The sequence below is a fragment of the Desulfoluna sp. CLI2B genome (assembly GCF_056847375.1).
Genome location: NZ_CP186557.1, coordinates 4,990,001 through 5,045,112, shown reverse-complemented (window position 1 = coordinate 5,045,112; position 55,112 = coordinate 4,990,001). Strand labels below are relative to the sequence as shown.

The 55,112-nt window shown below is 59.3% G+C and carries 59 protein-coding genes, 1 tRNA gene, 1 other RNA gene and 3 pseudogenes (2 of these 64 running past the window's edge); 40 read left to right on the top strand and 24 right to left on the bottom strand.

Going from position 1 to position 55,112, the window contains the following annotated elements; all coding sequences use genetic code 11:
- The 4 genes from rpsK to rplQ form a co-directional block, all read left to right on the top strand.
- Positions 1–304, top strand: the 3' portion of a protein-coding gene (rpsK, locus tag ACOYW2_RS23465) for a 30S ribosomal protein S11 (RefSeq protein WP_092214356.1). The gene continues 86 nt to the left of window position 1, outside the view; the window shows 304 of its 390 coding nt (coding positions 87–390); its start codon lies beyond the left edge, outside the window; its stop codon occupies positions 302–304.
- A gap of 74 nt (positions 305–378) precedes the next feature.
- Positions 379–990 (top strand): 30S ribosomal protein S4, encoded by a 612-nt coding sequence (gene rpsD / locus ACOYW2_RS23460; RefSeq protein WP_482423822.1) that lies wholly within the window; start codon positions 379–381, stop codon positions 988–990.
- A gap of 55 nt (positions 991–1,045) precedes the next feature.
- Positions 1,046–1,957: a DNA-directed RNA polymerase subunit alpha gene (locus ACOYW2_RS23455; protein ID WP_482768175.1), complete on the top strand. Its 912-nt coding sequence runs from the start codon at positions 1,046–1,048 to the stop codon at positions 1,955–1,957.
- Positions 1,958–2,064: 107 nt separating this feature from the next.
- Positions 2,065–2,448, top strand: coding sequence for a 50S ribosomal protein L17 (rplQ, locus tag ACOYW2_RS23450; protein ID WP_180137647.1), 384 nt, complete (start codon positions 2,065–2,067; stop codon positions 2,446–2,448).
- 157 nt (positions 2,449–2,605) lie between these two features.
- Here the strand turns inward: rplQ and ACOYW2_RS23445 are convergent, their stop codons facing one another.
- Together ACOYW2_RS23445 and ACOYW2_RS23440 are read right to left on the bottom strand one after the other, a co-directional pair.
- Positions 2,606–3,145, bottom strand: a complete 540-nt coding sequence (locus tag ACOYW2_RS23445; RefSeq protein WP_482768174.1) for a GGDEF domain-containing protein — start codon at positions 3,143–3,145, stop codon at positions 2,606–2,608.
- Positions 3,117–3,647, bottom strand: a complete 531-nt coding sequence (locus ACOYW2_RS23440) for a hypothetical protein (RefSeq protein WP_482768173.1) — start codon at positions 3,645–3,647, stop codon at positions 3,117–3,119. Before ACOYW2_RS23440 ends, ACOYW2_RS23445 begins: the two co-directional genes overlap by 29 nt.
- A 131-nt stretch (positions 3,648–3,778) precedes the next feature.
- On the opposite strand from ACOYW2_RS23440, the gene ACOYW2_RS23435 reads away from it, so the two are divergent.
- From ACOYW2_RS23435 to ACOYW2_RS23425, 3 genes are all read left to right on the top strand, one after another.
- Positions 3,779–4,372 (top strand): hypothetical protein, encoded by a 594-nt coding sequence (locus ACOYW2_RS23435; protein WP_180137645.1) that lies wholly within the window; start codon positions 3,779–3,781, stop codon positions 4,370–4,372.
- 381 nt (positions 4,373–4,753) lie between these two features.
- On the top strand, positions 4,754–6,259 hold the full coding sequence (locus ACOYW2_RS23430; RefSeq protein WP_482768172.1) for an NAD(P)/FAD-dependent oxidoreductase: 1,506 nt from the start codon (positions 4,754–4,756) through the stop codon (positions 6,257–6,259).
- A complete protein-coding gene (locus tag ACOYW2_RS23425) occupies positions 6,141–6,461 on the top strand; it encodes a rhodanese-like domain-containing protein (RefSeq protein ID WP_482771077.1) in 321 nt (106 codons plus the stop codon). The genes ACOYW2_RS23430 and ACOYW2_RS23425 overlap by 119 nt, the downstream gene beginning before the upstream one ends.
- 14 nt (positions 6,462–6,475) lie before the next feature.
- Here the strand turns inward: ACOYW2_RS23425 and ACOYW2_RS23420 are convergent, their stop codons facing one another.
- Entirely contained in the window at positions 6,476–6,763 is a 288-nt protein-coding gene (locus ACOYW2_RS23420; protein ID WP_482768171.1) for a hypothetical protein, read from the bottom strand.
- Here ACOYW2_RS23420 and ACOYW2_RS23415 point away from each other — a divergent pair.
- The gene (locus ACOYW2_RS23415) at positions 6,762–7,625 is read left to right on the top strand and encodes a hypothetical protein (protein WP_482768170.1); all 864 of its coding nucleotides are present in this window, start codon (positions 6,762–6,764) and stop codon (positions 7,623–7,625) included. The two genes, ACOYW2_RS23420 and ACOYW2_RS23415, sit on opposite strands and share 2 nt — an antisense overlap.
- A 189-nt stretch (positions 7,626–7,814) precedes the next feature.
- On the opposite strand, the gene ACOYW2_RS23410 is transcribed toward ACOYW2_RS23415, so the two are convergent.
- From ACOYW2_RS23410 to ACOYW2_RS23315, 20 genes and pseudogenes are all read right to left on the bottom strand, one after another.
- Positions 7,815–8,297 carry a Crp/Fnr family transcriptional regulator gene (locus ACOYW2_RS23410; protein ID WP_482418304.1) on the bottom strand — a complete coding sequence of 161 codons (483 nt, stop codon included), beginning with the start codon at positions 8,295–8,297 and terminating at the stop codon, positions 7,815–7,817.
- A gap of 96 nt (positions 8,298–8,393) precedes the next feature.
- Positions 8,394–10,181: a Na(+)/H(+) antiporter subunit D gene (locus tag ACOYW2_RS23405; RefSeq protein WP_482768169.1), complete on the bottom strand. Its 1,788-nt coding sequence runs from the start codon at positions 10,179–10,181 to the stop codon at positions 8,394–8,396.
- A 275-nt stretch (positions 10,182–10,456) separates the two neighbouring features.
- Entirely contained in the window at positions 10,457–11,944 is a 1,488-nt protein-coding gene (locus tag ACOYW2_RS23400; protein WP_482768167.1) for a monovalent cation/H+ antiporter subunit D family protein, read from the bottom strand.
- Between the two features lie 2 nt (positions 11,945–11,946).
- On the bottom strand, positions 11,947–13,437 hold the full coding sequence (locus ACOYW2_RS23395) for a proton-conducting transporter transmembrane domain-containing protein (RefSeq protein ID WP_482768166.1): 1,491 nt from the start codon (positions 13,435–13,437) through the stop codon (positions 11,947–11,949).
- 2 nt (positions 13,438–13,439) lie between these two features.
- Positions 13,440–13,847 carry a cation:proton antiporter subunit C gene (locus ACOYW2_RS23390; protein WP_482418300.1) on the bottom strand — a complete coding sequence of 136 codons (408 nt, stop codon included), beginning with the start codon at positions 13,845–13,847 and terminating at the stop codon, positions 13,440–13,442.
- A gap of 4 nt (positions 13,848–13,851) precedes the next feature.
- A complete protein-coding gene (locus ACOYW2_RS23385) occupies positions 13,852–14,685 on the bottom strand; it encodes a Na(+)/H(+) antiporter subunit B (protein ID WP_482768165.1) in 834 nt (277 codons plus the stop codon).
- Positions 14,682–14,927, bottom strand: a complete 246-nt coding sequence (locus ACOYW2_RS23380) for a Na(+)/H(+) antiporter subunit B (protein WP_180137635.1) — start codon at positions 14,925–14,927, stop codon at positions 14,682–14,684. Before ACOYW2_RS23380 ends, ACOYW2_RS23385 begins: the two co-directional genes overlap by 4 nt.
- Positions 14,911–15,258 (bottom strand): monovalent cation/H(+) antiporter subunit G, encoded by a 348-nt coding sequence (mnhG, locus tag ACOYW2_RS23375; RefSeq protein WP_482418298.1) that lies wholly within the window; start codon positions 15,256–15,258, stop codon positions 14,911–14,913. Before mnhG ends, ACOYW2_RS23380 begins: the two co-directional genes overlap by 17 nt.
- Before the next feature lie 16 nt (positions 15,259–15,274).
- The gene (locus tag ACOYW2_RS23370; protein ID WP_180137633.1) at positions 15,275–15,565 is read right to left on the bottom strand and encodes an MrpF/PhaF family protein; all 291 of its coding nucleotides are present in this window, start codon (positions 15,563–15,565) and stop codon (positions 15,275–15,277) included.
- The gene (locus ACOYW2_RS23365; protein WP_482418297.1) at positions 15,558–16,115 is read right to left on the bottom strand and encodes a Na+/H+ antiporter subunit E; all 558 of its coding nucleotides are present in this window, start codon (positions 16,113–16,115) and stop codon (positions 15,558–15,560) included. The genes ACOYW2_RS23370 and ACOYW2_RS23365 overlap by 8 nt, the downstream gene beginning before the upstream one ends.
- Before the next feature lie 726 nt (positions 16,116–16,841).
- Positions 16,842–18,314, bottom strand: a complete 1,473-nt coding sequence (locus ACOYW2_RS23360; protein ID WP_482418296.1) for an SLC13 family permease — start codon at positions 18,312–18,314, stop codon at positions 16,842–16,844.
- Positions 18,315–18,393: 79 nt separating this feature from the next.
- Positions 18,394–18,828 carry a response regulator gene (locus ACOYW2_RS23355; RefSeq protein ID WP_180137631.1) on the bottom strand — a complete coding sequence of 145 codons (435 nt, stop codon included), beginning with the start codon at positions 18,826–18,828 and terminating at the stop codon, positions 18,394–18,396.
- A 19-nt stretch (positions 18,829–18,847) separates the two neighbouring features.
- Positions 18,848–20,122 carry a response regulator gene (locus ACOYW2_RS23350; RefSeq protein WP_482768164.1) on the bottom strand — a complete coding sequence of 425 codons (1,275 nt, stop codon included), beginning with the start codon at positions 20,120–20,122 and terminating at the stop codon, positions 18,848–18,850.
- A 476-nt stretch (positions 20,123–20,598) separates the two neighbouring features.
- The gene (locus ACOYW2_RS23345) at positions 20,599–21,201 is read right to left on the bottom strand and encodes a histidine kinase (RefSeq protein ID WP_482768163.1); all 603 of its coding nucleotides are present in this window, start codon (positions 21,199–21,201) and stop codon (positions 20,599–20,601) included.
- Positions 21,198–21,560, bottom strand: coding sequence for a response regulator (locus ACOYW2_RS23340; RefSeq protein WP_482418293.1), 363 nt, complete (start codon positions 21,558–21,560; stop codon positions 21,198–21,200). Before ACOYW2_RS23340 ends, ACOYW2_RS23345 begins: the two co-directional genes overlap by 4 nt.
- Complete coding sequence (locus tag ACOYW2_RS23335) at positions 21,557–22,000, bottom strand: sensor histidine kinase (protein ID WP_482771076.1); 444 nt, start codon at positions 21,998–22,000, stop codon at positions 21,557–21,559. Before ACOYW2_RS23335 ends, ACOYW2_RS23340 begins: the two co-directional genes overlap by 4 nt.
- Positions 22,001–22,052: 52 nt before the next feature.
- Positions 22,053–23,282, bottom strand: coding sequence for a cache domain-containing protein (locus ACOYW2_RS23330; protein ID WP_482768162.1), 1,230 nt, complete (start codon positions 23,280–23,282; stop codon positions 22,053–22,055).
- Positions 23,266–23,631, bottom strand: coding sequence for a NifB/NifX family molybdenum-iron cluster-binding protein (locus ACOYW2_RS23325; RefSeq protein WP_482768161.1), 366 nt, complete (start codon positions 23,629–23,631; stop codon positions 23,266–23,268). The genes ACOYW2_RS23330 and ACOYW2_RS23325 overlap by 17 nt, the downstream gene beginning before the upstream one ends.
- A gap of 546 nt (positions 23,632–24,177) precedes the next feature.
- Positions 24,178–24,294, bottom strand: coding sequence for a helix-turn-helix domain-containing protein (locus ACOYW2_RS23320; RefSeq protein WP_482420234.1), 117 nt, complete (start codon positions 24,292–24,294; stop codon positions 24,178–24,180).
- Between the two features lie 274 nt (positions 24,295–24,568).
- Positions 24,569–25,483, bottom strand: a pseudogene (locus tag ACOYW2_RS23315) (sigma-54 interaction domain-containing protein); the annotation flags it as partial.
- A gap of 436 nt (positions 25,484–25,919) precedes the next feature.
- Here ACOYW2_RS23315 and ACOYW2_RS23310 point away from each other — a divergent pair.
- From ACOYW2_RS23310 to ACOYW2_RS23275, 8 genes and pseudogenes are all read left to right on the top strand, one after another.
- Positions 25,920–26,972 carry a hypothetical protein gene (locus ACOYW2_RS23310; protein WP_482768160.1) on the top strand — a complete coding sequence of 351 codons (1,053 nt, stop codon included), beginning with the start codon at positions 25,920–25,922 and terminating at the stop codon, positions 26,970–26,972.
- Between the two features lie 29 nt (positions 26,973–27,001).
- The gene (locus ACOYW2_RS23305) at positions 27,002–28,465 is read left to right on the top strand and encodes an ATP-binding protein (RefSeq protein ID WP_482768159.1); all 1,464 of its coding nucleotides are present in this window, start codon (positions 27,002–27,004) and stop codon (positions 28,463–28,465) included.
- A gap of 472 nt (positions 28,466–28,937) precedes the next feature.
- Entirely contained in the window at positions 28,938–30,398 is a 1,461-nt protein-coding gene (locus ACOYW2_RS23300; protein WP_482768158.1) for a sigma-54-dependent transcriptional regulator, read from the top strand.
- A gap of 311 nt (positions 30,399–30,709) precedes the next feature.
- Positions 30,710–32,389 carry a sensor histidine kinase gene (locus ACOYW2_RS23295; RefSeq protein ID WP_482768156.1) on the top strand — a complete coding sequence of 560 codons (1,680 nt, stop codon included), beginning with the start codon at positions 30,710–30,712 and terminating at the stop codon, positions 32,387–32,389.
- A gap of 363 nt (positions 32,390–32,752) precedes the next feature.
- Positions 32,753–33,217 carry a response regulator gene (locus ACOYW2_RS23290; RefSeq protein ID WP_482768155.1) on the top strand — a complete coding sequence of 155 codons (465 nt, stop codon included), beginning with the start codon at positions 32,753–32,755 and terminating at the stop codon, positions 33,215–33,217.
- Positions 33,218–33,232: 15 nt separating this feature from the next.
- A pseudogene (locus tag ACOYW2_RS23285) lies at positions 33,233–35,059 on the top strand (SLC13 family permease).
- 179 nt (positions 35,060–35,238) lie between these two features.
- Positions 35,239–35,766: a hypothetical protein gene (locus ACOYW2_RS23280; protein ID WP_482768154.1), complete on the top strand. Its 528-nt coding sequence runs from the start codon at positions 35,239–35,241 to the stop codon at positions 35,764–35,766.
- A 46-nt stretch (positions 35,767–35,812) separates the two neighbouring features.
- On the top strand, positions 35,813–36,712 hold the full coding sequence (locus ACOYW2_RS23275; RefSeq protein ID WP_482768153.1) for a CBS domain-containing protein: 900 nt from the start codon (positions 35,813–35,815) through the stop codon (positions 36,710–36,712).
- Positions 36,713–36,837: 125 nt separating this feature from the next.
- On the opposite strand, the gene ACOYW2_RS23270 is transcribed toward ACOYW2_RS23275, so the two are convergent.
- Positions 36,838–36,914 (bottom strand) — tRNA-Pro (locus ACOYW2_RS23270).
- 160 nt (positions 36,915–37,074) lie between these two features.
- On the opposite strand from ACOYW2_RS23270, the gene ACOYW2_RS23265 reads away from it, so the two are divergent.
- The 24 genes and pseudogenes from ACOYW2_RS23265 to ACOYW2_RS23150 all read left to right on the top strand — a co-directional run.
- Positions 37,075–37,938: a S66 peptidase family protein gene (locus ACOYW2_RS23265; protein WP_482768152.1), complete on the top strand. Its 864-nt coding sequence runs from the start codon at positions 37,075–37,077 to the stop codon at positions 37,936–37,938.
- On the top strand, positions 37,931–39,040 hold the full coding sequence (locus tag ACOYW2_RS23260; protein ID WP_482768151.1) for a serine hydrolase domain-containing protein: 1,110 nt from the start codon (positions 37,931–37,933) through the stop codon (positions 39,038–39,040). The genes ACOYW2_RS23265 and ACOYW2_RS23260 overlap by 8 nt, the downstream gene beginning before the upstream one ends.
- Positions 39,041–39,293: 253 nt before the next feature.
- Entirely contained in the window at positions 39,294–40,337 is a 1,044-nt protein-coding gene (locus tag ACOYW2_RS23255; RefSeq protein WP_180137616.1) for a rod shape-determining protein, read from the top strand.
- 3 nt (positions 40,338–40,340) lie between these two features.
- The gene (gene mreC / locus ACOYW2_RS23250) at positions 40,341–41,162 is read left to right on the top strand and encodes a rod shape-determining protein MreC (protein ID WP_482418280.1); all 822 of its coding nucleotides are present in this window, start codon (positions 40,341–40,343) and stop codon (positions 41,160–41,162) included.
- Positions 41,162–41,689 carry a rod shape-determining protein MreD gene (gene mreD, locus ACOYW2_RS23245; protein ID WP_482418279.1) on the top strand — a complete coding sequence of 176 codons (528 nt, stop codon included), beginning with the start codon at positions 41,162–41,164 and terminating at the stop codon, positions 41,687–41,689. Before mreC ends, mreD begins: the two co-directional genes overlap by 1 nt.
- Positions 41,682–42,254: a hypothetical protein gene (locus ACOYW2_RS23240; protein ID WP_482768150.1), complete on the top strand. Its 573-nt coding sequence runs from the start codon at positions 41,682–41,684 to the stop codon at positions 42,252–42,254. The genes mreD and ACOYW2_RS23240 overlap by 8 nt, the downstream gene beginning before the upstream one ends.
- Complete coding sequence (locus ACOYW2_RS23235) at positions 42,251–42,394, top strand: hypothetical protein (RefSeq protein WP_482768149.1); 144 nt, start codon at positions 42,251–42,253, stop codon at positions 42,392–42,394. The genes ACOYW2_RS23240 and ACOYW2_RS23235 overlap by 4 nt, the downstream gene beginning before the upstream one ends.
- Positions 42,367–43,545: a penicillin-binding protein 2 gene (mrdA, locus tag ACOYW2_RS23230; protein ID WP_482420219.1), complete on the top strand. Its 1,179-nt coding sequence runs from the start codon at positions 42,367–42,369 to the stop codon at positions 43,543–43,545. The genes ACOYW2_RS23235 and mrdA overlap by 28 nt, the downstream gene beginning before the upstream one ends.
- On the top strand, positions 43,538–44,638 hold the full coding sequence (gene rodA, locus ACOYW2_RS23225) for a rod shape-determining protein RodA (protein ID WP_482768148.1): 1,101 nt from the start codon (positions 43,538–43,540) through the stop codon (positions 44,636–44,638). The genes mrdA and rodA overlap by 8 nt, the downstream gene beginning before the upstream one ends.
- Positions 44,639–45,029: 391 nt before the next feature.
- The gene (locus tag ACOYW2_RS23220; RefSeq protein WP_482420217.1) at positions 45,030–45,398 is read left to right on the top strand and encodes a F0F1 ATP synthase subunit B family protein; all 369 of its coding nucleotides are present in this window, start codon (positions 45,030–45,032) and stop codon (positions 45,396–45,398) included.
- A gap of 137 nt (positions 45,399–45,535) precedes the next feature.
- Positions 45,536–46,057 (top strand): F0F1 ATP synthase subunit B, encoded by a 522-nt coding sequence (atpF, locus tag ACOYW2_RS23215; protein WP_482768147.1) that lies wholly within the window; start codon positions 45,536–45,538, stop codon positions 46,055–46,057.
- The gene (atpH, locus tag ACOYW2_RS23210) at positions 46,054–46,605 is read left to right on the top strand and encodes an ATP synthase F1 subunit delta (RefSeq protein ID WP_482418275.1); all 552 of its coding nucleotides are present in this window, start codon (positions 46,054–46,056) and stop codon (positions 46,603–46,605) included. Before atpF ends, atpH begins: the two co-directional genes overlap by 4 nt.
- Entirely contained in the window at positions 46,605–48,122 is a 1,518-nt protein-coding gene (gene atpA / locus ACOYW2_RS23205) for a F0F1 ATP synthase subunit alpha (RefSeq protein WP_482768146.1), read from the top strand. The genes atpH and atpA overlap by 1 nt, the downstream gene beginning before the upstream one ends.
- 53 nt (positions 48,123–48,175) lie before the next feature.
- Entirely contained in the window at positions 48,176–49,066 is an 891-nt protein-coding gene (gene atpG, locus ACOYW2_RS23200) for an ATP synthase F1 subunit gamma (protein WP_482768145.1), read from the top strand.
- A 59-nt stretch (positions 49,067–49,125) separates the two neighbouring features.
- A pseudogene (atpD, locus tag ACOYW2_RS23195) lies at positions 49,126–50,546 on the top strand (F0F1 ATP synthase subunit beta).
- Positions 50,547–50,604: 58 nt separating this feature from the next.
- The gene (locus ACOYW2_RS23190; protein ID WP_180137607.1) at positions 50,605–51,012 is read left to right on the top strand and encodes a F0F1 ATP synthase subunit epsilon; all 408 of its coding nucleotides are present in this window, start codon (positions 50,605–50,607) and stop codon (positions 51,010–51,012) included.
- A 212-nt stretch (positions 51,013–51,224) separates the two neighbouring features.
- Positions 51,225–51,518: an NTP transferase domain-containing protein gene (locus ACOYW2_RS23185; protein ID WP_482768144.1), complete on the top strand. Its 294-nt coding sequence runs from the start codon at positions 51,225–51,227 to the stop codon at positions 51,516–51,518.
- Positions 51,515–51,976 (top strand): sugar phosphate nucleotidyltransferase, encoded by a 462-nt coding sequence (locus ACOYW2_RS23180; protein WP_482420213.1) that lies wholly within the window; start codon positions 51,515–51,517, stop codon positions 51,974–51,976. Before ACOYW2_RS23185 ends, ACOYW2_RS23180 begins: the two co-directional genes overlap by 4 nt.
- Before the next feature lie 61 nt (positions 51,977–52,037).
- Positions 52,038–52,283: a cell division protein ZapB gene (zapB, locus tag ACOYW2_RS23175; RefSeq protein WP_180137605.1), complete on the top strand. Its 246-nt coding sequence runs from the start codon at positions 52,038–52,040 to the stop codon at positions 52,281–52,283.
- Positions 52,284–52,318: 35 nt separating this feature from the next.
- Entirely contained in the window at positions 52,319–52,495 is a 177-nt protein-coding gene (locus ACOYW2_RS23170; protein WP_482768143.1) for a hypothetical protein, read from the top strand.
- 176 nt (positions 52,496–52,671) lie between these two features.
- A non-coding RNA gene (ssrS, locus tag ACOYW2_RS23165) (6S RNA) lies at positions 52,672–52,841 on the top strand.
- A 317-nt stretch (positions 52,842–53,158) separates the two neighbouring features.
- Positions 53,159–53,455, top strand: a complete 297-nt coding sequence (locus tag ACOYW2_RS23160) for an Rnase Y domain-containing protein (protein ID WP_482420211.1) — start codon at positions 53,159–53,161, stop codon at positions 53,453–53,455.
- The gene (gene rny / locus ACOYW2_RS23155; RefSeq protein ID WP_482420210.1) at positions 53,415–54,725 is read left to right on the top strand and encodes a ribonuclease Y; all 1,311 of its coding nucleotides are present in this window, start codon (positions 53,415–53,417) and stop codon (positions 54,723–54,725) included. The genes ACOYW2_RS23160 and rny overlap by 41 nt, the downstream gene beginning before the upstream one ends.
- Positions 54,726–55,045: 320 nt before the next feature.
- Positions 55,046–55,112: the start of a hypothetical protein gene (locus ACOYW2_RS23150; protein ID WP_482420209.1), read on the top strand. It continues 182 nt past the right edge of the window; only the first 67 of its 249 coding nucleotides appear in the window; it begins with the start codon at positions 55,046–55,048; its stop codon lies beyond the right edge, outside the window.

Below are 55,112 nucleotides of genomic sequence, written 5' to 3'. Positions count from 1 at the left end.
TACCATTGTATCTGTTACCGACACCAATGGTAACGTCATTTCCTGGTCCAGTGCCGGTATGCACGGCTTTAAAGGGTCCCGCAAGAGCACCCCTTTTGCTGCCCAGCTGGCTGCTGAAGATGCGGCCAAAAAGGCTCAGGAACACGGCATGAAAACCGTGGAAGTAGAAGTGAAGGGACCCGGCGCCGGCAGGGAATCGGCTCTCCGCTCTCTCCAGGCTGCAGGCTTTGTGATTACCAAGATCAGGGACGTCACCCCTGTTCCTCACAACGGCTGTCGCCCCCCGAAGAAGAGAAGAGTTTAAAAAAGACTATTTGAACATGATACCAAATATTCCGAGTATCAAAGGAGGAAACTCACTGCAGTACAGAGGGTTGCATTTTACCGTGCTGTCTTTGCAGACGTGAAAACATGAAGCTTTTCCTTAAAGGCGATCGTTGCTACTCAGACAAATGCAGCTTCGATCGACGCAGCTACGCACCCGGCCAGCACGGTCAGCGCCGCAGCAAGTTTTCCGATTACGGCATCCAGCTCAGGGAAAAGCAGAAAGTAAGACGCATTTACGGTGTCTCCGAAAAGCAGTTCCGCATCATCTTCAAGAAAGCGGACCAGAAAAAGGGGATCACCGGCACCAACCTGCTTCAGGCCCTCGAATGCAGACTTGACAACGTGGTCTACCGACTCGGTTTCGTCAACTCTCGCACCCAGGGACGTCACTTCGTACGCCACGGGCACTTCCTCGTGAACGGCCGCAAGGTTGACATCCCCTCCTACATTGTCCGCAAAGACGATGTGGTCGAAATTCGTGAAAAGAGCAAGAAGGTTCAGTTTGTGCAGGACGCCATTGACGCCGTGGTTCGCCGAGGCGTGCCCCAGTGGCTTGAACTGGACAAAGACAATATGAAAGCCAGAGTTGTAAATCTTCCTGTACGCGAAGACGTCACCCTGCCGATTCAGGAACAGTTGATCGTCGAGCTCTACTCCAAGTAGCGGAGCCTTTTAACGTGAGTAAACTGTTGTTCTTGGCACAATTCTGGAGATCAATATGACATCAAACGAAATGATATACAGGAACTGGCGTGAGATGATCAGTCCGGACAAAGTGCTGCTGTCCGGCAGTTCAACTTACGGTAAGTTTGTATGCGAACCTCTTGAAAGGGGATACGGCATTACCATCGGTAACGCCCTCCGGAGGATCATCCTTTCATCCCTTTACGGCGCCGGCGTCGTGTCGGTTAAGATTGAGGATGTTCTGCATGAGTTCTCTCCAATCCCCGGGGTTCTTGAGGATGTCTCTGAGCTGATTCTCAACATTAAAGAGATTAAGTTGAAGGTGACCGACACCGAGACGCGCACCCTGGAGCTGAAGGCCGAAGGCCCCGGCAAGGTGTGCGCCGGAGACCTCATCAGTCCCGATGGCCGGGTGGAGATCCTCAATCCAGATCTTCATCTTGCGACCTTGAACGAGGGCGGCAAACTCGACATGATCCTCACTGTTAAAGTGGGTCGCGGGTATGCTTTGGCCAGGGATAACAAGGACGAGGACGCACCGGTCGGGACCATAGCCATCGACACCGTCTTTTCCCCCATCAAAAAGGTCAACTACACGGTTTCCAACTCCCGCGTGGGGCAGAAAACCGATTACGACAAGCTGACCCTCGAGGTGTGGACGGACGGCAGTCTGCTTCCTGAGGATACCGTGGCGTACGCCGCGAAAATCCTGAAAGAGCAGATGAGTCCTTTCATCAACTTTGATGAGGATATCGAGCCTGAACACGACAGCGTCAGTGAAGAGGGTGGGGACAGAGATTTCAACGAAAACCTCTACAGAAATGTGGATGAGCTTGAACTCTCGGTACGTAGTGCCAACTGCCTGAAAAATGCCGACATCATCAAGATCTATCAGCTCGTGCAGAAAACCGAAGCCGAAATGCTCGAAAACCAAGAACTTCGTTAACCCTGAACGAAATCAAGATGCTTGGCGAGGATGCACTTTCCCTCGGTATGAAACTTGACGGTTTCAGCCCGAAGGAGGAAGACGGAGCTGAAGGGGAGTAAGAGGAAATGAGACATAAAAAAGCAGGCGTTAAGCTGGGCAGGACTTCTGCCCATCGCAAAGCGATGTTTCGCAATATGGTGACCTCTCTGTTCAAGCATGGGAGGATCAAAACCACCGACGTCAAAGCCAAAGAGCTTCGTCGTTGGGCGGATAAAATGATTACCCTGGCCAAGCGTGGAGACCTCCACGCCCGTCGCCAGGCAATGGCCGTTATTATGGAAAAAGAAGTGGTGCACAAGCTTTTTGAAGAAGCTCCCGCACGCTTCGGCGGTAAAAACGGCGGCTACACTCGAGTGACCAAAATCGGTTTCCGTGCCGGTGACGCAGCGTCCATGGCTATTGTGGAGTTCACCGCTCCCAAGGTCGAAAGCGCAGCAACCGACGCGTAAATCCGTTAAGGGCATCCGCCTTTTCCGGTCCCTCTGCATGAACAGTTAGTAACAGCCAAGGAGCGTTAGCTCAGGAGGTGGCTGTGACCTGTTGCACATAAAAGCCCACGGCATTTCATGCCGCGGGCTTTTTTTGTTTGGTGATCTGTTCTTCCGGTTAGGGGGTGACCTCACACACCGGCTTGAGGCGGGTCTTGTTTCGGTACAGGGCCTTGTCCGCTCGCTTGAGAAGGGCGGGGTAGGTGGCGGTGTTTTCCACGCGCAGGGAGGCGATACCGAAGCTGACGTGCTGGTGCAGGGTGTGGCCGTTGATGGGGATGGGCATGGCCGCCATCTCATCCTGGATGCGGGTCATCATGGCCTGGGCCTTCTCGAGGGTGGTTTCGGGCAGGACCAGCACGAACTCGTCTCCGGCAAACCGGCAGAGGATATCGCTCTCCCGGGTGTATCGGGACAGGGCCCTGGCCACATCCATGAGGACCTTGTCCCCTGCGTCATGGCCGTAGCGGTCGTTTACGGCCTTGAACTTGTCGAGGTCGAGAAAGGCCACGGAGAGTTCCCGGTTGTAGCGGATGGCCCGGCGGAACTCCTGCTCCAGGGCATGCTCCATGGCCCGTCGGTTCAGCAGTTCTGTCAAGGGGTCGTTAAAGGCCAGCAGGCGCAATTTTTCATAGGCCGGTGCCGATTGGAGAGGCACGGGAAAATTTTAAGGCCAGCTGGGCGAGGAGGACCGGGTCCTTGTCTGGAGAGAATCGGTCTGAAGAGACGTCCGCCTGATTGAGGCAGCCGATCACCTCACCATCCAGGGTGATGGGCGACATGGACATGGAGCGGATCAGCCAGTTGCTGGTGGGGGGGATCAGGGCCCGGTACTCGTGGATATCCTGGTTGACGAGGGTGGGGGTGGTGCCGGTCCCCAGGAGTCCCTGGAACTGGGAGCGTGTCGCCAGGTTGACCCGTTCGGGCAGGAGTTCCGATGAGCCGAAGGCCTTGAGGAGGAGCCGGGACGTATCGCTCCCCTTGACCAGGGTAATCCAAACATACGGGATGTTAAACTGCTTGGATATTTCGGAAAGGAGGGTTTCAAACAGGTCTTTGAAATTCAAAATTGTGAGGATTTTGGTTTCAACCTGATTGAATTTACGAGATTTTATTTCGTTGTCTTTGACAAGGTCTAGAAGCTCTTGGAATGTCAGCATATGCCTGATTTTATCGAAGGATTGTTAAAAAAAAGCCAAAAGAAGCTAAAAAAAAATAGTGTAAATCCGATAATAAAGTCAAGAGAATAGATATGAACGCCTTAAAGCGGGGTTAGACAGGCATGGCCGATATGGAGAGTCGACTTTCCAGTATTGCTGAAAAATACAGGACGAACCACCTGGACGGATTGGGCGAGGAGGAGATTTTACAGGATATCTTCAACCTCCTGGAAGAGGTCGACGAGCGTGAAAAGGAGATCCTCTGGGCCAAGCGCCGCATCAAGGAGCTGGAGCGCGAGAAGAAGGGCGAAAGCAAGGTGGGGCGTACACGCACCGCCATGTGGGCCATCCGCGGGTTCACTGCTGAAAACCGCCTCTACGTCAAGATGGCCGGTGAGTTTGATTACAAAGGCGCCAAACAGTTCTCCAACCACATCCTCTCCGTCCTCGACTCCCTTCGCAGCGAGTGCGACATTATCGTGGACATCAGCCGTATTAGGGAAAACGGCGACAAGAAAAACGCCTTCCATATCCGCAAAGTGGCCTGCACCCTGGCCCAGATGAGCGTTTCCCGCATCATTCGTATTTCAGACGGCATGCCCAAAACACTCAAGGAGATGGTGGATGCCATTTTTGAAGAGAATGGCCTGACCATCTTTGACGTTCCCACCCTCAACGATGCTTCGGACCTTTTGAAGCGGGAGAAGCATCACCTGAGGGTCTGAGGCCCTTTTTGGCAAGATGCGGGGCTGCGCGTTGGTCAAACCGGTTGTGGGGTTCCCATGACCGGTTTTTTGCGTTCTGGCTGACCCCTTTGAAAACAAGTCTATCCGGGTTTCAGGCCAGGCCCTTTAAAGCCTCAAAAGAGCGTGAAACCTCGCGGCTTTTGCCTCACCTTTGTTTTTCTTGTAATTCAGAGGATAAGATACTACAACCGTGTGGTGGCCGGGCTGAAGAGGTGGCTGGTTTCGTACATAAACCAGGCTCTTTTTCAGGCCGGGAGACGCAATTTCAGCGTGTTGGGCGCGACGCTCCGGGACAGGGTCAATGGGTCCCGAGACGCCGGTCCAGTGGCGATAAGCACAAGCAAAAAGGTAGACAAGAAAATGTCAAGACGAGTTGTTGTCATCGGCGGCGTTGCCTTGGGGACCAAGGCTGCCTGCCGAGTGAAACGCATCGATCCCTCGACCCATGTGACCCTCATCGACAAAGATGACTACATCTCCTACGGAGGCTGCGGTATTCCCTACTATGTCTCTGGTGATGTGGCGGATCATACGGCCCTTCAGAGCACCGCGTATCATATGGTTCGTAACGAAGAGTTCTTCAAGACCATCAAAGGCTTCGAAGCCCTGGTCACCGGAACCCTGGTTACCCGCATCGACCGGGAAGCCAAGGTGGTCTGGGCCAAGGGCAAGGACGGAGTGGAGAAGAGCTACCCCTACGACAAGCTGGTCATCGGCGCGGGAAGCCGCACCCGGGATCTCAAGATTCCGGGCCAGGACCTGGCCAACATCCACGCCGTGGGCAACCTCGAAGACGCCATGGAGATCAAGAAGCTCGTGGCCGCCGGACAGGTGGAAAAAGCTGTCATCGTGGGGGCCGGGTTCATCGGCCTGGAGATGGCCGAAGCCCTGGCCGACATGTGGGGCATCGAGACCTCCGTGGTGGAGATCGGCAACCAGATCATGCCGGGGTTTGTCAGTGAGCAGATGGCCCATATGGCCCAGCGCTCCATGGAAGAGAACGAAGTAAGCTTTTACCTCGGAGAAACCGTCAAGGGGTTTGAAGGCGAGGAGGGAGCCGTCCAGCGGGTGGTCACCGACAAGCGCACCCTGGAAGCCGACCTGGTCATCATGGCCGTGGGAATCAACCCCAATGGCGAACTGGCCCGGGAAGCCGGCCTGGAAGTGGGCCCCACCGGCGGAATCGTTGTCAACGAGCGCCTGGAGACGTCGGATCCCAATATCTACGCCGGGGGTGACTGCATCGAGCTCAACCACGCCGTGAGCGGAGCCCCCGGGGTTTATCCCCTGGGTTCCCTTGCCAACCGCCAGGGCCGCGTCATCGGCACCAACCTGGCAGGCGGCAACGCCACCACCGAAGCCCCGGTGGGCAGCTTTGTGGTCAAGCTCTTCGATAAGTCCCTTGCGGGCAGTGGTTTACTCGAAAAGGACATGGAAGCAGCCGGCATCGACGCCATCAGCGTCTCCATGTGCCAGCTGGACCGCGCTCACTTCTACCCCGAAAAGGAACTGAATCCAGCTGGTGGTGGAAAAGGCCACCAAAGTGGGTGCGGTCTTCGGCATCCAGGGCTTTGCCGGCAGCGGCGATGCCATGGTGGGCCGCATCAACGCGGTGGCAGCCACCTTGAAGTACAAGCCCACCATTCTGGATATCAGCAACCTGGAGTTTGCCTACTCCCCGCCCTTCAGCTCTGCCATGGACATCGTCAACTCCCTGGCCAACGTGGCGGACAACGCTGTGGACGGCCTGCTCCAGTCCATCCCCCTGGCCACCTTCGAAGGGCTCTGGGAAGAGGGCGACTGTGTCTTCATCGACTGCCGCGAGCTGCCCGACTCCACCCCCTTCAAGGAGAAATTCCCCGGTAAGTGGAATACCATTCCCCAGGGAGAGATCAAAAACCGCATTGCAGAGGTCCCCAAAGACAAGTTGGTGGTCCTGGTCTGCAACACCGGCGTGCGCTCCTTTGAGGCCCAGATCAACCTGCGTGAATTGGGCATCACCAACACCGTGAGCGTCCAGGGCGGCATGGCCACCCTCAAGACTTGGGGTTCCAAGGTCGCCGAGTAACGCCAGGCCCTTGATCAAGTTATCGACACCCACGTTTTGCCCGCACCCTGCGGGCAGAACGTGGGTGTTTTTTTTTGCCTCCGGCGGGTCGCTTTTTTGAAAAAAAGCTCCGCAAAAAACGTTCCTAATGAGAAAATGTTGCCATCGTATGTAGCACGGGCGAAGCCCGTCAGCACATGTGATGTCCCTGAGGAACGAAGGTGCAGAGCATGTGCGAACCGATTTATCCCCTGGCCGCCGGCGGCATGCTTTTTATTTTTTTCTGTGCCTGTTCGAGGGCTTTGTGGTGTAATGACCGCCATGAAATCTTCTTTATACAGCGGATTTGGGGCTGCCCTGGTGCTGGTGGCCGGATGGTGGGGCGTCTCCATGGCGGGGGCCGCCCTTATGGGGCGTGTGGGCGTGGTCTCGGGGTTTGTGGGGGCACTGGCGGTTCTTGGATTGACCCTCGGGGCCTTGTGGGCGGTTTCCCTGTGGTGTGTGCGCCATGTGGCCGTTCCAGAAGTTCCGGCCGTGCATCGCTGGGGGATCCTGGCGGTGGGGGTTATGATCACGGCGGGCAGCTGGGCCGCCCTTCGGTTTGGCCTGCCTTTTCGGCTTCACTGGGAGGCATTGAGCACCTGCGGTCAGCTTCTGGTTGTTGTTGTGGCGGCGGGCTACCTGCCACGCTTTTTAAAATCCCCTGCCGAGCTGCTGCCCCTGGTGAGTGTGATGGTGTGTGCCGATGCCGTGAGCTTCCTTGTGGGTCCCACCCACCATATCGCCCAGGACGTGGCTGCTTACTACACCGGGGGGCGACAGGGCCTTTACCCCCTCTCCGAAGTACTCCTCATGAAGTTTCCCAGCCCCGGCACCGATGCCCTCCATCCCTTTTTCGGCGTGGCCGACTGGTTCATGGTGGTATTTCTGGGCAGCGCCTCCCAATTTTTCTCCTTGCCGGATCGCCTTGCAGGAATCCCCGCAGCCGTTCTCGGCCTCTTTTTGGCTGTTGCTACCGCCTGGACCCTTGGCGCCTTTGTCCCGGCCCTTCCTGTGCTGGCCCTCTTCTACCTGGCCGTCATGGCCGTGCGCCACACCAAAGCCTTTACCCCGAAACGCCGCGAAGTGGCCCTTTCCCTCTTTCCGCCCCTGGTCTCCGCAATCCTGTTTTTCTTCAAGAGTTAACATCAAGCATTTACCAGGTAAAAAACAAAAAGCCTCCGGTGGGCAGGGGATAAATCCCCTGCACCCCAGGATCGCACATGCTCTGCCCCTTCGTTCCTCAGGGCCATCACATGTGCTGACGGGCTGCGCCCGTGAAGAATGTGAGTGCAACCAGCTTTCAAGGTGGCTCACCTTGCCGCCGGAGGCGTTTTACGATTTTTCGAGTTCGTGGATCTCCGGGTGGGTGGAGAGGGCGCGGAGGAACTGTTCGGTGCGCCGCTGGAGGCGTCCTGCCATCATCTGGACCATCTGTCGGTGGATGAGGTAGCCCAGGCTGTGGTCCTTTTCCATGATTTCGACCAGGGCCTTGCCGTCGATGAGGATCACCTCGGAGGCTTCGGAGCTGATCGCCGTGGTGCTGAAGGACATCTCTTCCATGAGGGAGGAGTAGCCGAAGCATTCACCTGCGTTGAGGGTGGCCACGGTGACGGTCATGTGGCGGGTCATCTCCTGCTCGATGAGGATGGTGCCGGAGCGCACCAGGTAGAAGGTGCCGGACTGGCCCCCTTCGCCGAAGATCACCTCTCCTTCCTCAAAGGAACGGGGTTTGGAGATGGCGATGATGCGGTCCACCAGCTCATCGGGAAGGGTGGAGAAGAGAAAGGCGTTTTTTATATCGTCTCGTGAGATCATGGTCTGTTGTCCTCGTGTTGGGCTTGCAGCTTCAAAGAGCCGGGTTGTGGTGTCCGTTTTCGAGGGGACCGGCAAGGTCCCCTCACCCCGCGTGGGCTATCCTCTGACGGCGTAGAGCAGGAAGATGAAAAGTACGGCGATGAAGGCGCCGACCCCGGAGGGGACGGTGCCTGTCCTGAAGGCCAGTCTCACCCGGTCGGAGACGTCCGCCTGGCTGGTGTTCCCCTTGCCGAAGAGGTGGGTAAAGGGGGCCATGAGGGCCACGGCAATGGACTCGGGCGCTCCCTGGGCGAATCGGTTGACACGTCCGGTGAGCCCTTTGACAAACAGGGCGTCGCAGGTGGCGTTGATGCCGTTGAGCACCTTGTCGAAAATCACGTAGAGGACGCGCCCGGCGCCTGCATAAAACCAGTCCGTGTCCAGGAAGGTGGCCTTGGAGAGTTTTGGCAGGAGCCCCTTGGCCAGCAAAAGGAAAAAAGCCAGGGTGCCGAAGAACTGGAGCTGGAGTTGGCCGATGACGTGGGCCGCGGTGTAGGGCTCGTAGTCCGCGGCAAAGGGGAGCATGTTGTAGAGCACCTCGTGGTGGATGCCCACGTAGACGCAGCCCAGGGCGGTAAAGCCCATGGCGATGCGCATGTTCCAGGGGGCTTCAGAGGGCTTTAAGCCGGAATCCCTGTGGAAGAAGGTGAGGAAGGGCACCCGGATGCCCACATAGGCAAAGACACCCACGGCGGTGAACTGGAGGATAAACCAGGCCAGGGTGAGGTGTTCGTGGGCCGCTGCCGAGATGATCATGGACTTGCTCACAAAGGCGCAGAAGTAGGGGGTGGACATGGCCAGGCCGCCCACGATGCAGAAGGTGGCGGTCCAGGGCATGAAGCGGAAGAGGCCCCCTAAGTCGCTCAGGTTCTGTTTGCCGGTCTGGTGAATCACGGCCCCTGCGCTCATAAAGAGCAGGGACTTGTAGAGGATGTGGCAGACGGCGTGTGCCGCCACCCCGTTGATGGCAAGGTCGGTGCCGATGCCGATGCCCACGATCATGAAGCCCACCTGGTTGATGAGGCTGTAGGCCAGGACCCGTCGCATGTTGTTTTCAATGACCGCATAGCACAAGGGAATGAGCGCCATGGCAAGGCCCAAGGGGATAAGGATCTCGGTCCCGGCAAAGATGCGGGCCATGGTGTAGACGGCGCTCTTGGTGGTAAAGGAGCTTAAGAACACCGCGCCGGTCACCGTGGCTTCCGGGTAGGCGTCTTTGAGCCAGGCGTGCATGGGGTAGACCGCTGCGTTCACCGCCACGCCCACGAAGATGAACCAGGAGGCAGGTGAGGCCAGCTCGATGGCCGAAAAGGCGATGGTACCGCTCTCCTGAATCTGGAGGACGATGCCCGCCATGAGGGAGAGCCCCCCCAGGATGTGGATCATGATGTAGCGGAAGGCCGCCTTCTGGGCTTTTTCCGTGCGCCGGGCAAGGATGAGGAAGGTGGAGGCCACGGCCATGAACTCCCAGAAGACATACAGGGAGAAAAAATCACCGGCAAAGGTCACGCCCACGGCACTGCCCGCATAGATCATGGCCGAGGTGTGGGCCAGGGCGTCGTCTTCGTGCATGGCGTAGATGCTGCCGGCAAAGGCGGCGATGCAGAAGATGGTGCCGAAGACGCGGGAGAGGGCGTCGATGCGTCCGAAGACAAGCTGGTAGTCCAGAAAGGGGACTGTCCAGTGGGTGCCGTTGGGCACCGAGAGCAGGGTCACCAGGGCCAGAAGGGGCAGGACCGTCATCCAGGCGGACCTTAAGCGCCCTTTCAGGATGGGCAGGACCAGGGCCCCGGCCACCATGATCAGGGCCGGGGGGATATCTATATAAGGCATGGAAAGTGTCATTGGATCGAACATCTCCTGTAAGGATTACCTGTTATTTTCCGTTTTTCACCAGGAACGAGAGTCCCAGGGCGAGGACGGGCAGGGCCAGGCCGGAGAGGAACCCGAAGATGGGGTTGAACTCGGGCCATCCGTCGACGGTAAACGATGCGTGGGGGTGAATGAAAGCTTACTCTAGCAGGCATCCCAGAAAGATCGCGAAAATGACCATCACGGTCTTTAAGGTTTTTGGGCTGCTGAAAAGTGTGTTGTCTGACGTCATATCGTACCTCTGAACCTTAGGGCATGGGAGCGCCGATGATGGTGCTCACCGTCATTTTCGCCAGCTGCAGGAACGGCTGGGGGTAGAAGAAGAAGATCACCGAACAGGTGGCCGTGATGCACAGGGGCACCAGGCACCAGGTGGGCACCTCGTCCACCTTCTTTTCAAACATGGCCTCTTCGTCGGTGCAGAAGAAGGCCTTGTAGGAGATGGGCAGAAAGTAGGCGGCGTTTAAAAGGGAGCTGGCCAAAAGCACAAAGAGGAAAAAGATCTGGCCGGATTCCAGGGTGCCGATGACAAGGTTCCATTTGCTGATAAAGCCTCCCAGAGGAGGCAGCCCGATGACGGACAGGGACCCCAGCAGGAAGGCGGACATGGTGATGGGCATGCGCCGTCCGATGCCCACCATCTCGCTGATGTTCTTGATGCCCGAGGCGGCAAAGATGGCCCCGGCGCAGAAGAAGAGGGTGATCTTGCCGAAGGCGTGCATGGCGATGTGCAGCATGCCGCCGGTCATGCCGGACGGCGAGAGCAGGGCCACCCCCAGGATGATGTAGGAGAGCTGGCCGATGGTGGAGAAGGCCAGCCGCCGCTTCAGCCCGTCCTGTGACAGGGCGATGAGGGACGAGACGATGATGGTAAAGGAGGCCACGTAGCAGACCAGGGTGCCCAGGCCCATGTCGGCCAGCATCTTGGTGCCGAAGACCCCGGTGATGACCCGGGCCACGCAGAAGACCCCGACTTTTACCACGGCCACGGCGTGGAGCAGGGCCGAGACCGGCGTGGGCGCCACCATGGCGGCGGGCAGCCAGGAGTGAAAGGGCATGACCCCTGCCTTGGCAAAGCCAAAGACAAACATAAGCAGCAGCACGGCCATGGCCCCCTGGGAGAAGTGGCCGTTCATAAAGCCCTGGGGTGCGAATTCAAAGGTGCCGGTCTGGCTGTAGATCACCAGCATGGCCGGAAGCACCAGGCCGATGGAGGCCCCCAGAATATAGGTGATGTATTTTCTGCCCGAGCTCCTGGCCTCCCGGTCCTGGTGGTGAGTGACCAGGGGGTAGGTGGCAAAGGAGAGCATCTCGTAGAAGAGATAGAGGGTCAGAAGGTTCCCTGCAAAGGCGACCCCCAGGGTGGCGGACAGGGAGAGGGCAAAGCAGGCGTAGTAGCGGGTCTGCCCGTGCTCTTTCAAGGTCCGCATGTACCCGATGGAGTACATGGAGGTGACGATCCACAGGCTGGAGGAGACCAGGGCAAAGAGCATGCCGAAGGCGTCCACCCTGAACTCTATGGCCAGCCCGGGGAGCACCTCGGCCAGGGTGCAGGCGATCTGCCCTCCCTTTAAGACAAAGGGAAGCATGGACAGGACAATGGCGAATTTTAAGATGGCTGCGACAAAGGTCCATGCCTCACGCACGTTCTCGGACCGTGCGGAGAAGATGATGGGCACCACGAAAAAGGAGACGAGAATCGCAGCAAGGGGTTTGACTGAGTAAAGCAGTTCCATATCTATGCAATCCCTGCCGGTATGGCCAGCTGAATGAGTTTCGTGACAATGTCGCCGGTGAAAAGACCTAAAGCGATGAGTGAAAGGGCCGCAAGGATCAGGGGCACCACCATGGTGACCGGGGCCTCGCTCATGACAGGGCCGTGGTCGTGATGGCCGTGGCCTTCTGCAAAGGGCTCGAAAAAGGCGATCTCAAAGATGCGGAAGAAGAGCACCGCGTTGACCAGGCTGCTGAAGAGAAGGGCGCCCACAAAGCCCCACTGCCCGGCGTTGATGCCGCCGGTGATGAGGTACCACTTGCTGAAGAACCCGCAGGTGGGCGGAATGCCGATGACGGCCAGGGCCGCCAGGACAAAGCCCGTCATGGTAAAGGGCATCTTGCCGAAGAGCCCCTGGAGGTCTTCGAAGCGGTCGCTCCCCAACTTCCAGACGATGGCGCTCACGGCCATGAAGAGGGTCAGGGTCATGGCGGCGTCGTTGATGATATGAAGGGTGGCGCCGGTGACGCCGGAGGTGTTGCCCAGCCAGAAGCCCCCCACCATGTAGCCCACCTCGGCCACGATGATGTAGGTGAGCATCCGGGAGAGCCGTCGCTGCATCAGGGCCAGAAGGGACCCGGTGACGATGGCCGCCACCGCCAGCCAGACGATGGCCTCGGAGAGCAGGGCCCGGGAGAAGGTGAACTCCGGGGTAAAGACTGTGAGTCCCACCCTTACCATGGCGTAGATCATCACCTTGGTGGTCAGCGGCGCGATGAGCCCGGCCGAGGCCGAGGGGGCGTTGCTGTACGCGTTGGGCAGCCAGCCGTGCAAGGGGAAGAGGGCCATCTTCACAAAGAGCCCGGCCATGCAGATGATCAGGGCCAGGAAAAGGGTCCCCGAGCCTGTAAGGGTGGGCATCAGGCGGGCGATATCAGCCATGTTCAGGGTACCGGTGGCGATGTAGATGTAGCCGATGCCCAGAAGGTAAAAGGAGGCACCGATGGTGCCCATGAAGAGGTAGTTGAGGCTGGACAGCGGGGCCCGTTCCTTGCCCAGGCCGATGAGGGCGTAGCCGGTGAGGGAGCCGATCTCCAGGAGAACGTAGAGGTTGAAGGCGTCGCCTGTGGCCACGATGCCCACCATGCCGGCCAGAAAGAGAAGGTAGAGGGCCAGATAGGCGCTGAGCTTGTCGGAAAAGTCCTTCTCGATCCAGGTCTTGGCGCTGATGAGGTTCAAGAGGGCCACGGACAGGATCACCACAAGGACCGGTGCGTTAAGGTAGTCAATGACGTAGACGATGCCGATGGGGGGACGCCATCCCGCCATTTTGTAAACAATGGGGCCTGCTGCCATGATCTGGGCGCAGAGGCCGACGGAAACCGCCAGGGCCCCGGCCAGAGAGGCCACGGCCAGGGGAAAGCACCAGCGCCGGTCGATCCACCCCATGGCGGAGACGATGAGCGCCGACAGCAGCGGTATGATAATCAGGAGTGCCGGAAAATGCTGTGTCATTCTTACTGTCCTGCCTGCATGCGAATCTGGTGGTTGATGTCATCCTCTTCCAGGGTGCCGTACTGCCGAAAGATCTTGATGGCCAGGGCCAGGGCAACGCCGAGGGTGGCAACAGAGACCACGATGGCCGTGAGCATCAGGCAGTGGGGAAGGGGGTTGATGTAGTCCGCCGCATGGACGGCCGCGTGGCCCCCGCCGTGGGCGTCGCCCATGATGATGGGCAGGGTCCCCTCCTTTTTGTAAGCAATGGAGACGTAAAAGAGGATGATGGCGGTCTGGAAGATGTTCATGCCGATGATTTTTTTCACCAGGTTGTTCTTGGCGATCATGGCATAGAGACCGATCATCATGAGGATGGTGTAGATCCAGTAGTTGTATTTGGCCGCAAGGAGCGGCAACAGGTCGGTCATGGTATCAGAGCCCCTCGTCGTGTTTCCCTGCCGAGGACAGGTTGTAGTAAATCCAGATAATCACCGCCATGACGGCAAAGGCCACGCCGATCTCCACGATGAGGATGCCGTGGGAACGCGCCATCACCGCATCGACCCCCAGAAGGGGGGCCAGGGCTTCGTAGTTGAGGAAGTTGGCCCCGAACAGGAGGCACAGGGCCCCGGTGCCCGCGTAGATGAGAACGCCCAGGGAGCCGAACAGGGCCGCGATCTTCTCGGGAAAGCGCCGGATGGCGCGCCGCAGGTCGTGGCTGATGGCGTACAGGATGACGGACGCCGCCAGGAGCACCCCGCCCTGGAACCCGCCCCCGGGGCTGTAGTGGCCGTGGGCCACCACGTAGAGGGCGAAGATCTGGATAAAGGGGATCACAAGGCGGCAGGTGTTTTTGATGATGATCTGATGGGGCACGAAATGGGAGTCCAGGCGCCGGAAGACCTTGGAGTCTTCCGCCGGAAGCTTGCCCCCCTCCTTGATGTGCAGGGTCACCCCTGTGGGCAGGTGACGGTACATGCGGGTAGTCTCTTCCGGACCTTTTTTCCGGCGCAACAGAAAGAAGCAGGCCAGGCCCGCGGCAAAGACCACCGTGGTCTCGAACATCGTATCATAGCCACGGTAGTCGGCCAGGACGCTGGTGACCACGTTGGGAGCGTGGGTGTCGGCCTGTCCGTGTTCCAGGTAGTAGGGCGAAAGGTAGGTGTTCGCCGGAGAGTCTGCATCACCGAAATCGGGGAAGGCCCCGGTGTGGAAGATGATGAGCCCGCCCGTGAGGACGACGGCGATGATGGCTAAAAATCTCAATCTTTGGTCCTCCGTGTGGTGTGGAAGACGGCTGCCACGCAAAAGACGGTGCTGACGCCCGCCCCGACGGCTGCTTCGGTGAATGCCACGTCCACAGCCCCCATGACGGCCCAGGCAAGGCACATGAGAAAACTGTAGGCGCTGAAGACAATGGCGGCTCCGAGGAGGTCCTTGACGGCCAGGGCGCCGATGCCGCTGATGACCACAAGGGTGAGTATCGCCAGATCAATGGGTATCGTCATCGCTGCCTCCGTTATTCTTTTTTGTCCACGGAGCCAGTCCCGCCCGGATGCCGGCGTCCACGATGGCGTGGGTGGCGGTGGGGCTGGTGATGTAGACGAAGATGACTATGAGGATGAGTTTTATGGCCGTGAGGATGGTGGTCCCGGAGAGGCCGTGGTGGCTGAGGACAAAAAGGGCCAGGCCGCTCATGGAGAGGAGCAGGCCCATGGAGTCGATCATCCCGGCGGGATGGAGCCGGGAGTAAAAATCGGGGAATCGGATCACGCCCACGGCTCCGGCAAAAAAGAAGAAGATGCCCAGGGCGATGAGCAGAAGGCTTAAGATGGTCATAATCGTTCGTCGCTCCTTATTTCTGGGTGAGGGACTCGCCGTGGAGCCCCTTTTTCTTGTGGAAATAGCGGGCCGACGCCAGAACCGTGATGAAGTTCAGCAGGGCGTAGGCCAGGGAGATGTCCACAAACATGTCCACCCGGTCAAAGAGAAGCCCGATAATGACCAGCAGCACCGTGGTCTTGGTGCCCAGGGCGTTGATGCCGATGATGCGGTCCAGAATGGTGGGCCCTGCTATGGCGCGGTAGAGCGAGAGCAGAGAGATCAGGCAGATGGCAATGGCTGCGCAGAGAAAAAAATCAGTCATGGTCCTCTCCGAATACGGTTGCGACGCGTTTCTCCATCTCGCCGGGCAGGGGCTCGGCCGACGCGTCGTCGATGGCGTGTACCACATAATCCCCGAAGACGGAGAGGGAGACCGTGATGGTTCCGGGGGTCAGGGTGATGGAGTTGGCAAAGGTCACCAGGCCCATGTCATCGCTCATGCGGCTTCGGAACTGGATGAGCTTTGGGTTGATCTCATCAAGCAGCCTGGGATGAAAGACAAGCTTGAGGAGGTGGAGGTTTGCCAGGACAATCTCTTTGATGAGCCACGGGAGGTAGAGGAAAAAGCGCAGCCAGAGGCCGGGCATTCCCTTGAATGTGGTGGCGGTGATGAGAAGATCCGATGAGAAGAGTGAGACGATCACGCAGGAGATGACGCCAAGGGAGAGGTGGAAAATGTCGAGTTTTCCCGACAAGGCCACCCAGGTTGTCATCATGACCGCGAAGGTGACCGCAAAGGGGACCAGTCTGAAGCCGTTATCGACTTTTTTCCGGCCCGCGTGCGGCGGCGGGGTGTTCATTTGTCTTGTCACAGTTGTTACCTTCCTCAGTGTTGACACTGTCGCTGAGACAACCCGGGGGATGATCCGGGGCAGTGTCAGAAATGTCGGGCAGAAGCGCCCGCGTGTCACGGACCATGGACACGGTTGACGAACGTGTCCGCTCGTCACACCTTACGGTCGGTGCGGGTGCATCATCTATCCGGGAAGTATGTGGGGGCTCGGCCGGAAAATAATAGTGATACAGCGTAAAGTATTGGGCAGGCAGTACTCAAAGAGTGCTGTTTTATTAGCCAATGCGTGTATATTTTATTTTTCTCATAGCCCTCAACTGCTCGAAATGCACGCTGAGACCGAGTAAACCAGGGCCTTGCCAGAGGTGTGACGACCGTGGATAAATGGGTATTCTGCAAAAGATCATTTGGGGTGTCAAGAAGTTTCCGCGATTGATGAATATGTTCAATTAAATTTATGAATTAGCATTAAAAAAAACGCCGTAAGTTGCTGATAAATATACCTACCTTTTCGCCTTTGGCGCATTGTGTCGCCAAGGAACATCCCCCTTTAGTTCCCTGCCTTTTTTGGGTTTTCCTTTCCGGGAAACATGTTCATGCCTTTGGTCCTGTTCCTCCTATTGCTTGCTGTAAATGACTTTAATGAGTCTGTTCTGTTCAGTCTCATGTTGCTGATATCTTGTCTTATGTGTCAGTGTGTCTGGCGCCGGATTACCTGACTCCGGCGCCAGTATGCGTTGTTTGATTAAGGAAGTAAAACCGGCATGCCCATCATGGGCCAGACAATCAGGACAAACAGGGCGGTAACCACCATGAGGATCAGGCTCGCGATGAGTCCGTAGGAGAAAAACTCACCGGTGGTGAACTGTCCGGAGTCGTAGGCGATGGCGTTGGGGGCTGCCCCCACCAGAAGGATAAAGGGCATGCCCGCCGTGATGAGGGACGCAAATAGGATCACCTCCGGGGCCACTCCCAGGTAGGGGGCGATGACCAGGGCCACGGGCAGGGAGATGGCAATGGCCGCCACGTTCATGATGAAGTTGGTCATCACCATGACAAAAAAAGCGATGCTCATGACAAAGACGAACCAGTGGGCTTCCTTAAACAGGGTGAGCCAGTTCACCGCCATCCACTGGGCCGCCCCGGTCTCCCAGAGACAGAACCCGATGCTCATGGCACCGCCGAAAAGAAGGATGATGTTCCAGGGGATGGCCTCCAGGTCCTTGATGTCCAGGATGTTGAGGACAAAAAAGAGGATGGTGGAGACCAGGATGATGGCGGTTTTGTTGACACCGGACAGGGCCGGGATAAAGGCCCGCATGGAGAGGCAGAAGATGCAGCCGAAGATGATGATGGCCGACACCACCTCGGTGCGACTCAAGGCGCCCATCTCTTTGAGCATAAAGGCCGAACGCTCCTTGATGCCTTCGATGCGGGTCTTTTCCGGCCGGAAAAAGAGCATGATAAAGGCCCAGAGGACGAAGACCATGATCCATCCCACGGGGGCCATGTAATAGGTGAGCCCGAAAAAGGAGACCTCACGGCCCACGATGTCCCGGAAAAAGCCCACGGCCACCGCTCCCCTGGCCGCCCCCAGCAGGGTGATGATGGAACCGGCCCCGGCCACCCAGGCCATGCCGATGAAGAGGCCCTTGCCGAAGCGGGTGGGCTCGCGGTCGTCGGCATACATGGCGTGGATGGTGAGCAGCAGCGGGTACATGGTGGCGGCCACGGCCGTGTGGGCCATGATGTGGGTGAGGGCGGCCGTCACCACGAAGCTGCCCAGGTAGATCATGCTGGTGCGCTCTCCCACGATGGAGAGCATTTTGTAGGCGATGCGGCGGGTGAGTCCTGTCTTGGTGAACACCATGCCGATGACCAACGAGGCGAAGATGAAGAGGACCGACGGGTCCATGAAGTCTTTAAACGCCTTGTTGGCGGGCCGGATCATGAACATGACCTGCAGCACCCCGATGGTGAGGCTGGTGACCCCGATGGGCAGGACCTCAAAGATCCACCAGATCCCCGCCAGGAGAAAGACGGCGATGGCCCCCTTGGCCTCGGTGGTGAGGGCAAAGCGTTTGCCGTTGGGGTCGACGGCGTCGGGCCAGGCGGAGCTGTAGTAAACCAGGACAAAAAGGCCCAGCCCCAGGCCGAGAAAGAAGATGCGTTTCCAGTCAATGGGCCGTGTTTCGGCCTGAAGGGTTTCCGTTACCATAAATAAACCTCCATGCAGGGAGTCTCGAGAAGGTGGCGTCCGCCCCGAAGGGGGGCAGGGGTGGTGCGCTCAGGGCCCGTTACCAGCCTTTTTTTTCAATGATGTTGTTGATCTCCGCATCGCGGATACGGGCTTCGTGGTCGCACTTGAGCTTGTAGGCCGCCTCGAGTTTTTCGGCGATGACGCCGATGTCGCAGGGCTTCATGAGAAAATCCAGGGCCCCTGCCTTCATGCCGGTGATGGCCCGTTCCACCGTGGCCTCCCCGGTGAGCATGAGCACCGGGATGAGCGGGTGGTCGGCCTTGATGCGGACCAGGGTCTCGCAGCCGTCGAGTCCGGGCATGAGGACATCGAGGATCACCATGTCTGTGAGGCCCTCGGTGAGGATCTCCAGGGCCTCCTCCCCGGAATAGGCCACCTTGGTTTTGAAATTCCGCAGCTCCAGGCGCTTGGCCAGGGTGTTGGCGAACTCTTTTTCGTCGTCCACCACAAGTACATGGGGTGTGTAGGTCATCTTTTCTTTCTCCTCCAAATTAAGGTGTCGGCGCGGGGTGCGGTGCGTTGCCGCCATGCGCTCGTCGGTCGGCCGGGGTCTTTTCGGCGCGGTTTGCCCGGATCTTGTCGTAGGCGGCTTTCATGGTCTCGGTGAGGCGCTCGATGTCCGCGGGTTTCTGCAGGTAGGCAAAGGCCCCCATGGCAAGGCAGCGCTTGCGGTCCTCTTCGGATCCGTGGCCCGTGAGGATGATCACCTCCACGTGGGGGCGATTGGCCTTCATGTTCTTGAGCACGTCGTAGCCGTTGACGCCGGGCATCTTGAGGTCCAGGACCATGACGTCGGTCTCCTCCTTGCCGGCCATGGCCAGGGCCTCTTCCCCGCCATAGGCCACCGAGGTGGTCACCTCCCGCATGCGGAGCCGCTCGGACAGGGTCTGGACAAACTCTTTTTCATCGTCCACCAGAAGGACCCGGGGCGGGGTGGGCAGGTCGAAGTCGTACATGACGTTGGCCTTGTAGAACCCCTTGCCGATACGGGTCTCCACGGATGTCACCCCGTTGATGCGCGCGGCGTCGGCCTCCACCTTCTGCTTGAATTTTCCCAGCATGAGGACGTTTTTGTTGATGGTCACGGTCACGTGGCCGTCCCTTGCCTCGGCGGTGAGCCCTTCTCCGGTGTCGACGAGGGCCTGTTCCACCCGGGCTGCCAGGGAGAAATCCGCTGCGAGCCGAGCCCCCTCTTCGGGGTCCACCTCAATGCGGGAGAGGCTCTCGGTGATGAGGCTTAATGCCTCGGGCACCGGGGTCTTGTCCGTGGGGATGACCACGTCATACAGCTCAGGATCCCAGGCGCTCTTGCCGTGGAGGGCGCTGCACCAGAGTTGGGCCGCCTCGTCCAGGGCCTGGATCCGTGCGGTGGCATCTTTGTCCGTGATGTTGCGGGTCTCCCGGGCATTTTCGATGCGTCGTTTTTTGTCGGTGATGATGAGGGTGCGTAGCACCGGGGTGAGGGAGGCCGGGACGAGATGGCCGCTCAGACCGTGGAGGATGATGTCGCCTTCGGCCAGGAGTTCGGCCAGGGTGAGCTTGACGGCAGCCAGGCTCTTTTCACGCTCCTTGGTAAAGGTGTTGAAGGTGGGGGTCTGTCCTTTGAGGATCTTGAGGAGGGAGGCCTCTTTCAGCCCTTCGCGCTGGGCGGTGAGGGTGATGATCTCCCGGTCCGTGAATACCTTCATGCCGGTGGCGCTGCTGAGGGCGTCGACAATGGCTCCGGCTTGGCTGAAGGCGCCGTTGGTGATGGTGATGGAAGGCATATGCGGCTCCTTGCAATGTGGGTTGTTGATGAATTGGTTCAGTTAAATTGATGGATTGCAAGGGGTGTGCCATGTGTGGAATGCTTATTTATAACGGTGGGTTGTGTGGTGGGTGGGTGGGGCAGGAGATATTGATAGAAACAAAATAAAACTAAATGAAACGAACAATTTGAAACAATACGGGACGAGAAAGGGTGTGCCGGGGCAGGGCACCTGTTGTTTATGGTGGCTGTGACTGCATGCCTCAAGATGCTCTGCCGGTGGCCTGTTTAGTCGGTGGAGCCATTGGCATTTGAGGGACTTTTACGCTCTGTCTCTGACGGGTCGCTTTTTTGGAAAAAAGCTCCGCAAAAAACTTTTGTAATGCAAAAAGTGGAAATTATTTCTGCGGAGCCTGGAAAAGGCTTTCTTAAGATCTGTTTATCAAACTTTTTAAAAGTTTGGCCCCCGGCAGGGCCGCCGGAGGCAAAGAGGGGCTAACCCCGTTTCAGGGTGAGGCAAAGGGTGTGGTGGGTGCGGGAGAGGGAGCCGCCGATCTCATGGGCCAGGGCGCTGACAGCCCCGGGCAGTTCCATGGCATCGTGGCCTTGAAAGGTGAGGGCAAGGGTGGACTCGCCAAGGGTCGGGGTGATGTCTGTTTCCCGGGCCTGCTCCGGGTGGCTTGCGGCTTCCAGGAGGCGAAAGATGAGCAGCCGCAGCTTCATGGGGTCGGCCTGGACCGTGGCGGAGGGGGCGGGTGCGGTGAGTCGCCCGTGGAGCCGTCGCCGGGTGAGGCAGACCACCTCCTCCAGGGCGGCCCCGGCATCGGCAGGGCCGCCGGGACCGGGATCCGGGGCGTGGGCCAGACTGTTGAGATGGCTGAGGAGTTCCCGGCCCCGTGCTACCTGGGCCTCCACGGCGGCGATGCTCTTTTCCAGCTGTTCCGGTGGGAGTGCGCCGCTTCCCTTCAGGTGAAGCAGGTCCGACAGGAGCCCCGCGTGTTCATTGATGATGGCCAGCACGTTCATGAGGTCGTGGGTGGCTGGGGCGGTGACGGCCCCCATGAGGACCGTGGTCTCCTGGTCAGGGGTCAGGCTCATGATGCGACAACCTCCTTGAGCTTGTCCAGGAGGTCTTCGATGGCCAGGGGTTTCATGAGGTAGTCCACAGCGCCCAGGCGCATTCCTTCCATGCCCTCCCGGGTGGAGCCGTGGCCGGTGAGAAGGATCACGGGCAGGTCCGGGGCGATGTGGCGGATATGTTTCAGGGTCTCCAGGCCGTTCATACCCGGCATGAGGAGGTCCAGGATCACCACGTCAAAGGTCTCCTGGCGGATCAGGGCAAGCCCGGTGTCCCCGTCTTCGGCCGTGGCGGTTGAAAATCCCCTGATATCCAGGCGCTCGGCCAGTGTGGTGACAAACTCCCGTTCATCGTCAATCAGCAGGACATGGGTGGTCATGGGGTGGATCCTCCTTTGCGTGTGTCGGCCGGGGGCTTTTCAGGCAGCGTCACCGTAAAGGTGGTGCCCTCCCCCTGCCGGGTGTTCAGTGTGATGGTGCCCCCGAGTTTCTTGAGGATGCCGTAGGTGATGGAGAGGCCCAGGCCGGTGCCGCTGCCTTTCTTCGTGGAGAAGAAGGGGTCGAAGATGCGCTTGGCCACATCCTCGGTCATGCCGCAGCCGTTGTCCGCGACGGTGACCGTGACCCCCTTCCCTTGGGCGGGCATGGAGGCGAGCCTGACGGTGCCGCCGTCTTCCACGGCGGCAAAGGCGTTGGTGAGCAGGTTGAGAAAGACCTGCTGGAGTTGCCCCCGGTCCGAAAGAATGTCGGAAAGGGACGGGTCCAGGTCGATACTGACGTCCAGTTGGCGATAGAGGGCTTCCCGTTCCAGAAAGCCCATGACCTCTTTTAATATCTCATTGATGGAGAGGGGCTCCATGAGGGTGTCGAGTTTACGGGCAAAGCCCAGGAGGCGGTGGGTGATGGTCTTGCAGCGGGAGACCGAGCCGATGATGGCCTCGGTGAGCTCTGCCAGGCGCTTCCGGTGGGGGAAGTCTTCCCGCGGCCACCATGAGGCCTGCCTTTTCGTTGATGATGGCAAGGGGGTTGTTGATCTCGTGGGCCACCCCTGCGGCCAGGCGGCCGATGGAGGAGAGCTTCTGGTTGTGTTGCAGCTCGGTGAGGGCCGTCTCCCGGCGCTCGTCCGACTCTTTGATACGCCGCACCAGGGTGCCGGTCATCTTCACCACCATGAAGATGATCACCAGAAGGCTCAAGGCATAAACCAGAAGGGCGTCGGACTTCAGGGCATACCAGGACCTCAGCACCACGGAGCGCGGCTTGGCGATGACCAGAACGTAATCGGCGTTGTTGAAGCCGGAGCAGGCCAGAAGGATCTGGCGGCCGTCGGGGTCGGTGGTCTCCGACACAAAGGTGCTCCGGGTGCCCGTGGGGATGGTGAGGCGGCAGGCCTTGAGGGTTTTGCCGTACAGGGCGGAGTTGGTCTGCATGATCCCTTCGGAGTTGACAAGAAAGGCGTCGCTCTGGGGAGAGAGCCTGAGGCTGCCCAACAGGGTGTAGAAACGCTCCGTGTCGATGGTGGCCCGGATGATCCAGTTGGTGCCGTCGTCGGTGTACCGCTGCACGGCCAGCACAATGTGGGGGAGCTGGCGGTGGCCCATGAAGACGTTGCTGATGTACGAGCCCTTGACCAGCACCTCCTGGAAGGAGCGCTGGCTGGCGTAGTTTTTGCCCGCCAGGTTGTAAGGTCCGGCGTAGCTCACCAGGTCCCCGTCCGCGTTGATGATGGCCAGGTCCACAAACCCGCCCAGCTCGGTTTTCAGGATCCGCAGGAGGTGGTGCAGGGTCCGGCTGTCGTTGAGCTCCTCGAAGTCGTAGGCGTTGGCGATGAACCGCACCGTGGAGAGGCGCTCTTCAAAAAAGAGCTCAAAGGAGTGCTTGGCTTTGCTCACCGTGTTGGCCAGGGGGGTGATGAGCTCGTTTTGCAGGTGGCGCCCGTATTGAAAGTGGTTGAGGATCCCCATGACGGTCAAGGGCGTGATGGTGACCACCAGCATGGTGATGATGATGTTGCGGGTGAGGTTCCGGTAGTGTCCCGGAGAGTCGGCTCCACGGCTGAACAGGTCATCGATCTTGTCGATGAAGCTACGGATGGTCCACATGGCGTCCCTCCACAATGCGGTCGAAGAGCATCTCCCCTTCGGAGAGGTCCCCTTGAAGGTGGCGGATGAGGGCCTTTTCCCACGGCCCGGCCACGGCATCGATGACGGTGATCTTTTTCCAGGCAAGGAACTGGAAATACTCTTCCTCGATGGCGCCGCAGATTACGCAGGTGATGTTCTCGGTGAGGATGAGGTGGCAGAGTTTTTCCGCAGAGGCCTGGGGCAGCACCACTGTCTTGTCCTCGGTGTCGCCGCCCCGGAGCAGGGTGACGATGTGCACCTCGGCGGCCAGGTCAAAGCGGGGGGCCACCTCATTGGCGGCGATGGGGATGAGGATCTTTGTTAACATAGGGAAAACTGTATCATAGGGTTTTAAATTGTTTCAAGAGCTTAAACCGCTTGTTTCAGGGCCAGCTCGTTTACCTGTTCACGTGCCCGCTATGGTTAAAGGGAGTGGAAAAAGCAAGCCTCCGGCGGCGAGGTGAGCCACCTCGAAAGCTTATTGCCCTTGCGCTTTGACCCTCGTTCCTCGGTTCAAAGCGCAAGGGCCTTCGGCTCGGGCTGCGCCCGACATAAACGCTGATGGTTTGTGCCGACTGGTTCACAAGCTTCGACGTCACAGGATACGTTGCTGCTGCTTGCTCATTGTCGATTTAACCGTATTGCCTTCTATGGTTGAAGTGCATGGAAAAGCCTGCCTCCGGCGGCCAGGGGATTTTTGGACTAAGTGGCTTCGCCACCCCTGGACCCCAGGTTGCGAAAGCCCTTCCCCTTCGTTCCTCAGGGTGAGAGCTTCCGCGAAGGCTTCTGTGAAATTGAGCAAAACCTGTTTATCAAACTTTTCAAAAGTTTGGCCCCCGGCAGGGCCGCCGGAGGCAACCTCAAAACACGTATCCTATTCATTGATGCCATATTGTTTCATTTTGCGCCAAAGGGTGCTGCGGCCCCAGCCCAGGGCCTTGGCCGCCTCCTGTCGCTTGCCCCGGGCCCTCTGCAGGGCGTCGAGGATCATCTCCCGTTCGGCCGTGGCCCAGGTGCGGGGGGCGGTCTGGGGTGCCTGGGCGTCGGGGGCGGTGGGGGATGACGGGTCGGGCGTCTCCGGCAGCGGTGCCTGGGGCGGGCCTTCCAAAAGGTAGGCGGGCAGGGACTCCACGTCGATGGTGGGTTCCGTTGCCATGTTGACGGCGAACTCCACGATGTTTCGCAGCTCCCGCGACGTTGCCGGTAACCGGACGGGCGAGCAGGGCCAGGGCGTCCCGGGAAAACCCGGTGACCCGCTTGCCGAGCTGGCGCCGGTAGATTTCCAGAAAGTGGTCCAGGAGGATGCGGATGTCTCCTTTGCGCTCCCGTAAGGGGGGCAGGTGGACCCGGGCCACGTTGAGGCGGAAGAGCAGGTCCTGGCGAAAGGTCCCTTGGGTCACCATCTGCTCCAGGTTGCGGTGGGTGGCGGCAATGACGCGGACGTTGGCGTGGAAGGGGCGGGTTTCGCCCAGGGGGTAGATCACCTGGTCGTCCAGGAAGGTGAGCAGCTTCACCTGCAGGGCCAGGGGAAGATCCCCCACCTCTGTGAGGAAGAGGGTGCCGTTGTGGGCCATGCGGAACCGGCCGGGCTTGTTTTCCACGGCACCGGTAAAGGCGCCCTTGGCGTGGCCGAAGAGCTCACTCTCCAGAAGGGTTTCGGGAAGGGCTCCGCAGTTGACTTTGACAAAGGGCCCCCCGGCCCGGAGCGAGGTCTGGTGGATGGCCTCGGCCACCACGTCCTTGCCCGTGCCGGTCTCCCCGGTGATGAGAATGGAGGCGTCGCTCTGGGCGAGGATGGGCAGGGTCTGGAAGATCTTGTCCATCTTTTCGCTGCGGCCGATGATCCCTTCGAAGCTGAAGGCCTGGCTCTTCTGGCTGTCCAGGCTTCGGACCGCCCGCAGGTCTTCGATGGTCTCCATGTATCCGGTGTGGTTGCCGTTGGCGTCGGTGAGGGGGGCCAGGTTCAGCTTGACGGGCAGGCGCACCCGGTCCCGGTTGATGATGTCGCTTTCGCAGGGGGCCGGGGCCGTGACCACCCCGTTTTGCCTGGGGCAGCTCTCCACACAGGCACGGCTTCTTACCACATGGCGGCACGGCATGCCGTAGGCGTCGCTCCGGGAAAAGCCGGTGAGGGCTTCAAAGGCGCGGTTGAGCCAGACAATGTTTAAGTCCTTGTCCATCACCGCCGTGGCCAGGGGGATTTCATCCATGAACCGGCCGAAGGAGAGTTCGGAGGATAGAAGGTGAACGATTGCCGGAGTGGGGACGGGCATGGGGGACTCCTTTGTCTGTTGGGTCAGCACCTGGGCCGGTGGCATGATCACGCCCCTTATCCTTTGCCTACCCGGGAGGTGGTGTCAAGGGGAATGTAAACGGCAGGCTCCCGGGAAAAAAGGGTGTCAGAAAAGTTTCCACTGTGTAAACCTGAAGTCCGAAACCACCCTGTTCCATCGGAAATTTTCAAAGGATTTCAGGTGGGGGATGCTGGCATGGGTCTTGCTCACCAAGAGAGCCATGGAACGCCGGCTCCGGGCAGGCAAGGCACCGTCAGGGTGCCGTGCCCGGGCACGACACACACCGGCACACACCGATTTACAGGGCGGAGGAAGAATACATATGACGGCCATTGTGATTTCAGGCGGTGAAAACGAGCAGGTCCGGGCGCTGGTCCGGCACCTGGAGCGGGAGACCGGCGGGGTTGCCATGGGAGATGACGAACTCATTGCCATGGCGGCCCATGGGGGCGGGGGACACCTGTCCCTGTCGTGGGCGCTTTTCGGCGTTCACCCCCTGGCGGATCGCATGGTCAAGGAGCGTGCATGCGCAAGGGCCCGACTGTGCCGGGCCATGGCATCGGCCCTGGAGCGGGGCGTGAGGATTTTTTACGGGGACCTGGGGCACCTGCTGCAGCGGTTTCCCGTGGCCGTGTTCAGGGTCCTCATGGCCGATGTCCCCGGGGCCGGGCGTCGCAGCTGGGTAAGGCGTCGCAGGCGCCTGTTCGGGCGGAGTTTTCTCCACCACAGGTTTTACGACATGTACCTCCCCTGCGGGACCTTTTCGGTGGGGGACGCGGCCAGGGCCATCCTGGAACGGGTGGCCGTTGCCGTGGGGGATCCCGGGCGCCCCCTGACCCGGGATCGCCTGCGGCTTGCCATGGACATGGCCGATGCCGAAATCGACCTGGTGCGCCGCGGGGTGGAGGTGGTGTTCTGGCACCACGGAGGCGGGGTGACGGTGTGGAACGCCTCGGCCCTGGACAACGCCGAGCTGGAAGCGCGGGTGAGGCGCACCTGTGCCCTGGGCTCTTTTTTGTGTCGGCGGGGCAATCCACCGCCCCTTTTTGAGGAGAGGCTTGCCTACACCCTGTCCATGCGGGTGGAAGGAGACCGAGGCCTGCCGGAGGTGATGGCAACCGTGGCCGGGCGAAACGGGGGACGCACAGCCTCATCGACCTGCGAGGTCATGGTTTACGGTGGTATCGGATGGGATGGACGGCTCGTGGTGGATCTGCCCGACTCCCTGGTGGACCCCCAGGAGGCGGTGTGGCGGCTCATGGCCCTGCACCCGGGGCGGACACTGGTGGTGCCTGCTCAGCGGTACGCCTGGCTGGCCGACCGCATGGGCCTTGAAACGGAATCGGTCCCATGGGCGGTGGATGCTCAGAAGTAAGCAAGGAGGAAAGAAGGATGCCGGGTTTTTTGAGTCTGCGAACAAAGACGACATCCATTGTGGCCCTGATGGTGGCCGTGACCATGGCCTGTGGCGGGGTGATGATATGGAATACCTACCGGGTGGATCGCCTCATCGAAGGCATGGTGAGCGACTCGGTGGCGGCGTACCAGGCGGCCGAGGCCCTGGAAACGGCCCTGGTGAACCAAAAGGGGTTCATGTCCTATTATGTCATGGACAGAAACCCCGAATGGCTCCAGCGCCTGGGGGAGTACCGGCAGCTGTTTCGCATGCGGCTGGAGCGGGCCCAGGGCTTTGCCGGAACTGTGGAGGAGCGGGATACCCTTGCGTCCATCGGGGATGCGTATGACCTCTATGTCTGTGGCCTAGGCACTCAGGCCCTGGCCTCTCACATCAAGGGTGATGAAATCGCCGGGGGAGAGGCCCATGCCGGGGTGAGGGATCAGTTCTTCAAGATTCTTGATCACTGCGAGGCGTATAAAAAGGCCCATGAGGAGGAGCTTTTTGCCGCGCGCCAGGCTGTACACGCCCGGGCCGAGCAGCTGCGCTGGGTCACGGTGGCGGCCCTTGTGTTTGTCACCGGCTTAGGGGGCGTCCTGACCCTGATGCTGGGACGCCAGGTCCTGGCTCCCCTGCGCCGCCTGGCCCGGGAAGAGGCGGGTGAACTGGCCCTCATGGAGCCCAATGAGGTCAAGGCCGTGACCCACCGCATCGAGAACCTTATCCGCAGCGCCGGAGAAGCCCACACCGAACTGGCCCGGAGCCGGGAGAACCTGCTCATGGCCGAGAAGATGGTTCTGGTGGGGAAACTGGCAGCGGGCATGGCCCACAGCATCCGCAACCCCATGACCTCGGTGAAGATGCGCCTCTTCTCCCTGAATCGGTCCCTGCCCCTCACCCGGGAGCAGGAGGAGGATTTCCAGGTGATCACACGGGAGATCGGCCAGGTGGACACCATCGTCCAGAACTTCCTGGAGTTTTCCCGCCCCCCGCGCCTGGCCATGCAGCTGGAAAGCCCCTCCACCGTGGTGGACAGGGTCCTCCAGCTCCTCTCCCATCGCCTCCGCTCCTACGAAGTCACCGTGGAGGTCAAGCGCGATAAACCCCTGCCCGACGTGACCTGCGACCCCGAGCAGCTCAAGGAAGCCTTTGTCAACTTCATGGAAAATGCCTGCAAAGCCATGGGCGGCGGAGGCCGCATCGTGATCACCGAGCGCGTGGTCTCCGAGACCGACGGCGCGGGTCTTGCGGAGATCTCCTTTGCCGATACCGGATGCGGCATTCCCGAAGAGGAGCTTGAACAGGTGTTCCAACCGTTTTTTACCACCCGGGAGGACGGCACCGGCCTGGGCCTGCCCATCTCCCAACGCATCATCGAAAACCACGGCGGCTGGATCGATGTGGATTCCGTCCAGGGCAAAGGCACCACCTTTGTGGTCTACCTGCCCATGGACAGCGAAGAAAGGGGATAGGGGAACGTGCATGGAAAAACGCCTCCGGCGGCAAGGGGCTAAAGCCCCTTGACCCCAGGGTCGCGAATGCTCCCGGCCTTCGTTCCTCAGGCCGATCACATTCGCTGATGGGCTTTGCCCGTGGAGAATGAAACTTGATTTCATGGTGAAAATCAACGTGTGAGATCTTTAAAAAAAGACGGCGTAATTTTTTTATAGGTTGTTTCCCGGCAGGGGGCTGGGGTTATTCGGGTGAAAGCCAATTCAATACGAAAAGCTCCGAGTTTGTTTTTTAGAAATATGAGACGGGTCTCTCTTGCAGGGGCGATCGCATTATGTCATCCGTCGTGCGAATGCCCCTAAAACGGCAGCATAGCGGCGGCATTCATGCATTCGCCATAGGGTTTCAAGGTGCCCCCACCTTGCCGCCGGAGGCATGGCTTTTTCCAGCAACTTTGACCATAGAAGGCTTTCCCTTCAATTAAGGAGCGATATGGTTACCATTCTTATTGTGGACGACGATGATTCGTTGCGGGCGTCCTTTGAAAAGCTGCTTGCGGCCGAGGGGTACCGGGTGCACAGCGCGGCCAACGGCCTTGAGGGCATTGAGCTTGCCAAGCGCTTGAAGCCGGACCTTGCCATCATCGACATGAAGATGCCGGGCATGGGCGGGCTGGAGTTGTTTGAGCGTCTCAAGGAGGTGGCGAGCCTCATGCCGGTCATTGTGATGACCGCTTACGGCACCACGGAGACGGCCATCAATGCCACCAAGATGGGAGCCTTTGATTACGTGCTTAAGCCCTTTGATATTCCAGCCTTGCTTCGTCTCATTGGCCAGGCTGCCGAGGCGGGGCGCTTTATGAAGTCCACCGTGACCTTAGGGGGCACCGGGGCAGGCGCCGTGCCCGGAGGGGACGAAGAGAGCATCGTGGGAATCAGCCCGGCCATGCAGGAGGTGTACAAGTCCATCGGCCGGGTGGCGGCAAGCGACGCCACCGTGTTGATCCGGGGCGAGTCCGGCACCGGCAAGGAGCTTGCGGCCCGGGCCATCTACCAGCACAGCAACCGGAGCGGGCGGCCCTTTGTTGTGATCAACTGCGTGGCCATACCCGAGACCCTTCTGGAGAGCGAGCTCTTCGGCTACGAGCGGGGGGCCTTTACCGGGGCCACCCACCGAAAGATCGGCAAGATCGAACAGGCCAACGGCGGGACCCTTTTTTTAGACGAGATCGGGGACATGCCCCTGGAACTCCAGACCAAGATCCTGCGCCTGCTCCAGGAACGGAGCATCGAGCGCATCGGGGGCCGGGAGACCATTCCTGTGGATGTGCGGATCATCGCCGCCACCAACCGGGACCTGGAGGGGGCCATCAAGGAGGGGCGGTTTCGAGAAGACATCTACTACCGCCTCAAAGTGGTGACCCTTGCGTTGCCCCCTTTACGGGAGCGCAAAGGGGACATTGCCCTTCTCACCGACTACTTTCTTCGGCGCCACGCTTTGGAACTGGGCATGGCCAACCCCGGCATCAGTCAGGAAGGGCTGAAGCTCCTGGGAAGCTATGAGTGGCCCGGCAACGTGAGGGAGCTCTCCAACGTGATCCAGAAGCTGCTTATTTTTCACCGGGGCGGGGCCATTACCCAGGAGAGCATCGCACGAAGTCTCGGCCAGGATGTTATTTCCGAGGATCCCTGGAAGGACCCGGAGGAGATCATCCGCCGCTGGGTCAGGGGGCGCCTGGAACGGCGGGAAGACGACCTGTTCGAACGCCTCCTGGACGAGTGCTCCCGGGTGATCCTCTCCGAAGCCCTGGCCGCCACCGAGGGCAACCGCTCCCAGGCCGCTCGGCTCCTGGGAATCTCACGGCCCACCCTCCATGCCCGCATGGACAAGTACGGCATCACCGTGGGCGCTCGCATCAATGCCGGAGACACAGAGGATCCGGCAAAGCAGTAAACATGGAAAAGCTTGCCTCCGGCGGCCCTGCCGGGGGCCAAACTTTTGAAAAGTTTGATAAACAGGTTTTCAGTAAGTCTTTCCAGGCTTCGCCGAACCAATTTTGGTAGTTTGCCATTTTCGGGAAAGTTTTTTGCGGAGCTTTTTTTCAAAAAAGCGACCCGCCGGAGGCAAGCTGAATAGTTACAATTTTTTTTGAAAGGCGGATGTGATTTGACCCGAGGAACGAGGGGCAAAGCGCATCCGCAACCATCTTTCAAGGTGGCTCACCTTGCCGCCGGAGGCGTTTTTTCTCCGAAATTAAGGAGGCGATGATGACAGGCAGGGCATACGATCGGAAGATCGCGCGGTTTATTCTCGGCAACATGACGATCGTCCCTTTGGTGCCGTTTATGGTGTTGCTGGTGGTGGGGGCCATTCTCTTTTCCGGGGCCATGGAAAAAAGCATCATGGCGCGGATCTCCCAGACCGCCCGGGACCACGGTATGATGGTGGACTCCTTTTTAAAAGAGCGGCGTGCCGACCTGGCGCTGCTGGCCTCCATCTCTTCCTTTGAGGCGTTGTCCACCCCCGAGAATCTGGAGACGGCCTTCGGGAATCTCCAGGCCAGCTCAGGGGCTTTCATGGACCTGGGGGTGTTTGACGAGGCCGGGGTTCACGTGGCCTACACCGGGCCTTACCGTCTGGAGGGCATCGACTATCAGGAGGAGTTCTGGTTTCGAAAGACCATGGCCACCGGCTCCTGGATCAGCGATGTCTTCACCGGGTTCCGCAAGACCCCCCATGTGGTGGTGGCGGTGCGGGCTCAAGGGGCAGGGCGTCCCTGGGTGCTGAGGGCCACCATTGATACCGACGTGTTCCAGGCCGTCACCGGTGAGGTGCGCATCGGCCAGACCGGAGAGGCCTTTCTTCTGAACGACGAGGGCGTGTACCAGAGCATTCGCCCCTCCAGGGGCAAGCTCATGGAAAAGGACCCGGACAGCGACGCCTACGTCATGGGGGACGGCTGGGCCGGTGCCCGTGTCATTGCCTGCCGGGACGGGGTCAAGCGTGTCTTTGCCTCGGTGCGGCTCACGGAAAAGCCCTGGCGGCTGGTGGTGGTGCAGGACACCCGTGAGGCCTTTGAGAACCGCATGCGGATCTACCTGGTGATCTTTGCCGTGATGGTGGCTGGCAGCGGGGCGCTTCTGGGCGTGGGCTACGGGCTGACCACCCGCATCGTCTCCCGGATCCGGCGAAGCGATGACGCGGCCGTGCACCTGGAAGAGCAGCTTTACCGCGCAGCCCGCCTGGCCGAGCTGGGGGAGATGGCCGCAGGGTTTGCCCATGAGATCAACAACCCCTTGCAGGTGATGCAAAGCGAGCTGGCCTACATGGCCGAGACCGTCCGTGACGTGGAGGAGGGCACCGAGGAGGTGGGCATGATCCGGGAGTCCCTGGACCAGATGCGTCTTCAGATCGGGCGCTGCTCGGACATCACCCGGTCGGTCCTCAACTTCGGTCGCAAGAGCACCACCCGGGACCAGGCCGTGGTCATGGGGGACTTCCTTGCCGACGTGGCCAAGATGGTCCGCTCCAGGGCCGAGGTGAGCGGGGTGCGGTTCCTTACGGAGGTGCCGGAAAACGGCAGCCGGGTCTGGGGAGATCCCTCGCGGCTCCAGCAGGTTTTTCTCAACCTCATCAACAACGCCCTGGATGCCGTGGAAGCCCGCCATGGCAGCTGCGGCGGCAGGGTCAGCGTGGCGGTGCGTGAGGAGGCCGACACCGTGTGCGTGGACGTGTCGGACAACGGCAGCGGCATGGACGAAGAGACCCGGTCCAAGATTTTTTCCCCCTTCTTCACCACCAAACCCCCGGGTTCCGGTACGGGCCTGGGGCTCTCGGTCTGCTTCGGCATCATCGAGGGCATGGGCGGGCGCATCCACGTCGCCAGCACCGTGGGGGAGGGCTCTGTGTTCACCATCTCCCTGCCTCGCCACCTCGAACAATGACGTAAAAGCGTGCCTCCGGTGGCGAGGTGAGCCACCTCGAAAGCTTATTGCCATTGCGATTTGCCCTCTGCTCACATCAATCGGGTTTCATCCATTAAACATTTCAGGCCCCGGTACATGACCTCTTACATGGGGACGTGGCCGGGGTTTTTTTATGCCCGGTTTTTCCATTGCCCGACACCTTGTAAACCGGACTGACAATACAACGGGATAGTTTTGGAGAGTGTTTTGCGAATCGTCTTTTAAAACAGTTTGTTGGCGTGTCTGTCTGACTTGGCATGTCCCGTGCAATTCCTCGTGAGAGTCAATCTTTAAGGCATTCGTTTGGGAATGAAGAACCTTAGATTAATTGAGGAGGAGTGAATGGATACTCTTTATGTGTTGCTCGTGGACGACGAGCCCCGTTACCTCGAAACCACCTCACGGCTTCTGGCCCGCAAGGGGTGCACCGTGCTGACAGCCGGCTCCGGGATGGAGGCCCTGTCCGTGCTGTCCAGAGATCCGGTCCACGTGGTGGTCCTGGATGTGAAGATGCCCGGCATGGACGGCCATGAAACCTTTCGTGCCATACGAAAGAGCCATCCCCTGGTGGAGGTGATCCTGCTGACGGGCCACGGCACCGTGGATTCGGCGGTGGAAGGGTTGAAGGCCGGGGCCTTTGAGTTCCTGGTGAAACCGGCGGACATCGACCTGCTCTGGGGCAAGGTCAGCGAGGCCTGGGATTCGTACCGACGGCATGCGGAGAAGATTCGGTTGGCCATGCTTGAACGAAGCATGCAGAGCCCGAGGGATATCATGAAGCAGCAGGGGTCGGATATCGACGCCTAGGAAGGGGGAATACTCATGGGAGAACGCGACAAGCAAAAGGTGACCGGGTATGACAAGTACGTGGATTGGAGGATCTTCTCCATTCCCGTTGCCCTTTTTTTTCTGATCCTGCTCATGCCCACGCCCGGCGGCATGAAGGATGTGGGGGCCGAGTACAAGGTGGGCCCCAAGGCGGTGATCGCCTACCTGAGCCAGGAGCTCTTCGGGGCAGAAAGCACGGAGTTGCCCCAGTGGCAGCTTCTCACGGCCCAGATGATGGAGCGCAACATGCGCATGGGTGCCCTGACCAAGGCCCGTTTTCTGAAACGAAACGAAAAATGGTGCAAAAAATACAAGATCCCTGCGGCCGGGGCCAACTTCAAGCGCGCCCACGCCTTTATCAGAGACGAGGTGGACGACGCCAGGTTCCTTGCCCTCATGGAGGGCGCCCTGAAGCAGAGGCGCGACGTCCTTGACTACGGGGAACTGGCCGGTAAGGACAAGGCCGCCGCCGACAAGGGGAGCTGGCATATCAAGGTGGCCATCGCCATGGTGGTCTTTGTGGTGATCTGTTTTCTTACGGAGTGCATTCCCCTGCCCGGGGTGGCCTTCTGCATCGGTCTGATCCTGGTGTTCACCGGGGTGGTGACCCGAAAGCAGGTGGCCATGCTCTACTGGTCGGATGCCTGCTGGTTCATCATGGGTTCCCTTATGTTTGCCGCGGCCTTTGTAAAGACCGGGGTGGACAAACGGGTCTGCCTGATGATGTTTGAAAAGCTCGCCGTGCCCAACGTCCGGTGGATCACCCTCATCTTTTTCCACGCGCCCCCTGGCCGCCTTTATCTCCGACCATGCCCTGGCTGCCATGTTCCTTCCCATCGGCATGCTTCTTTATCAGAACAGCCTCACCAGCGAGGTGCCGGAAGACCCGGAGCTGGCCAAGATGCTGATGATCGGCATTGCCATGGCCTGGATCAGTCGGGCAAGCAGGACCATCCAGCAGCCGGAGCATCCATCATGATGACGTATCTCACCGACATGTTTGGGTTTGACATCGGGTATTTCCAGTGGATCACCTACTGCTTCCCCTTTCTCTTTGTGATGATTCCCATCACCTGGCTCATCGTGAACTGGCGCTTCAAGCCCCGTGTCACCAGCCTGGCTCCGGCCATGGATCACCTGCGTGTGGAGATCCATAAAATGGGGCCCTGGAACCGCAAGCAGATCATCGCCCTGGTGGTGTTCCTGGTGATGGTCTTCGGCTGGTTCACGGAAAAAGAGTTCTACAACCTGGGGATCTACCCCATTCGCTTAGGCATCGGGGTCATTGCCGTGGCTGGTGCCGTGGCTTACCTGCTCACCGGGGTGGTGAACTGGCGTGACTACCATGAAAAGGTGGACTGGGGCGTGGTCTGGCTCTACGCCGGTGCCATCATCTTCGGCAGGACCCTGGACACCACGGTCCGCACCGTCATCGATTTTCTGGCACCCTTCGGCATGGACTCCGGCCTTCCCCTCATGGCGGTCTCCAACGGGCTCACCGCCGTGCTCACCAACCTCATGGCAGATGGACCGGCCGCTGCGGCCGTAGGTCCCATTACCCTGAACATGGCTGGCCTGGTGCATCCCGGGACCACCTTTCTGCCCTTCATGGCCATGAGTACGGCCATTGCATCCAGCTTTGCCTACTGCCTGATCATCGGCACGCCTCCCAACGCCATCGTGTACGCCTCCGGTTACCTGGAGCCCAAGGACTACCTCCGGGTGGGGCTTCCCCTGTGGTTTGTGGCCAACGCGATCCTTCTGCTCCTCACCGGAGCGTACTGGGTCCTGCGCGGGTTCAACGCCCTGCCGGGGTTTTAATCACCCATGAATCGTAAGGAGAAAGGACCGGTGAAAGAACAAGACACCATGAAACCTTCGATGAGATGGAAACGCGGAAAGCTCTTTTTTACTGCTGAGGCAGAGCGCCGTGTGTGCTTTGTGCTGGTTAGCGTAGTGCTGGTGTACGGCGCCGTGATCTGGGCCCTGGGAGGGTAGCCATGGATGCTGACCTGAAACGGGGCCCGACCCCCACCGTGGAGAAGATCGGGATTACAGCCGTGCTGCTGTCGCCCTCCCGGGTCTATGGCGCCCTGGCGGCCCGGGGAACCCTTCACCGGCTGCTGTGGGGCTTGTCCGCAGCGGTGGTGCTCCACGGTCTGCTTACAGGCATGCTGGTGCCGGGCGGTGGCCGGGTGGTCCTGGCCACGGTGTCTGCGGCCAACGCCCTGGGCATGGCCCTGCTCTCTTCCCTTCTGGGCTGGATGGCCCTGAAGGTGGTGGGGGCTCGCCGGTCCGGCCTGGCCGTTGTGGCACCCTGTGTGGCCTACGGCTTTGGGGTAACCCTGCTTGTCTCATGGATTCCCGGGGCCTTCTGGTTTACGGAGCCCTGGAAATGGGGCGTCATCGGGATCGGTTTCCGGGAACTCGGAGGGATGAGCGGCCGACGCGCCTTTGCTGCGGTGGGGCTCATTCTTGTGGCCCTGGTGGCTCTGTTCAAGGTGATTTTCATGCTGCAGGGCGTGTGAAGCATCGGTGCACAGCACTTGATTGACGTGAAAGGAGAAGACAACGATGAGTACAAAGATACGTGTGATGATAGTGGATGATGAGGAACGCTTTCGCGTGGCCACGCAAAAGGTCCTGGAACGCCGGGGCTTTGAGGTGATTTCCGCGGAATCGGGGGAGGCGGCCCTGGAGCGCCTCGACAAGGCGCCGGACGTGGTGGTGCTGGATATCCGCATGGCCGGCATGGACGGGCTCACGGCCCTGGGGCTGATCAAGGCCCGCAAGCCCAAGGTCCCGGTGATCATGCTCACCGGCCACGGCACCGGGGAATCCGCCGAGGAGGCCCTGGCCGCAGGGGCCTATGATTTTCTGGCAAAACCCTGCGACATTGATCTGCTGTCCACCAAGATCTACGAAGCCGGGCGAGGGCACGGAATGGACTCCGATGAGGAAAAGACCGTCGGGGAGGTGATGATTCCCCTGGCAGAGTATGAAACGGCCCGGCCCAATCAGACCGTGGAGTACGCGGTTCGGGCCTTGCGGGCCTCCTTTTCGCCCCGGACCCTGTCCGGCTCCCTCATTGAGTCGGGCCAGCGGTCCCTGCTGGTGCTCGCCGACGGTGAGGTCAAGGGGGTGATCTCCGTAAGGGGACTCATGGAATCCCTGCTGCCCGCTTATATTCATGCCGATCTTCCCAGCACGGCCTCCACCATCCGGTACTCTCCCATGTTCTGGAAGGGGCTCTTTACCTCCGAGGCGAAAAAGCTCATGGCGCGCAAAGTCTCGGATGTGATGACCGAAGCACCGCCGGAAGTGGATATCGAGGCCAACCTCATGGAAGCTGCCTACATGATGACGTCCCTGCGGCAACGCAGGCTGGCTGTCATGGCCTGGGGCCAGTGCCAGGGGATTATCCGGGAGGAGGAGCTCTTCTTTGAGATCGAGAGGGTTGCCTCGGAAGGGTGAGTATTGCCTTATTCAAGGTGGCACACCTTGCCGCCGGAGGCTGTTTTTTTGCGCTGAATAGTTACCAAAAAAAAAGGACCTGATCGAAATCGATCAGGTCCTTTGTATTTTTTACTTTTGTGTTTTGGTCGGGGCGAGAAGATTCGAACTTCCGACCCCTTGACCCCCAGTCAAGTGCGCTACCAGGCTGCGCTACGCCCCGCCAAAAACAGGAGGGTTATACCCCCATGCCCCAAGGGATGTCAAGCACTCTTTGACAAAAAAACGACCCGACCCCATAATGGCCCCAAACGCGAGGGTGGCTGTGGAATGTCGCCATGGAAGGTGTGCGTAAAATCAATGTGTTGGCGAAAGGCGGCCGGATGATATTTCCATTTGGACAAGATGCGCGGATCGGTGTGGTGGCCCCGTCCGGGGTTGTGGACCCCGTAAAACTGGAAAAGGGGATGGCAGTCCTCAGGGCGGCCGGATGGGACGTGGCCGTGGATACGGCCGTGGGGGATGCCATGGGCTACCTTGCCGGGAGTGAGGCCGTGCGAAGGGCCTCTCTGCTTCGTATGGCCCAGGCGCGTCCCGACCTTCTGGTGGCTGCCCGCGGAGGGTACGGCGCCATGCGGCTTCTGGCTGAATTGACAGACGAGGAGCTGCTGGAACTCCCGCCACTCATGGGCTTCAGTGATACCACGGCGTTTCTGGTACGGCTCGTGGGGCTGGGGCGGCGGGTGATCCACGGCCCCACGGTTCAGGGGCTGGCCATGGCCTGCCCGGAGACCCTGGATGCATTGGAGGGGCTCTTCCGCTCCGGTGTCCGTCCCAATCCATTGGGCGATGCCTGGGGCTCTCTGGTGGCCGGAGACGCAGAAGGGCTGCTCACCGGGGGCAACCTGGCCACCCTGGCCCATCTTTGCGGCACCCCGTTTCAACCCGATTTTTCCGGGTGCGTCCTTGCCCTTGAAGATGTTCATGAAGCCCCGTACCGCCTGGATCGTGCCCTTACCCAGATGCGTCTCTCCGGCGCTTTTGACGGGGTACGGGGGGTGTTGGTGGGAGATTTTTTGCATTGCGGAGAAAAAGGGGCGCCTGAGGCGGTCCTCCGGGAGGTGTTTGCCCCCTTGGGGATTCCGGTGGTGACCGGGGGGCGCTTTGGCCACGGCCCCACAAACTTTCCCCTGGTCTTCGGGGAGCAGGTGGTTCTCTCGTCTGAAGCGGGGTTTCGTTATGTGTGAGGCCCTGTCGCAAAAGATGGCGGACGGGGTGGCCTCCGGTGTTTTTCCCGGGGGGCAGCTCCTGGTCATGGTGGGCGGAGAGGTGGTGGGGGAATCGTGTGCCGGAACCCTCTGGACCGGAGGGCCCGAGGTGACCCCCGACACGTTGTTTGACCTGGCGTCCCTCACCAAGCCCCTGGCCGGTGCCACCCTTGCCATGGTGCTGGTGGCCGAAGGGCTTCTGGAGATCGAGGCTCCGGTGAGCCGTTACCTGCCCTGGTTCACAGGGGGCGGCAGGGAGGCGGTGACCCTTCGACACCTACTGGATCACTCCTCGGGTCTGCCGGCCTGGATGCCCCTTTACGAAACCCTGGTGACCATGCCCGTGGCCGAAAGGGGCAAGGGGCTTCAGGTGCTCCTTCAAGGGTGCTCCCTTGAGGCACCGGCCGGGGAGAGGGTCTGTTACAGCGATATCGGATTCATGGTGCTCAAGGCGGTGGTGGAGGCCGTGACGGGTACGGATGTGCGGCACCTTTTCGAGGCGAAGGTGCGTGGCCCCCTGGGGCTTCGCGATGTGATGTACGCATCGGATCTGCCCGAGGGCAGGGCGGTGGCTGCCACCGAAGCCTGTCCCTGGCGGCACAAAACCCTCTGCGGAGAAGTCCACGACGACAACGCCTGGGCCATGGGGGGCGTTGCTCTTCATGCCGGGCTTTTCGGCACGGCCCGGGACGTGGGGCGTCTTGTGTGGCACCTGGCATCCCACCACAGGGACGGGGGGGCGGGGTCGCCCTTCAGCCGGGATGTGGTCACCGCTTTTTTCCGGGAATCCCGAGGGCGTGGACGGGGGCTGGGCTTTGACCTGCCGTCGGCCCAGGGGTCGGCAAGCGGGCACTATTTTTCCACGGGGAGCGTGGGGCACCTGGGCTTTACCGGGACCTCATTTTGGGTGGACCCCACCCGGGGTGTGGTGGTTGTGCTGCTCACCAATCGCGTGCACCCATCCCGGGAAAACACGGCGATTCGCGTGTTTCGTCCGGAGGTTCATGATATCGTTATGGAAACGGTTTGTCGCGGCGTCTTCGCAACGGGGGCGCCGCACTGCTCCGGTCCCGCTTTTTAAGTTGTCAAGAAGCATGATTTCTGATAGCGGTGAAGGTTGATTATTGCGTTTTTTTTGTCCTGCTGGCCCCGGGACACGCCCCACGGGAGAAGACAGCTTCGGTGAAGCCCTCTTTCGGACGGGGATGTGTGCAATCGATTCATGTAACGACGACTTCAGGAAACACGCCCCGACCGTCGCGGAGACGATGTCGACGGCACAGGGATTCCTGTTGTCAAAGGCCATTACTTACTATCGGAAACAAAGGCTGACTATGAACCTTCTTGACTCGCTGCTGGGAGTTTTTTCCAGTGACCTGGCCATTGACCTGGGAACGGCCAACACCCTTGTCTATGTGAAAGGCAAGGGCATTGTGCTCAGCGAACCGTCCGTGGTGGCTGTTCGCACCGACAACAGATCCAAGAACAAGGTATTGGCCGTGGGCCTCGAGGCCAAGAACATGCTCGGTCGAACGCCGGGAAACATTGTGGCCATCCGCCCCATGCGCGACGGGGTGATCGCCGACTTTGAAGTGACCGAAGCGATGCTCAGCCACTTTATCAAGAAGGTGCACAACAACCGCCAGAAATTTGTCCGCCCCCGCATCATCATCGCCGTTCCCTCCGGTATTACCCAGGTGGAGAAACGCGCGGTCAAAGAGTCTGCCGAGTCGGCAGGGGCACGTGAGGTCTTTCTCCTGGAGGAGCCCATGGCGGCTGCCATCGGCGCGGGCCTTCCCATTACCGAGCCCACCTGTAACATGGTGGTGGATATCGGCGGGGGTACAACGGAGGTGGCGGTGATCTCCTTGGCCGGTATTGTCTATTCCCGCTCCCTGCGGGTGGCCGGCGATCGCATCGACGAAGCGATCATGCAGTACATCAAGCGACGCTACAACCTTCTCATCGGCGAGCGTACCGCCGAGGTGATCAAGACCACCATCGGCAACGCCTACCCCGACACCGAGCACATCGAAACCATCGAAGTGAAGGGCCGTGACCTGGTCTCCGGGATTCCCAAGATCCTGGCCATCGACTCCGAAGAGATTCGCCAGGCCATCAGCGAACAGATCGACGCCATCGTGGAGTGCGTGAAGATCGCCCTTGAGCAGACTCCTCCCGAACTGGCCGCGGACATCGTGGACCGGGGCATTGTGCTCACCGGCGGCGGTGGCCTCTTGAAGAACCTCGACAAGCTTCTCAAGGAGAACACCGGCCTTCCCATTACCGTGGCAGAGGATCCCCTCTCCACCGTGGCCAAGGGGGCGGGCATGTCCCTGGACAGCATCGAAATTTTACGGCAGGTGGTCATCAGGTAGCCTATGTTTTCTCGGCGTATGGTACTGGTTGTGGCGGTTTTGGTGCTGCTTCTGCTCAACATTGCCGCTCTGACCGTTTCTAGCAGCCGTCCCGATTCTGCCGGAGGTGCAGCGCCCATTGCGTTGCACCTGACGGCCCCCTTTCAAAAAGGCCTGACCGCATCCCTCGGGTGGATCCGTTCCATCTGGTACGGGTACTTCAACCTCGTCTCCACCGCCGAGGAGAATGAGGCCCTTCGCAGAGAGGTGGCGCAGCTCCGGGAGCAGCTCAACGGGTACAACGAACTCAAGCTGCTCAACGGGAGAATGCGCGGCCTCCTCTCCTTTAAAGAGGCCAAAGCCCGCAACATGGTGGCTGCCATGGTTACGGGCAAGGATGCCTCCCTCTGGTATCGCACCCTCATCATCGACAAAGGCACGGAAAACGGCGTGGCCAAAGGGCAGCCCGTGGTGGTCCCCGACGGCATTGTGGGGCAGGTCATTGAGGCTTCCCGTCGTTATGCCAAGGTGCTTCTCGTCACCGATCGCAACAGCTCCGTGGACGCCCTGGTCCAGGACACCAGGGTCCGCGGGATTCTTAAAGGGGGCGGGGCCGGTGAGTGCCGGTTTGCCTACGCCAACCGGAACGACACCATCAAGCCCGGCCAGCGGATTGTCTCTTCGGGGCTGGACGGGGTGTTCCCGAAAGGGTTTTTCATCGGAACCGTCAGCGAGGTGCGCAAAGGGGTCTCCGGTATCTTTCAGGATGTGGCCGTGGCCCCTTCGGTTAATTTTGAGACCCTGGAAGAGGTGCTTGTCATCATGAGCCCCGAAGCGGAGGAGTGATGGCAGTCATCGGATACACCCTGGTGTCCATCTTGCTGATCCTCATCCAGACGGCCCTGTTGCCCCAGATGTCCATGCGTCCGCCCTTTGATTTGCTGGTGGTGCAGGTGGTCTTTACGGCCCTTGCCCTGCCCAGGATCCAGGGCGGGGTGGTGGTCCTGGTGACGGGGGTTCTCGTGGACGGGTTGTCGGGGAGCCCCTTCGGCTTTTATCTTACCAGCTACTTCTGGCTGTTTTTTACTCTTCAGGTCGCCATTCAGGTCCTGCACGTCTACAGCCGTATCCTTATTTATCTCGCTGTTCTGGCCGGGATCGTTCTGGAGAATCTCGTGGCCCTTCTTGTGCTCAGCGTATCCGGAGCCGCTACCTCCACCATGGTGTGGGCTGTGGAGCAGGGGGGCAGGCAACTTCTCTGGGGTGCGATTCTGGGGCCTGTGGTCTATGTGCTCATGGCCCTGGGGTATCGCCTGGGCGGGGCTTTGGCCCGTGAGATTGTTTGTCGTCTGGAAGGAGGCAAGGGTGTCTGATTTACCCCGAAAGCGAAACACCGAAAGGGCCGGAGGCTCGGAGGGGTACCTCAACAGTCCTGACGGGGAGTGGTTCAACAACCGCCTCAAAGGGACGATGCTTCTCATCTTTATCGCCTTTGCCGTTATCCTTGTCCGCCTTTTCTACCTTCAGATCATCAATGGTCAGGTCTATCGCGAACTCTCCACCAACAACCGCATCCGTCTTCAGAGCCTTCCTCCGTCCCGGGGGTTGATTTACGACAGCCAGGGCAGTCTCCTGGTGGACAACCGGCCGGCCTTTGACCTGATCATCGTGCCCCGGGATGCCCAGCCCGTTTCCGAGACCCTGGAGCTCCTGTCGGAGTTTACGGGGATCGACGTGGAGGAGATGGCGGCCAAGATCGCCAAGAAGGGGGGAGAGAATTCGTCCCGGCAGGTGGTGCTCAAGCGGGATATCGGGCGGGATGCCCTGGCGCCGGTGGAGGTGAACAGTTTTGATCTGCCCGGTGTGAAGGTAAAGGTCCGGCCCAAGCGCTTTTATCTCAACCCGGGCATGGCGGCCCATCTGCTGGGTTATTGGTGATCAACGCCCGGGAGCTCTCCAGCGGCAAGCACCCGGAGGCATCCGGCGGGGATTTCATCGGCAAGTTCGGCATCGAAAAGGTGATGGAGCCCCGGCGGCAGGCGGGCGACAGGTGGAGGTGGACGCACGGGGACGGGTGATTCGGGAGCTCAAGCGTGTGGAGGCGGACCCGGGAAAGAATATTTTTCTGACCATTAATACAGAGCTTCAGAAAAAGTCCGAAGCGCTGCTCAAGGGGGATGTGGGGTCCGTGGTTGCCCTGGATCCCCGCAACGGGGCTGTGTTGGCCATGGCCAGCAGCCCTGCCTTTGATCCCAACGATTTTGTGAGTGGCCTGTCGTATGCCAAGTGGAACTCCCTTCAGAACGATCCGGGACGGCCCATGGAGAACAAGGCCACCCAGGCGTTGTACCCTCCTGCCTCTATTTACAAGATCGTCTCTTCCATTGCCGCCCTGGAAGAGAAGGTGGTGGATGAGAACACCCACTTTTTCTGCTCCGGGAGCCATGCCTTCGGGGACCGTGTCTACCGGTGCTGGAAGCGGGCGGGCCACGGCTCCATCAACCTTGTGGATTCCCTTGCCCAATCCTGTGATGTCTACTTCTATGAGGTGGGGGAAAAACTCGGGGTAGACCGTCTGGCCTTTTACGCCCGGGCGTGCGGTCTGGGCAAGCCCACGGGGGTGGACCTGGACAACGAACGGGCCGGTTTGATCCCCACGGCGGAGTGGAAGCGCCGCAAGCTCCATGAGAGCTGGCACAGCGGGGAGACACTCTCTTTGGCCATCGGCCAGAGCTACAACCTGGTGACTCCCATTCAAATGGCCATGCTCATCGCATCCGTTGCCAACGGCGGGGTGATCTACAGGCCGTATATCTTAGGGAAAATGGAGACCGCAGACGGGGCCCTGGTCAAGGAGACCCACCCGGTGGAAAACGGGCGGCTTCCTGTCAGTAAGAAGACCCTGGCCTTGATTCAAAAGGGGCTCTGGGGCACGGTGAACGACCGGAAGGGGACGGCAAAGGTCGCCGCCGTGGAAGGGGTTACCGTTGCCGGGAAGACCGGCACCGCCCAGGTCATCAGCAAGGCCAAGAGGGATTCCCGTACCAAAAAGAGTATCCGAAAATTCAGGGATCATGCATGGTTTGTCGCCTATGCGCCGGTGGAAAACCCCACCATCGCCGTGGCGGTGATCGTGGAGCATGGTGAAGGCGGGTCCACCAAGGCTGCCCCCATTGCCAAGAAAGTGATTGAGACTTATCTGGGAAAAGGGGAGGCTGTTCGTGATTGATCGACGCGTGGTGGAACATTTTGACTGGGGGCTCCTGCTCATCACCCTGGCCTTGTCGGGCCTGGGGCTTGTGGCCCTGTACAGCGCCGTGTACGCGGGAAACGATCCTTCCCTCAGGCCCCTGTTCGTCAAGCAGCTGGTCTGGCTCGGCGCAGGCATGGGCGTGATGATCGCCACCTTTTGCGTGGACCCCAAGGAGTTCGAGCGCTGGACGCCGGGTATCTATGCCTGCTGCATGGGGCTTCTGGTGGCGGTGCTCTTTGTGGGACGCATGGTGGGCGGCTCCCGGCGCTGGCTGGTGCTGGGGCCCATGACCCTTCAGCCCTCGGAGCTTGCCAAGGTGGGGGTCATCCTGATGCTGGCGCGGTTCTATGCGCGCAACGCCACCACCCGGGGGCTCGGTTTCCGAGAGCTCATCAAGCCAGCGGCCATTGTGCTGCTGCCCTTTCTCCTGATCTACCTTCAGCCCGATCTGGGCACCGGCCTTCTTATTGTGATGATCGCCGGGATCATGACCCTTTTTGTCAAAATCGAGCGCCGCACCCTCACCATGCTGGTGTGTGCGGGGCTCGGCCTGGCCGTTGCGGCCTGGCTCTTCTTCCTGAAAGCCTACCAGAAACAGCGCGTGCTGACCTTCCTTAACCCCGACCGCGATCCTTTGGGGGCGGGGTATCACATCATCCAATCCAAAATCGCCATCGGCTCCGGGATGCTCACGGGCAAGGGCTTCCTCAAGGTCTACAACACCCTGCGGTTCCTTCGTGAGCGGCACACCGACTTTATCCTGTCTGTCCTGGCAGAGGAGTGGGGCTTTGTGGGTACGGTGCTTCTCGTGCTCCTGTACGGCACCCTCTTTGTCTGGAGCCTCAACATCGCCCACAAAAGCAAGAACACCTTCGGTACCATCACCGCCGTGGGGGTGACGGCCATGCTCTTTTGGGAAGCCTTCATCAACATGGGAATGGTCATGGGACTCATGCCCGTGGTGGGGGTTCCCCTGCCACTGGTGAGCTACGGCGGCTCTTCCGTGGTGACCAGCTTTATGGCCATCGGTCTCCTCATGGGGGTCAGCATGCGTCGCTTCAAGAAATAAAGCCCCTTGGCGGTCCGTTCTCTTTTTGGCGGGTGGATCTGTGGAAAAGGGGCCCCTTCCGGGGTGGCTTTTTACTCTTTTATTGTGGTATGAGCAGGTGCAGGTGAAATGCTTAGCTTCCTGTGACTTTTGACCGTGGACTTCGGGGCAACATAATGCTTGTTGGTAAATCCTGACGCCTGCGGTTCGCAAGGGTTAAGCTTAGATGGAAAAAGCTGATATCACTTGCTAATCATGGAGAGATTTTCTAAAACAGGTTGACATAAAAAGAGAAAAACTGATATAGGTTCGGTGCTAAAATGAGGGAATTTCTAAGGCTTGCTCCAGCCTTGGTCTGTGTTGTTATGAATATTATCTGGCATTCTTATTAACTTTTGTTGGAGGGTCACCAATGGTCAGTGTGGATTATTCCTTATTGGTGCAGATTGTCAACTTCATCCTCTTGATCCTTATTTTGAATATCGTCTTGTATAAGCCGATCCGGGGAGTTCTTGCGAAGCGTCGTGAGGCCATAGACGGCCTCAATGACAGCATTGATGCCTCATCTGTGGGCGTGCGCGAGAAGGAGGAGACGTTTGCAGCAGGCATCAAAGAAGGGCGTGCCAAGGGCGTTGAGCTCAAGGACGCGATCATCGATGAAGCGTCCCGTGAAGAGCGGCGCATCATCGGCGAGATTACCGGTCGTGCCCAGGACGATCTTGCCGCCGTGCGCGTTAAGATTTCTCAAGAGATGGTTGCAGTGCGGAAAGTTCGGCAATGAGAAGTGGACGATTTTGCGAAGGCAATCGGCGAAAAGATTCTGGGGAGGGCTCTGTAATGCGTGATGAGATGAAATCGTCCGGAGGGCGCAGGATTTTGTTCTGGGGCCTTTTCGCGGCATTGACCTTGAGTGCGGGAATGGCTTTCGCCTCCAGCGGGGGCGGCCACGCCGCCGAGGCCAAGCACTGGCTCACCACGGACACGGCCCGTGTCCTCAACTTTGTTGTGCTCATGGGGTTTCTGTTCTTTGTTCTGCGCAAGCCGGTCTCCAGTGCTCTGTCCGGGCGTATCGGCTCCATTCGCGACGAACTGGATACCCTGGAACAAAAGAAGGCGGACGCTGAAAAGACCCTGGCCGAGTATGAAACCAGAATTGCCACCCTCGAAAGCGAGGTGGAGGTGATCCTGGATCAGTACCGGGAGCAGGGGGAGGCCGCCCGCACGCGCATCATGGAAGAGGCCAAGCTCCACGCCGCTAAGCTCGAAGAGCAGGCCAAGCGCAACATTGACCATGAGTTCAAGGCCGCCCGTACGGATCTCAAAGCCGAAATCATGGCACTGGCCCTGGAAAAGGCCGAGTCGCTGATCCAGGAGAAGATCAATACCGACGACCAGGAAAAGCTGGTGGATGACTATCTGAACAAGGTGGTGGTGCAATGAAAGATTTCGCGATATCCAGGCGTTATGCCAAGGCTCTGCTGCTCATCGGCAAAGAGGACGGCCAGGCAGAGACCTACCGTGAACAGCTCAGCGGGGTGGCGGCGTTTCTTGCACGGGAGGTGGAACTCTCCACCGCCATCGCCAACCCGATTTATGAATGTGACGGCAGGCGCGGTGTGCTGAAGGTGGTGGTGGAGAAGCTGGGCCTCTCCCCTGTCATCGCATCCTATGTCCTGCTTTTGTTTGACAAGGGACGCTTCGGTTACCTTGGTTCCATCGATGAAACCTACCAGGAGCTGGTGGACGAGCTGAACGGCATCGCCCACGCCCATGTGGTTTCCGCCGTGGATCTGTCGGAAGACGCTGTGGAGAAAATCAAGGCATCCCTCTCCGCATTGACAGGCAAGGACGTCATTTTGAATCTGGAAAAAGACCCCGGGTTGATTGGGGGCATTGTAACGAAGATAGGTGACCTTGTACTTGACGGCAGTGTGCGCACACAGCTGCAGAACATGAAAGAATCTTTTAAAAGGGGTGAGAGTGTCTAATGGAAATCAAAGCTGAAGAGATAAGCCAAATAATCAAGGAGCAGATCAAGGATTTCGACAAGAAGGTCGAGTTGTCCGAAACCGGCGTCGTTCTTTCAGTGGGCGACGGCATCGCAAGGGTCTACGGCCTGGAAAAAGTGATGGCCCTGGAGCTTGTGGAATTTCCCGGCGGCATTCTCGGCCTGGCCCTTAACCTGGAAGAAGACAACGTGGGTGTGGCCATCATGGGCGATGACACCCACATCAAAGAGGGCGACACCGTCAAGCGTACCGGCCGTATCGCCGAGGTTCCCGTGGGCGAGGCCGTCCTCGGGCGCGTTGTAACCACCGTGGGTGAACCCATCGACGGCAAGGGCGCCATTGACGGTGCCGAGACCCGCCGTATCGAGATGGTGGCTCCCGGTGTTATCCATCGTAAGAGCGTGCACGAGCCCTGCTACACCGGCATCAAGGCCATCGACGCCATGACCCCCGTGGGCAGGGGCCAGCGTGAGCTGATCATCGGCGACCGCCAGATCGGCAAGACCGCCATCGCCGTTGACGCCATCCTCGCCCAGAAGGGCCAGGGCGTGAAGTGTATCTACGTTGCCTGTGGCCAGAAGAAGTCCACCGTTGCCCAGGTTGTGGCGGTTCTCGAAGAGCACGGCGCCATGGAGTACACCACCGTGGTTTCTGCCTGTGCCTCCGACCCCGCGGCCCTTCAGTTCCTTGCCCCTTACGCCGGTTGCGCCATGGGCGAGTACTTCCGCGACAAGGGCGAGCACTCCCTGATCATCTACGACGACCTCTCCAAGCAGGCCGCGGCCTATCGTCAGGTCTCCCTGCTGCTTCGTCGTCCCCCAGGACGTGAAGCTTTCCCCGGGGACATCTTCTACAACCACTCCCGTCTCCTGGAACGTTCTGCCAAGCTCTCCGATGAGCTGGGTGCCGGGTCCCTCACCGCCCTGCCCATCATCGAAACCCAGGAAGGCGACGTATCTGCCTTTATCCCCACCAACGTTATCTCCATTACCGACGGTCAGATCTACCTCGACAAGGGGATGTTCTTCGCCGGTATGCGTCCCGCAGTTGACGTCGGCCTCTCGGTTTCCCGAGTCGGCGGCGCGGCCCAGGAGAAGGCCATGAAGCAGGTGGCCGGTACCCTGCGTCTCGACATGGCGGCCTTCCGCGAGCTCGAGGCCTTTGCCGCCTTCGGCTCCGACCTGGACGCCTCCACCCAGCGTCAGCTCACCCGTGGTCAGCGGCTTGTGGAAGTTCTCAAGCAGCCCCAGTACGCACCCCTGCCCCTGGAAAAGCAGGTTCTCATCCTTTACGCAGGCACCAAAGGGTTCATCGACGACTACCCCCGTGAGGCGGTGGTCAAGTACGAAGCGGGCCTCTACCCCTTTGTGGAAGGCCGTTTCCCCAAGATTCTCCCCGCCCTTGCGGAAGCCAAAAAGATTACCTCTGAAATCGAAGCCGATATTGTCAAAGCACTCGAGGCGTACGCCGAGGAGTTCAAGGACACCATCAAGTAGCTTGCGTTGAAGAGCAGATCTATTAATTTGAGACACGTAAAGGTAAATGGCATATGGCAACGTTAAAGGAAGTACAATTAAAGATCGCTGGCGTCAAAAAGACCAAGCAGATCACCAGCGCCATGAAAATGGTCGCGACTTCCCGCTTGCGTGGTGCTCAGTTAGCCATGGAGGCCTTCCGACCCTATGCGGAAAAATACGCAGAGGTGCTGGGAAGCCTTGCTCAGAAGGCAGGTGAAGGAGCCAGTCCGCTCCTTGAAGCACGCGAGGAGGTGAAGAAGGTCCATGTGGTACTCCTGACATCGGACAGGGGACTGTGTGGGGGCTTCAACATCAACCTCATCGAAAAAGCGGAAAAGCTGATCAAAGAGAAAGTGGGGGAGGGGGCCGAGGTCTCCTTCACCAACTTTGGTAAACGGGGCCGTGACTGGGCCCGCAAAGAGGGACAGACCCGGGCGGATGAGTACGTCGGGGTCGTTGGGACAAAGGTGGGGTTTGGCGTCGCGTCCACCGGTGGGCAGAAGCTGATTGACGGCTTTCTCGCCGGTGAGTACGACGAAGTCTACCTGATCTATGCCGAGTTTGTCAGCATGGCCAAACAGGTGCCTGTGGTTCAGCAGCTCCTTCCCATCCCCCCCATTGAGGTGGTGGAAGAGGAGGCTGCCGAGGACAAGCCGTTCCAGGCAGAGCACATCTGTGAACCCAGCGCGGACAAGCTCCTTGGCGAGATGCTCCCAAGGAATGTGTATATCCAGCTTTACCGCGGTCTTCTTGAGACGTCGACCAGTGAGCATGCGGCCCGAATGTCGGCCATGGACAACGCCACCCAGGCGTGTTCCGACATGATCACTGATCTTCAGAGGGTGTTTAACAAAGCACGACAAGCGGCAATTACTGCAGACCTTATGGATATCGTCGGTGGTGCAGAGGCCTTGAAGGGCTGATTGTAACTCGCTTATCGCATATACAGCATAGATTTAGGTACAATAGGAGGTACTTTTCAATGGCTGACAATATCGGAAAAATCACACAGGTCATGGGGCCTGTTGTTGACGTGGAGTTTGAACCTGGAAAACTGCCGGCGATCCTTACAGCCCTGACCCTGACCAACCCTGCCATCAACGACGAAGAGGACAACCTCGTCATTGAGGTGGCCCAGCACCTGGGCGACAACGTGGTGCGTACCATCGCCATGGACGTTACCGATGGCCTCGTCCGCGGCATGGGCGTTAAAGATACCGGAAACCCCATCGTCATGCCCGTGGGCAAGGCTTCCCTGGGTCGCGTCCTCAACGTTGTTGGGCGCCCCGTGGACGGCCTCGGCGATGTAAGCACGAAGAAGCCGAGGCCAGTTCCAGCCCGCTCGTCCCGCCCCCGAGTTTACCGAGCAGGACACCTCGGTGACCGTTCTTGAAACGGGCGTCAAGGTTATCGACCTTCTCGTTCCCTTCCCCCGAGGCGGCAAGATGGGCCTCTTCGGCGGTGCGGGCGTTGGTAAGACCGTTATCATGATGGAGATGGTTAACAACATCGCCATGCAGCACGGCGGCATCTCCGTGTTCGCCGGCGTTGGTGAGCGTACCCGTGAGGGCAACGACCTCTACCACGAGATGAAGGAGTCCGGCGTTCTCGACAAGTGCGCCCTGATCTACGGTCAGATGACCGAACCTCCGGGAGCCCGTGCACGTGTTGCCCTCTCCGCCCTGACCTGCGCCGAGTACTTCCGTGACGTGGAAGGCCAGGACGTTCTGATCTTCATCGACAACATCTTCCGCTTCACCCAGGCGGGCTCCGAAGATCGGCCCTCCTCGCCCAGGGCCCTTCGGCGCGGTTGGTTACCAGCCCACCCTGGCGGTGGACATGGGTGGCCTTCAGGAGCGTATTACCTCCACGGATAAAGGCTCCATCACCGCGGTTCAGTGTGTGTACGTCCCTGCGGACGACCTCACCGACCCGGCTCCGGCCACAACCTTTGCCCACCTCGACGGCACGGTTGTTCTCTCCCGAGCCATCTCCGAGCTGGGTATCTACCCTGCGGTTGACCCCCTGGACTCCTCCTCCCGTATTCTGGACGCCGCCTACATCGGCGACGAGCACTACGCCGTGGCCCGTCAGGTTCAGACCGTGCTCCAGAAGTACAAGGAACTCCAGGACATCATCGCCATCCTCGGTATCGATGAACTCTCCGATGAGGACAAGGTGGTGGTAACCCGTGCCCGCCGTATTCAGCGTTTCCTCTCTCAGCCCTTCCACGTGGCTGAGATCTTCACCGGCCTCAAGGGCAAGTACGTGAAGCTCGAAGACACCATCCGAAGCTTCAAGGAGATCCTGGACGGCAAGCACGACGAGTTGCCTGAAGGCGCCTTCAACCTTGTAGGGACCATCGAAGATGCAGTGGCCAAGGCCAAGGACATGGCCGATTAATTTGATCTGAACGGGGCAGGGGAGCATTCCTGCCCCTTCAAACCTATGAGGGGTTGATATGGCAGACACTATCAGACTCGAAATCGTGACGCCGGAACGGCGTGTGGTCAGCGAGGACGCACAGATCGTCATGGCCCCCGGTTCGGAGGGTGAGTTCGGTGTGCTCGACGGGCACACTCCGTTTCTCACCTCCCTGAAGGTGGGCATGGCCCGGTTCAAGGACGCTGCAGGCAACGAGTGCGGAGTCTTCATCAACGGCGGTTTCGCCGAGGCACTGGCCGATCGGGTGACCATCCTGGCCGAGTCCGCGGAGCGTCGTCGAGACATCGATCTCAAGCGTGCACAGTCGGCGATGAATCGGGCGGAGCAGAGGTTGTCCGGTGACCGGGCCACCATTGACGAGACCCGTGCCAAGGCGGCCCTTGCCCGGGCACTGCACCGCATCCAGGCGGTGGAGAGCAGGTAACATCTCCGGGAGTTCAGACGATGGGCCGTTAAAGCGGCTCCTTTGTCGCCTGGGCAGGAACGACAGCGCGTAAGTTGCAAAGGGGCGGCCCGGTCATGCCCTTGTCGTCGGTGCATGGGCCCTGTGCGAAAGAGGCTTCGGTCTATTTGGAGGCAATTGGGAACCATGTTTTTTGGCATGCCGGTCAGGTGCTATTGCAACAAGGGGGAAAATTGAGTAAAACCACAGGAAAGACAGCGGTGGTTGTCCTTGCCGCGGGCAAGGGAACACGCATGAAGTCGGACAAGGCCAAGGTCCTCCATGAGGTCCATGGTCTCACCCCGCACGACGCCATGGCGTCGGCTGCGGAGATCGCAGGTTCCGACGTGGTTGTGATCGTCGGGCATCAGGCCGATGCGGTGAAGGCCGCTGTGGCCCAGCGGCACGCAGCGCTTTTTGCCCGTCAGGACGAGCAGCTCGGAACGGGCCATGCCGTGATGTGCGCCAGGCAGGCCGTGGCTGGATGATCGGTCAGGTGGTGATCCTCTGCGGGGATGTGCCCCTGGTCCGGCCCGAGACCCTCAAGGAGTTGGTTCGGGCACATGAAGCCGCCGGAAGGGCCGTATCGGTCCTGGCGGTCTCCCTGGACGACCCGACGGGTTACGGGCGCATGGTTACCGGCGATAACGGGGCCCTGCTTCGCATCGTGGAAGAAAAGGATGCCGGCGCTGACGAAAAGGCCATTAAAGAGATCAACAGCGGTATCTACTGCGTGGATGCGGACTTTCTCTTTTCTGCCCTTGACAAAGTGAAATCGGATAATGCACAAGGGGAGTACTATCTCACCGATATCGTGGAGATAGCCGTTCAGGACGGGGCCGGCGCAGGGGTCGTAACCGGGGGATCAGCCCGGGAAGTGACGGGTGTAAATACCGTAAATGACCTCGAAACCGTACGGCAAATGCTGGAAGAGCGGCCCACATGAATTCCCTTGACTTTATTGAAAATTGAAGACTATAGTGATTTGAATTTCGAGAGGTGCTAAATTGGATGATGAAGCAATAGTTGGTCAAATTGATTATATAGAAGAACAGGTAGATTTTCTCATTGAACTCTGCAACAGCCTGAAATCAGAGAAAGCAGAGCTCAAGGGCAGGATTGAAATACTTGAAGGTCAGCTTCAGGAGAAAACCCAGTCGGAAGCAGCCTTCGCAGAACAGCGGGAGACCATTCGAGGAAAGATTGATGGGCTGATGGATCGCCTGAACACTTACATCGATGTGGACTCCTGATCTCTAACCGAATGACAAAAGCGAATGCGGATTCATTGGAAGAGATACTGACAGTCGACCTTTTTGGGGAAACGTATAAGTTCAAGACCGACGCTGATCCGAGCGAGGCATCGGCCATTGTCGAGAGCATTATGGGTGAAGTGGCGCGAGCCGGTGAGGGCATGAAAGGCCCTTTACGCCGAGAACTGCAAATTCATTCAGCTTTGACGTGAATCCTCGCATAGATCGCAAAGGAGTTGGCTGAGGTGAAAAAGAGCCATGCGCGTTTCATGAGAAACTCTCCCTGGCGAAGTCAGCTATCTTCATCGAAAAATTGGGGCGCTCACGTAATGGTGCAACAGAAAAGGCTGTTCTGCATTGCCGAAATACGATACAATTTGAGTAGAAAAATTGCCTGCTGTGTTCGTGATCGGAGTAATACCCTTTGACCGAATGGCAATATCACGGGAGCCTCCTGTTTGTGGTGTGCATGTTCTGCCTAAAAGCCTGAAGCTACACTCCCCTTTGAACAATCGGTTCAAAGACCTTAATTCAACACGGCACTCGGGTGGGATATTTTCATATCAATGTCTCCCCGTTTGCCCGACCCTTCCTTCCAACCACCACCCCTCAAAACCGATTACGGTGCCAAGTGGTCCCCATCACAAGTGATCATGCCCCGCGTCGATGCGGCATTGTCTCCGTTTTTTAAGATTGTGAAGCCGTCGCATGGCACACGTCGGATCCCTTTGTCCGTTAGTAATTATACCCGCTGCGGTCTGTTGGGAGTCGGACCTTTACCTCTATGGTTGGGCTAAAGCCAGGGCTCATTGGTGGAGTCCCGTACAGTGGATTTTCCGTCATAACTGAGGTGGATATATTCTCGGGGGAATCAAATGGTAGTGAAAATTATGGCAACCGGCATCGTCGGTTTTCTTGTCGGCGCTGCGCTCACCTTTGTGCTCAAAGGTCGGGTGGACAGCAGGCGGGCAGAGGAAGCCGAAGAAGAGGCCGAGAAAATAATACGTGACGCCGGGCTTCGGGCCGAAAACCTTCTCATGGAAGCCAATGTGGAGGCCAAGGACCGGCTTATCAAGATGAAAAACGAGTTTGACGCCGAAACCAATGAGACGCGGCTGGAACTCAAAGGGCTTGCAGAGCGCCAGCCTCAACCAGAAGGTGGAGAAACTTGATCGAAGGCAGGATCAGATCGAGCGCATTGAAACCGATCTGTCCCAGCGGAGCAAGCAGCTTACCGAAGACGCCGATACCCTCGCCGACAAGAACCGGGAGTGCGACGCCCTCGTTGCCGAGCAGAAAATGCAGCTTGAAAAGATCTCCGGGATGACTTCCGAGGAGGCCAAGGGGCTCCTTTTGAATGCCATGGAGAACGAAGCCCGCCACGACGGGGCCAAGATGATCAAGCGGGTGACCAGTGAAGCCAAGGAGAGCGCGGACAAAGAGGCGAAAAAAATCATCGCCACGGCCATCCAGCGATACGCCGGGGATTTTGTGGCTGAGCGTACCGTGTCTGTGGTGCCCCTGCCCAACGATGAGATGAAAGGGCGCATCATCGGCCGGGAAGGGCGCAACATCCGGGCTCTGGAAGCAGCCACCGGCATCGACCTGATCATTGACGACACCCCTGAGGCGGTGATTCTCTCCGGGTTCAACCCGGTGCGCCGTGAGGTGGCCCGTCTCTCCCTGACAAAGCTGATCAACGACGGAAGAATCCATCCGGCGCGCATCGAAGAGGTGGTGAAGACCGTTGAAAAGGAAGTGGACCAGACCATCCGGGAAGCCGGTGACCAGGCCGCCTTTGATCTGGGTGTCCACGGCATCAGCAACGACTTGATCGCCATCCTCGGTCGTTTGAAGTTTCGCACCAGCTATGCCCAGAATGTGCTTCAGCACTCTGTGGAGGTGGGCTTTCTCTGCGGGGTCATGGCCGCCGAGCTGGGTCTTAATGTGAAGCTGGCCAAGCGCATGGGCCTGCTGCACGATATCGGCAAAGCCGTAGACCACGAGGTGGAAGGGCCCCATGCCGTTATCGGCGCCAACCTGGCCAAGAAATACGGGGAGAATCCCAAGATTGTCCAGGGCATCGCCGCTCACCATGAAGACGTGCCCCCCGAATCGGTCTACGACCTTCTGGTCCAGGCTGCCGACTCCCTTTCCGGTGCACGGCCCGGTGCCCGAAAAGAGCTCCTGGAAAACTACGTCAAGCGACTGGACGATCTGGAGAAGATCGCCAACAGCTACAAAGGCGTGGCCAACTCCTACGCCATCCAGGCGGGCCGAGAGCTCCGTGTGATTGTGGAGGGGGATGTGGTCCGCGACGAAGATGCCGTGGTCATGAGCCGCGACATCGCCAAGCAGATCGAAGAGAGTCTGACCTTCCCGGGGCAGATCCGTGTTACGGTGATTCGTGAAACCCGCGCTGTGGGGTATGCAAACAAATAGGGCATCTCCGGCCATTTCAAGGAGAACGTAATAAGCCGAACGCTTAAGGGCAGGGCGGAATTGTCTGTATGGATGATTTCGACCCTGCCCTCGTGGTTCGGCTATTTTAGTATCAGGGGAACAGAAGACGACGGCTAAATTTCAAAACGAACGGGAACGCTGGGGTGTCGTCCATCGGCACCTTATATCAATGGGCCGTCTCAGGCTTCGGAGCGTGTGTATTCAACGACCGCTTTTCGCTGCGCTGAGCCGGTATCGAACCAATCGAGACGAGGTAGAATGCTATGAATGTCATTGAGTCGCTTAGAGAGCGCGGTTTTGTGGATAATACAACCCATGAAGAGGAACTGATTTCGTATCTTTCCACCCCTGGAAGACGCTGCTATA

What these genes read in the sequence shown, in the direction of transcription:
- ACOYW2_RS23455 (WP_482768175.1), top strand. Translation starts at nt 1,046, where the DNA reads ATGACATCAAACGAAATGATATACAGGAACTGGCGTGAGATGATCAGT.
- rplQ (WP_180137647.1), top strand. Translation starts at nt 2,065, where the DNA reads ATGAGACATAAAAAAGCAGGCGTTAAGCTGGGCAGGACTTCTGCCCAT.
- ACOYW2_RS23440 (WP_482768173.1), bottom strand. Translation starts at nt 3,647, where the DNA reads ATGCTGACATTCCAAGAGCTTCTAGACCTTGTCAAAGACAACGAAATA.
- ACOYW2_RS23435 (WP_180137645.1), top strand. Translation starts at nt 3,779, where the DNA reads ATGGAGAGTCGACTTTCCAGTATTGCTGAAAAATACAGGACGAACCAC.
- ACOYW2_RS23430 (WP_482768172.1), top strand. Translation starts at nt 4,754, where the DNA reads ATGTCAAGACGAGTTGTTGTCATCGGCGGCGTTGCCTTGGGGACCAAG.
- ACOYW2_RS23415 (WP_482768170.1), top strand. Translation starts at nt 6,762, where the DNA reads ATGAAATCTTCTTTATACAGCGGATTTGGGGCTGCCCTGGTGCTGGTG.
- ACOYW2_RS23420 (WP_482768171.1), bottom strand. Translation starts at nt 6,763, where the DNA reads ATGGCGGTCATTACACCACAAAGCCCTCGAACAGGCACAGAAAAAAAT.
- ACOYW2_RS23410 (WP_482418304.1), bottom strand. Translation starts at nt 8,297, where the DNA reads ATGATCTCACGAGACGATATAAAAAACGCCTTTCTCTTCTCCACCCTT.
- ACOYW2_RS23405 (WP_482768169.1), bottom strand. Translation starts at nt 10,181, where the DNA reads ATGACACTTTCCATGCCTTATATAGATATCCCCCCGGCCCTGATCATG.
- ACOYW2_RS23400 (WP_482768167.1), bottom strand. Translation starts at nt 11,944, where the DNA reads ATGGAACTGCTTTACTCAGTCAAACCCCTTGCTGCGATTCTCGTCTCC.
- ACOYW2_RS23395 (WP_482768166.1), bottom strand. Translation starts at nt 13,437, where the DNA reads ATGACACAGCATTTTCCGGCACTCCTGATTATCATACCGCTGCTGTCG.
- ACOYW2_RS23390 (WP_482418300.1), bottom strand. Translation starts at nt 13,847, where the DNA reads ATGACCGACCTGTTGCCGCTCCTTGCGGCCAAATACAACTACTGGATC.
- ACOYW2_RS23380 (WP_180137635.1), bottom strand. Translation starts at nt 14,927, where the DNA reads ATGACGATACCCATTGATCTGGCGATACTCACCCTTGTGGTCATCAGC.
- mnhG (WP_482418298.1), bottom strand. Translation starts at nt 15,258, where the DNA reads ATGACCATCTTAAGCCTTCTGCTCATCGCCCTGGGCATCTTCTTCTTT.
- ACOYW2_RS23370 (WP_180137633.1), bottom strand. Translation starts at nt 15,565, where the DNA reads ATGACTGATTTTTTTCTCTGCGCAGCCATTGCCATCTGCCTGATCTCT.
- ACOYW2_RS23360 (WP_482418296.1), bottom strand. Translation starts at nt 18,314, where the DNA reads ATGGTAACGGAAACCCTTCAGGCCGAAACACGGCCCATTGACTGGAAA.
- ACOYW2_RS23355 (WP_180137631.1), bottom strand. Translation starts at nt 18,828, where the DNA reads ATGACCTACACACCCCATGTACTTGTGGTGGACGACGAAAAAGAGTTC.
- ACOYW2_RS23350 (WP_482768164.1), bottom strand. Translation starts at nt 20,122, where the DNA reads ATGCCTTCCATCACCATCACCAACGGCGCCTTCAGCCAAGCCGGAGCC.
- ACOYW2_RS23345 (WP_482768163.1), bottom strand. Translation starts at nt 21,201, where the DNA reads ATGAGCCTGACCCCTGACCAGGAGACCACGGTCCTCATGGGGGCCGTC.
- ACOYW2_RS23340 (WP_482418293.1), bottom strand. Translation starts at nt 21,560, where the DNA reads ATGACCACCCATGTCCTGCTGATTGACGATGAACGGGAGTTTGTCACC.
- ACOYW2_RS23335 (WP_482771076.1), bottom strand. Translation starts at nt 22,000, where the DNA reads ATGGGCTTTCTGGAACGGGAAGCCCTCTATCGCCAACTGGACGTCAGT.
- ACOYW2_RS23330 (WP_482768162.1), bottom strand. Translation starts at nt 23,282, where the DNA reads ATGTGGACCATCCGTAGCTTCATCGACAAGATCGATGACCTGTTCAGC.
- ACOYW2_RS23325 (WP_482768161.1), bottom strand. Translation starts at nt 23,631, where the DNA reads ATGTTAACAAAGATCCTCATCCCCATCGCCGCCAATGAGGTGGCCCCC.
- ACOYW2_RS23320 (WP_482420234.1), bottom strand. Translation starts at nt 24,294, where the DNA reads ATGATCCTCGACGCCCTGCAGAGGGCCCGGGGCAAGCGACAGGAGGCG.
- ACOYW2_RS23310 (WP_482768160.1), top strand. Translation starts at nt 25,920, where the DNA reads ATGACGGCCATTGTGATTTCAGGCGGTGAAAACGAGCAGGTCCGGGCG.
- ACOYW2_RS23300 (WP_482768158.1), top strand. Translation starts at nt 28,938, where the DNA reads ATGGTTACCATTCTTATTGTGGACGACGATGATTCGTTGCGGGCGTCC.
- ACOYW2_RS23295 (WP_482768156.1), top strand. Translation starts at nt 30,710, where the DNA reads ATGATGACAGGCAGGGCATACGATCGGAAGATCGCGCGGTTTATTCTC.
- ACOYW2_RS23290 (WP_482768155.1), top strand. Translation starts at nt 32,753, where the DNA reads ATGGATACTCTTTATGTGTTGCTCGTGGACGACGAGCCCCGTTACCTC.
- ACOYW2_RS23280 (WP_482768154.1), top strand. Translation starts at nt 35,239, where the DNA reads ATGGATGCTGACCTGAAACGGGGCCCGACCCCCACCGTGGAGAAGATC.
- ACOYW2_RS23275 (WP_482768153.1), top strand. Translation starts at nt 35,813, where the DNA reads ATGAGTACAAAGATACGTGTGATGATAGTGGATGATGAGGAACGCTTT.
- ACOYW2_RS23265 (WP_482768152.1), top strand. Translation starts at nt 37,075, where the DNA reads ATGATATTTCCATTTGGACAAGATGCGCGGATCGGTGTGGTGGCCCCG.
- ACOYW2_RS23260 (WP_482768151.1), top strand. Translation starts at nt 37,931, where the DNA reads ATGTGTGAGGCCCTGTCGCAAAAGATGGCGGACGGGGTGGCCTCCGGT.
- ACOYW2_RS23255 (WP_180137616.1), top strand. Translation starts at nt 39,294, where the DNA reads ATGAACCTTCTTGACTCGCTGCTGGGAGTTTTTTCCAGTGACCTGGCC.
- mreC (WP_482418280.1), top strand. Translation starts at nt 40,341, where the DNA reads ATGTTTTCTCGGCGTATGGTACTGGTTGTGGCGGTTTTGGTGCTGCTT.
- mreD (WP_482418279.1), top strand. Translation starts at nt 41,162, where the DNA reads ATGGCAGTCATCGGATACACCCTGGTGTCCATCTTGCTGATCCTCATC.
- ACOYW2_RS23220 (WP_482420217.1), top strand. Translation starts at nt 45,030, where the DNA reads ATGGTCAGTGTGGATTATTCCTTATTGGTGCAGATTGTCAACTTCATC.
- atpF (WP_482768147.1), top strand. Translation starts at nt 45,536, where the DNA reads ATGGCTTTCGCCTCCAGCGGGGGCGGCCACGCCGCCGAGGCCAAGCAC.
- atpH (WP_482418275.1), top strand. Translation starts at nt 46,054, where the DNA reads ATGAAAGATTTCGCGATATCCAGGCGTTATGCCAAGGCTCTGCTGCTC.
- atpA (WP_482768146.1), top strand. Translation starts at nt 46,605, where the DNA reads ATGGAAATCAAAGCTGAAGAGATAAGCCAAATAATCAAGGAGCAGATC.
- atpG (WP_482768145.1), top strand. Translation starts at nt 48,176, where the DNA reads ATGGCAACGTTAAAGGAAGTACAATTAAAGATCGCTGGCGTCAAAAAG.
- ACOYW2_RS23190 (WP_180137607.1), top strand. Translation starts at nt 50,605, where the DNA reads ATGGCAGACACTATCAGACTCGAAATCGTGACGCCGGAACGGCGTGTG.
- ACOYW2_RS23180 (WP_482420213.1), top strand. Translation starts at nt 51,515, where the DNA reads ATGATCGGTCAGGTGGTGATCCTCTGCGGGGATGTGCCCCTGGTCCGG.
- ACOYW2_RS23160 (WP_482420211.1), top strand. Translation starts at nt 53,159, where the DNA reads ATGGTAGTGAAAATTATGGCAACCGGCATCGTCGGTTTTCTTGTCGGC.